Genomic DNA, 56,469 nt, shown 5'->3' with positions numbered 1-56,469 from the left:
GATCGTGACCCTGGCGTTTGGAGTTGGGACAATGGAAAAGTTGCAATGAGTACGGATCCGCTGGATGGAGAAAGTATTATTGCGGAAAGCGCGGGCCGGACGTGGGAGGGACTTCCTGTTGGGACGGTTATGGGCCATGTTCATTTACACGTAGCCAACTTGCCTGAAACGGAAACATTCTATAATACACTCGGCTTCGAAGTCGTCACAAACTATCCGCAAGCATTGTTCATGTCTAATGGGAAATACCATCACCATATTGGCTTGAATACGTGGAATGGTGAAGGCGTGTCACGTCCTACTGCTGGCAGTGTCGGACTCCAATCGTATACGCTTATATATCCGAATGAGACTGTATTGAAAGAAGCGATTACGAAAGTGCAAGCATTAGATGGGAAAGTGGAATTGAACGGCAGTGGATTTATGACGGAAGACCCTTCTGGTAATCGAATTAATCTTCGGGTTGGTTGATTTATTTCATCAGTTGAATGTGAAATGGGCTGTCCGAATTGGGCAGTCTTTTTGAATTGTGTTCAATTATAGTGTTTGGGGTAGTATGGTAAGTAGTTAATGTGGTAATTAATCCTGGAATTACAAAGTTGCAATTAAAAGTAAGAAGTTGCAATTAGAATCTTAAAGTTGAAATTAAGAGCTTGAAGTTGCAATTAAAACGCGACACCTATGCAATGGCGATATCCTACTTTTCCTACTTCAACTAAAAAATTTGAAACTTCCTTCGACGCCATCCGTATAACAACGTATACTTAACGATTATGATACATAAATAGGCAGTATTGAAAAGGAGTGAACAATGTGACGAAAAAGTTATGGTTTCAAGTAGGTGTTGGGATACTGCTTGCTATGCTAATTATTAAATACTTTATGGAGATTCAAGGAATCTTTTCGCCTTTAGTCATCATTGCAAAGGCAATATTCATACCATTATTACTTGGTGGCGTTCTATATTATATTATGGAACCGGTTCAACGTTTTCTGGAAAAGCGTAAAGTACCAAGATGGGGAAGCATTCTTTCGGTTATAGCAATTCTCGTAGCAGTCACTTGGATATTTGTAGCGATTATTGCTCCTCCAGTAACAAAACAAATTAATAACTTAGTCGATAATACACCTATTATCGCCCAAGAAATAAATGACATGACATACTCATTGCTACAACAAAAAAGTGATTTACCCCAAAAACTTGAAGATTCGATTGATAGTGCGGTTGAATCACTTCAGTCCATAGCGGTAAATTTCGGGAAATGGATTGTTCAGTTTTTACAAGCCCTCTTTCAAGCGATGTTCCTGCTTATATTAGTCCCGTTTTTCTTCATTTTCATCTTAAAAGATCACGAAAAGTTTGCACCGTTCATCTATAATTTCTTTTCGGGAAAACGTCGGGAATGGATCAAAAAGACCTTACATGATATCGATACAGTACTCCGTTCTTATATCCAAGGGCAGTTGTTAATCAGTTTTCTATTAGCAATTCTGTTGTTTGCGGGTTATATGATTATTGGATTGGAGTATGCATTATTATTAGCGATTTTTGGATTGTTCATGAACCTCATTCCTTTCATCGGTCCATGGATTTCAGCTGTTCCTGCAATCATCATCGGTTTCATACAGGATCCGAAGATTGGTATTTTTGCTGCAGTCGTAATGGTTATTGCTCAGCAAGTTGAAAGTAATCTTATTACACCAAATGTCATGGGGAAAACACTGGATATTCATCCGCTTACAGTCATTACCGTTATATTGGCAGCAGGTAATATTGGGGGTTTTCTTGGCATCATCGTTGCTGTTCCGGCTTATGCAGTTGGTAAAGCAATTGTGAAAAACATCTATGCCACGCGGCGAGAAATTAAAAATGCCGCAACGAAAACGGTTTAAAAATGAAATAGAAGACTGAAACGCTAGATGAGTCTAGCGTTTTTTTATACCACTTTATTGGAAAATGTAACCTTTTCCAGATTAATCCGTCTCATTGATTAAATAGATAGGGGAGATTCGATGAAGAGCAAAGTGGTTTTGGCTCTACTATTATCAGGCTTACTTGTACTACTGGCATCTTGCAGTTCAAGTGACTCATCAAAGGCGGATAGTCAGATAGAGAGCTCATCAACTTCACATGACATGGTAGCAACCGAGCAAGAGAATAAAGCCAAAACAGAAGAGTTAACCGATGAACAATCTGAAGTAATTCAGACGAATAGAAAAATTATTTACAGAGCGGAATTGCAACTCAATGTGAAAAACCTTGAAAAGACTCAGCTTTCAATAGAGGAAAAGGTGGGCGAATATGGAGGCTATATCGTTGAATCGAATGTGCATCGTGAAAGCGAGGAAAGTGTAAGTGCTCGGCTCACGGTTCGAATTCCTGAGAAGCATTTTCAAACATTTTTAATGGATGCTGAAGGGGAAGCGGCTGAAGTTCTGACTCGCAATGTGACTGGGGAAGATGTCACCGAACAATATATTGATCTAGAGTCCAGGGTGAAATCAAAACGAACAGTAGAGGAAAGGTTACTTGTGTTTATGGGCAAGGCGGAAAAAACAGAGGATTTATTGAAAATATCGTCTGATTTATCGAAGGTTCAAGAAGAAATTGAATTAATTGTAGGTAAGATAAAGTATCTAGAAAATCAAACGTCTTTTTCTACTATTGAAATTGCGATGTATGAAAATCGTGTTATTGTTCCAGGAGTAGACGGTAAAAAATTAGATACATGGGAAAAAACAAAAAAACAGCTTGCTACAAGTACGAATTTTATCTTTGCGGGAGGTTCGGGATTGATTGTACTGTTCTTCGGAAACTTGCCAGTACTCTTACTTCTATTACTCGTTGGGGTAGGAATTTATTTTATTGTTAAAAGAACTAGAAAACCTAATTAATAGTCGGTGACGATCATCGTGAAACAAAAAGGAGCGCATTCCGAATTGGAGAATGCGCTCCTTTTCACGTCTCAAAATAGTAATGCCGATGTAACCTGCATCCTGGGTTAAACAGAGCTGAACATGCTGGGCACCTCGATCCACACACCAAGTATTCCGAAATAGTTAATTCATAACCACAAGCTCCGCACATAACCGCTTTTTCATCGAACTTTCCAGCGGGCCAAACGTCAGGACTGCCACAACCGTTTTCATCATGACATTCATAGCATGGATAGTAGGTGTCACAACAATAGAACTTTATCGCAATTCGGTCGATTTCGGAATGATAATGTGTACAGCGCGTTTCTTCATCAAGAACTTTACCTCGAACTGTTTTGCCTTTGATATGCATGTTCGATTCCCGCCCTTCATCTTCAAAAAGTGTATTGAATCGTATGTTTTGTGGGAAAGCTAATGTAAAAAAAGGATTGATTTCATGTGGAATGAGTTCCCGACTATCCATACAAACGTCTGGGATGCTTTTTGGGCAATACCTGCTATTCTTTTAGGAATATTCCTGTTGAAAGTTTTATTCAAACTCCCTGAAAGTTGGTTTTCAACAGCGGCAACAATCATTGGGCTTATTTTGTCTATTTTTATCAGCCATCCAGGTAACTTGCCAGCCGGTATTTTTATGGGCTTTTTCTATGGCGGCGCAGCCAGTGGAACGATTTATTCGATGAAGGTCTGGTATATAAACCATCGAAAGAAATGAAACAAGCTTGTCATTTCAATGGGCAAAATCCACACTGCATAAGACCGGGTACATCCTTCGAGAGACAGCAGGTGGTCCGGACTTCAGTATTCAAAAGTGCGGACGGCTCGCATCCTTTTAAGTAGGTGGCAAATAAAGAACGAGGTGCGATTCCTTCCCAAAGAGCATCGTCTTTCAACATGTTGAGGTCCGCGCGTGCTTCTACAGATGTGCCTGGGTTCGCCAAAAGAACATGGTACTGCCAAAGGAGAAAACCGAAAATGTTTTCCCATAACGTCAAGGGAGAAATAGATGTGACGGTACGGATTTGTCGGATGACAGCAGCGCATTCATCCTGCAGAATCCGCTTGATGACGTCGCGCCGTTCCGCGTCCTCTACATATCGCCAATCCTTCGCAGATGCAAACGTACTAACTGCCAGTTTCCCGTATTCTTCTTTTGCACCAAAATGAAGCTGTTCATTGTTTCCGTCCCATACTTCATCGTAGGCCGCCAGGTTATAAAATTGCATTGCGGTAAACATACCGAAACGGCGCATGAAATACGATGCTGCTACAGTTCGGTTGGGGCTTCCGCTCACTGCTTGGACGACATTTAGTAGATCATCTGTCTTTTCACTGTCCAGTAGCATTTTCAATGTAAATAAATTTTGTTCTGGAGAATCTATATAAATGCTGTACATATTCAGTTGTCTGAGCTGGTCCGTGGTTAAGTTTGTCATAAATTGATTATAGCGTTCTTACTAGTCAATCATCAAGTTGAGCGAGCGCTCGGTCTGCTGTATACTAATTGAATAGACGGACTTTTATAGGAGTGAAAAAACCAACGTGGAAAAACGATTGAGTGCAGAACAGTTTATTGATTTGATTGACAAAGAGGCAGATATTATTATCCCGATTGCCAATGGGGAACCTCATCGTCTACTGGATATATTGGAAGAGGACCATTTGAAATTACAGAACGTTAGAATCCATCAAATGCTGGCTCTTCGGGAGCGAGATTATATAAATGGTAAAATGAAAGGTCATCTTTCACATGTCTCTTACTTTTTAAGTGGCGCAACGCGTAGGGCTTATCAAGAAGGAAACACAGAATTAGTTCCGAACGTTTTCCATGAAGTTCCACGCATGTTAAAGAAAATTACGAACATGTCGTTGATCATGACAGTTGTGTCACCAATGGATGAACACGGTTATTTTTCATTGGGCACACAGGCGGACTATATTTCCGAGTTCATCGGTCATGTTCCATTTGTTTTAGAAGTGAATAAGCATATGCCGCGCACATACGGTGAAAACCAAATCCATATTAGCCAAATAGCGGGCTACATTGAAAACGATGTGCCTTTATCAGAAGAAAAGCCTCCTTTAATCGGCGACAAAGATCTTAAAATTGCTGAATTTGTAACGAATGTTATTGAAAATGGGGATTCACTCCAAATTGGTATTGGTGCCATCCCGAATGCCGTTATGAGCATGTTGAAAGATCACCGTCACCTAGGTATCCATACTGAAATGCTGACAGACGGAATTGTTGATCTTGTAAAAGCAGGAGCGGTTGATGGGACAGAGAAGTTCACACAAAAAGGAAAGATTGTAGCAACATTTGCATTTGGATCACAGCGTTTGTACGATTTCATCCATGAAAATCCTGCTGTTGAATTTTTACCGGTAAGTATGGTGAATGATCCGCGTGAGATTGCGAAAGAAGAAAGAATTGTGTCCATCAATGCGACAACAGAGGTTGACCTTTATGGACAATGTGCTTCCGAAACAATTGGAGGACGCTATTATTCGTCAACCGGTGGACAAGCAGACTTTGCACGCGGGGCACGTTTTGCGAAGCGTGGTAAAGGTTTTATTTGCATGTATTCGACAGTGAAAAACGACACGATTTCACGCATTAAACTGCAATTGTCGCTAGGTTCTGTCGTAACGACGTCGAAAAATGACGTCGACAATATCGTCACTGAATACGGCATCGCTAGTCTGTATGGCAAGTCGTTGTCTGAACGTGCAAAAGCGCTCATAGATATTGCCCATCCGGCATTCCGGGAAGAATTAGTGTTTGATGCGAAGAAAAATGGCATACTATATTGACATCGAAACAGCGTTCCTTACGAGGAGCGCTGTTTTTATGGTCGGAACAAATTGATTGCGCCTTTATACCCCGTGTGGTATATTTCGAATTAAGATCTAAAGAAGAATGGGAGTGGGACTTTATGGAGTGGCTATTTATATTACTAATCGTCGGATTTATTGCTTGGCGCATGATGCCGGCTAAAGGTGTTCGTTCTGTTTCGACAGGGGACTTGAAAGGAATGTTGAAAAATAAATCAGTGCAGTTCATCGACGTTCGGACGCCTGGCGAATATAAAGGACGACATATTAAAGAGTTTAAAAATGTTCCGTTGAACACATTGAAATCACAGTTAGGTAGCTTTGACAAATCGAAAGAAACCGTTGTTATTTGTCAAAGTGGCATGCGAAGTGGACAAGCGGCGAAAATATTGAAGAAAGAAAAGTTTACGGACGTTTTGAACGTTACAGGCGGCATGAGTGCTTGGCGCGGATAATGAAAATCGGGAAAATCCATGGGGAATGTTGCTCTCATGGATTTTTTTGTAGAAATGAATAGATTATGCCCGTTTATCTGCATATGCCCAACACACTTTATTAGGCTGACACATACTATTTGAATGAAGAGGTGGTGGACGTTGAAGAGAGATGATAAGGCTGTCCGATACGATCCGTTTGAAATCGAACAGCGTGAGTGGAAACAAAGGCAAACGAAAGAACGGTTAAAACAGCTGTTGACGATTGCCTCGCCTTTATTCCTACTTCTTATGTGGGAACTGTTGTCGAGAACGGGAATGATCGATATCCGCTTCTTTCCGCCTCCGTCCGCAATTATGGGGACATTTTTCGGAATGATTTCAAGTGGTGAAATGGCAAGTCATATCGGCGTTTCGTTGTACAGGATTCTTGCCGGATTTTTGCTAGGTGTCATACCCGGTGTCGTCATCGGTCTGTTAATGGGGCTTTATACGCCAATTCGGCATTTTGTTTCGCCAATTGTGATGGCGCTCATGCCGATACCTACACTTGCTTTGCTTCCAATCATTATTATTATTTTTGGTATTGGTGATTTATCGAAAGTCGTAACGATTGCTGGGAGTGTTTTTTTTCCTGTTGTTATTAATACGGCGGCTGGTGTCATTAATATCGATTCAATCTATTTGGATGTGGCAAAGAATTATGGAGCCGGTAAACTAGATTTTTTCACAAAGATTGCATTTCCAGGTGCAATGCCAGTTATGTTGGAAGGCATTCAGATGGGGCAGGCGATTGCGCTTTTGACAATTGTTGCAGCGGAAATGATGGGTGCTACTTCAGGGATTGGCTATCTGATCTGGGTTTCGTACAAAGCGTTCTTACTTCAAGAGATGTACGTCGGGCTCATCCTCATTTCGTTTTTCGGTTATCTGTTCTCGCTGTTGTTACGAGGAATTCAGAAAAAGCTGTTACCGTGGAGGTGAGTAGATGAGCAGGAAAGCAAAAATCATCATTCGAAATTTAACCAAGGCATTTTATAAAAAGCAAGGCAGTGTTACAGCGCTTGACGATATTAATGTAACAATCAATGATGGGGAATTCGTTTGTATAGTTGGACCAAGTGGCTGCGGTAAATCGACGTTACTTCGAATCTTGGCAGGGCTTGAAACCCCAAGTATTGGTGAATTTACAATTGCTATAGCGACCGATGGAGAGAATCGACCGTTGCAATCGATGGTGTTCCAGGAAAGAGGTATTATACCGTGGCTCACTGTCGAAAAGAATGTGGAGTTCGGACTCAAAATGCGCCATATGCCAAAAAAACTCATAAAAGAGCGTACGGCATATTATTTGAAAAAGACTGGTCTAGAAAAGTTTTCATCCCTTTATCCGAAAGAGCTATCGGGGGGGATGAAACAGCGGGTGAGCATTGCACGGGCATTTGCTAATGATCCGGAGATCCTTTTGATGGATGAACCGTTCGGTGCACTGGATGAACAAAATAAATTCATCTTGCAGGAAGAGTTGCTGTCAATTTGGTCTGAAACTGGGAAGACGATTCTATTCATTACCCATAGTATTGACGAAGCGTTATTACTAAGTGATCGTATTTTACTGATGAGTTCACAACCGGGTAAAATTATTAGAGAAATTATTGTCGATATGCCACGCCCGCGAAAAATCGAGGACATACGAGAAAATCCCGTTATGGCAGGACAATTCGTGGAAATATGGAAGCACTTGCAAGAAGAAGTGCAGCGGTCGAGACGAGAAGATGAATAGAAAGGGAGAGGTTCGATGGCAAAGTGGATGAAAAACGGATTTTTGCTATCGTTATTTGCGATAGCGCTAATCGTTGGTGCTTGTTCTCCTAAAGAGACGGCGAAACCGGTAGTAGAAGATAAAAAGCCTGAAGAAGTAGCGGCAGTTAATCCTTCAGGTGATTTGGCACCGCTTGAAAAACGTGCAAAAGTTGTCATAGCGGAAGACGGTGCTGCATCTGGTGCAGGATTCTATATTGCAAAAGAGAGAGGGTACTTTGAAGACTATAATATTGAAGTAGAGTTTGCTCAGTTTGCAAACAGCGATGACATGCTTCCAGCGTTAGCGGCTGGGGAAGTGGATATTGCAGGTGGTGTTTCCACTGCATCGTTCTTCAACGCGATTGGGCAAGGCATTGACGTGAAAATTATTGCGGATAAAGGGCATAACGTGCCAGGCAAGTCGTATTTTACACTTGTCATAGGTAATCATATGGTCGACGTAATAAAAGAGTATAAAGATCTTAAAGGGAAGAAAGTTGGCGTATCATCACACAACTCGATTGATGAATACATTTTCGAGGAAATGATTAAATATGCCGGATTGACAAAGGATGACGTCGAATTTGTCCTTATGAGCGATTTTGGTAGTATGCTCGGTGCAATCAGTAATGGAACAATTGACGCAGCCGTTAATATTGAACCACTCATCGCAACAGGTGTAGAAAAAGGATTTCATGTACGATTTGGAGACACGACTGATTTTGCGCCGGAGTCCCAAATTGCAATGGTGTTAGGCTCACCTCAATTCATGGCCGAAGAGCAAGATATTTCATTGCGATTCATGGCCGCCTATTTGAAAGGTGTGCGTGATTACAACGATGGATTTATCAAAGGTGAAGGAAAAGACGAGATAATCGACATTATGACGAAGCATACAGCGTTGAAAGACCCGGCGCTTTGGGAGAAAGTGAACGTCACCGGCCTCGATCCAGATGGTAAGATGTTCATCGACGATATTAAAAAGCAATATGACGCGTACAAAGCAAATGGTGCTATCCGTGGTGAGATTGATTTTGATAAAGCGATAGATACCTCGATTACGGAAAAAGCGGTCGAGGCGATTGGAGAATATAAGCGGTGATCGCTGTAATTAATATGATGTGAGAGTTGACACCTCTAAATAAAAACCCTTTCAGAGCTAGTAGTTTTAGCTCTTTTTTTGTATCTTCCTATCAGGGTTGCACTTATTTATGGATCCAAGTCTAGAAGGCACATCATCGCATTTCGACTTTCTAAATGCTAAACTAAAAGTAGCTATATATGTTGAAATATTGAATATGGCGTATAAATTAAGCGTAGGCGCCTTACAAGGGCTAGCCGAAGCGTTATTCAATGTAATCATTAACTCAACCTTTATAGAACATTCTCGTACCTAAACAAAGGAGTCATGAAGTTGAAACTACTCATAAAAGTGCTAGTGTTTTTAGTCTTAGCCATTATATTAACGAAGTTACCAATCGCCGGTAAATACTTCGCTGTTGCAAATACACTAATTCATGAGGTAGGCCATCAACTGGCCAGTATACTAACTTTTGGTAAGGCGCATGAAATCCATTTATTTTCAAATACAGAGGGAGTGGCTTATTCGAGTCATCAATTTTGGATAGGTAAGTTCATCACAGGGTTAGCGGGATATGTTTTTTCTTCATTTATGGCATGTACTTTCTTCTTCCTTATTTACAAAGGACGTTATTCGATGGTGATTTACATTTTATTAGCCATCTTGGGAATCAGTATATTATTTTGGGTTAGAAACGTATACGGTTTTTTCTGGATCATTACCTTTACCGCGGCATTTGTATGGTTACTTTGGAAAGCTGAAGGCCTGATTATTGAATACGTTGTTCTATTTTTGGTTTCCATTATTTTTATAGAATCCATTACATCGGCGTTTGAGATTATGTATATAAGTTTTAAAACACCATTACAAGCAGGAGATGCAACTAGTCTGGCTGGACTAACTCATTTGATCCCTGCCCAAGCTTGGGGAATACTTTTCTTTGTCCAAGCTTTATATTTTGGATGGTTAGCCATGAGAAAATTTAAACCCACCTAATAGCCTGAACATACTAGCGTCTCAATCCGAAGTGGAAAATAGCCTCCCGAGTGAAATTTTAACTTCGGGAGGCTATTTCTTGTTAAGTTATTTTCTCCTTTTTCGTCACCGATGTTTGCAAACTATGCAATACCATTCCTGTAATGATTACTGCGATGCCAACTAAAGAAAGCGTACCGGGCAGTGCAATGCCGAGAATCATCATTTCGCCAAGGATAACAAAAATAAGCTGTGTTGACTGTGTTGCTTCCACGGCGGCAAGTTTGCCTTGATCTCCGCGTACGCGGTCGGTTGCCATGAAAAATAAGGTTGTAGCGATGACGCCAGAACTGATACCAACGATGAACGACTGACCAAGCTGGCTCATAGAAGGGGGTCCGACTGACCAGAACGCATAGATGGAAAAGCCAATCCAGATGGGAATTGTCATAAGCGTCATTCCAAGCACACGTTGAAACGTATCAAGTCGACCACCTAGAAGTTCCATCATTTTGCGGTTACCAAGCGGGTAGGCGAACGCTGCTAAAATAACGGGAATGATGCCAAGCAGTAACGTACGCGGTTCAACGCTTTGTGCGTGCGGAATTTGGATTAGTACGACACCGACAAAAATAATAAGAGTAATACCAAGTGAGACAAGCGGGATTTTATGCCGAATCTTTTTTTCGCCATCTGGTGTTTTAATAATCAACGTGAAGAAAGGTGCAAGCAGGATGCCGGCCACAATTGTCAATTGCCATGTGCCAGCAAGAAGCCAACCCGGACTGTAAGCTGCCGCGTATGTAAGTGGTGCGTAGAATAAGACAAAGGCCGTTACGCTCCAGATGAAAAATGGAGCAGGTTTACGGACAAATTCCTTCTTCACATCACCAAGCCCTTTGCGGTAAGCGACGATAGCGATTAAAAAAGGTACCATAAAGAAATAGCGGAGGGAGGCGCTCCAAAGCCAGCTTCCTCCCGATAATTCCATAGATCTGTTCAAAATGAATGTCACTGCGAAAAAAACGGAGGAAAAGGCACCAATCCAAATTTCCCTCATATGCTATCCCCCTTTTATTTAGGCGCGTTCTTCAAAAAGTTTCACGGCTTCAATGATGACATTTGTCGCTTTAACCATATTATCGACTGAAATATATTCGTATTTGCCATGATAATTTTCTCCACCTGTGAAGATATTAGGCGTTGGCATACCCATGTACGACAATTGGGAACCATCTGTACCGCCGCGTACGGGTACGATGTTCGGTTCGATATTAAGGTTTTTGAATGCATCGGACATGATATCAACTATTTCCATGACAGGTTCAATCTTTTCACCCATATTGAAGTATTGGTCTTCGATTTCGAGTGTGACTGCGTTCTCGCCGTATTCTTTCTTCAGCTTATTAGCGGTTTCGATCATCAGCTGTTTTCTGGCTTTGAAGGTTTCACGGTCGAAATAGCGGATGATATAGCCAAGTGTTGTTTCTTCAGTGGACCCGTTGAACTGCATTAGATGAACAAATCCTTCGTAGCCATCGGTTTTCTCAGGAATTTCATTTACCGGCATTGCCGCCTGGAATTGATTGGCGAGTAAAACGGAGTTGACCATTTTATCTTTCGCGGAACCAGGGTGAACGCTGACACCGTGGAACGTAACTTTAGCAGCCGCCGCGTTGAAACTTTCGTATTGCAGTTCACCAAGTGGTCCGCCATCCATCGTATACGCATATTTGGCGCCGAATTTTTCGACATCAAATTTATGTGGTCCACGCCCAATTTCTTCGTCTGGTGTGAAGGCGATACGCAGTTTCCCGTGTTTAAGATCCGGGTTGGCAAGCAAATATTCCATCGCTGTAACGATTTCAGCAATCCCCGCTTTATCATCCGCGCCGAGAAGCGTTGTACCATCCGTCGTAATGAGTGTGTGACCGATATAGTTTTTCAGTTCGGGAAAAGCGTTTATTGTCATTATTGTGTTGTCGTTCAGTTGAAGATCATTGCCGTCGTAATTATCGATGCGCTGAGGCTTGACGTTTTTTCCGGTGTAATCGGTCGTCGTGTCAACGTGTGCAAGAAATCCGATGACAGGTACGTCACGTTCTGTATTGGCAGGCAGTGTTGCAAACAAATAGCCGTTTTCGTCGAGCGTAATGTCTTCTAGACCGATATTCGCGAGTTCTTTTTGTAATTCATGCAGAAGGTCCCATTGGCCGGGTGTAGAAGGCGTAGAAGAGCTTCCTGCATCTGATTGTGTGTCAATTTTTGCATAACGTACAAGTCGTTCGATTAGTTTTTCTTTCATAGTTAATAATTCCTCCTAATAAAGTGCTGATGACTCTATCTTATCAGATTGTTCCGGTTTACGGAATACTTTACAACTCGACTTCCGACGCTGGCGGCTATGAAAACTTGCGCCGCATAATACGTCATCATAACGAATGCATCACGGTTCGGAATTTCGTAAACGAACCGATCGATTGCGAGAACAGAATCTGAGAACATAAATAGCAGTGCGCCAATGATAGTAAGCTTCATTCGCGTTCGGATAGCCATCCAACCCATAGTCAAAATGACACCAATATAGGCAATAATGGCTATGCCGAGGATGGTTTGACCAGCGGAAAACTGTGAACCAGCGATCCAGACAGCCATGCCAGTGCCATATAGAAGAAGCGGAACAGCTGCCCAAATAGGCATGGACTTCCGTGCGACATGATGGAACGCCGATATGTAAAAAATATGACCAATTAAAAAAGTAATAAGTCCTGGTAAAAACCAATAGATAACGGCATCCGCAATCATGCAGACGAATAGGCCGAAGATGATAATCCGCTTGTATGTACGAGAAAAAAGAGGTCTTGTCGTTAATGCGAATAGGATGATAAGTGCCATCGGAATCAGTTTCATTATAATTTTGAAGCCGACTGGATTAGCAGGAATAAAGAAAATATAAACGATTGCCATAGCGGTAATTGCAGTGAGTACTAGACTTCTAATCATAAGGACAACCCCCTTTTCTACTACTTTTCGGGGAATAGGAAGAGAAACCCTTTTTCGGTTGTATAGTTTTAGGAGTTTATTGAATAGTTTCGGGCGGGGTGTCGTATAGTTCGGGAAGTCTATAGCTCAGTTAGTGCAACCTGTCGTCCATTGCCAGCAATTCATCAGCAAGTTTAATTCTCCCTTCATAAAAGGCATAGAAAAAAGGCATCGCTTTAATCGCGAATGCCTTTTTCTTATATTTATTAAACGATTGAGTAATTCTTATGTGAAACAACAGTAAGATTTGACGCGGCGCCAATAAGTTCGGCGTCCTTGGATGAGATTTCAACAATGACGGAGTTCTCAAGTATTTTAAAAATAGTACCATTTACTTCGTGTTCATTACGGACAAATGAAATTTCTTCGTCGATTCTGCGCGCTGCGACAAAATCCGATACTTCTTTTTCCCTGCGTGGAAAAGCCATTCGAATTCCCCCTATCATCCATTCTCATCTTGCCATCTAGTTAAAAAGCGCTTTTGGGGAAACCCGCAGCAACAAGTAGATGAAGATGGAAAACAACTAAACGTAAACGATAACACACATGTTGTCTACTATTAGTATACCATATTTTTACGAAATTTGCATGATAGTAGACTTTATTAGCTATTTAAATAGCTTTGGTTAAGTCCCTAAATTTGTATCTTAATAAAAGCAAAGGGGTTGACATTATACCTGGCGGGGTATAATATGCAGATATAGCTTAAATAAAAGGAAGTGAAGAGCATGGAATACGATGACAAAGTAAAAAACAGGTTAAAACGAATTGAAGGACAAATCAAAGGTATTTTAAAAATGATGGATGACAATAAAGACTGTAAAGAAGTAATTACACAATTGTCAGCTTCACGCTCAGCTATAGATAGAACGATTGGCGTTATTGTCAGCTCCAATCTGATTGAATGTATTCAACAAATGGATGACAGCGATCCAAGAACACAAGAGGATATTGTAAAAGAAGCAGTAGATCTACTAGTAAAGAGTCGATGAAATAATGGACTCTTTTCTTTTTAACGCATAATATACCCTGTGGGGTACAAATGGAGAGGGAGATTTGATTGTCTGAAACGAAAAGAACCACCATTGTATTATTCAGTGGAGATTATGATAAAGCAATGGCGGCGTACATCATTGCAAATGGTGCTGCAGCTTATGATCACCAAGTAACGATTTTTCATACATTTTGGGGATTGAATGCACTTCGAAAAGAAGAACTAGTCCCAGTGAAAAAAGGTTTACTTGAAAAAGTATTTGGAAAAATCATGCCGCGCGGTGCAGATAAGATGGGTATTTCCAACATGAACTTTGCTGGAATGGGTCCTAAAATGATTAAACACGTTATTAAAAAGCACAATGCGATGACACTTCCGCAATTAATCGAACTGGCTGAAGAACAAGATATAAAACTTGTTGCTTGTACGATGACGATGGATCTTCTAGGCTTGCAGCAGAAAGAATTGATGGATGGCATCCAGTACGGTGGAGTTGCTGCTTATCTTGGAGATGCTCAAGAAGGCAATGTAAACTTATTTATTTAAAATTTAAAAGATGGAGGGTTTAAAATGCTTGAAATAACACCATTAGAAGTTCAAAAAAAGTTAAATACCAACAAAACAATTCACCTGATTGACGTGCGTGAAGTCGATGAAGTGAAAGAAGGGAAAATACCACAAGCAATTCATATCCCGCTCGGATTATTGGAATTCCGTATGCATGAATTGGATAAAAATAGTGAGTACACAATGGTGTGCCGTTCAGGTGGACGTAGTGGAAAAGCCACACAATTGCTAGAGGGACACGGCTTTAAGGTAGTGAACATGGTTGGCGGTATGATTGACTGGGAAGGTTCAGTGGAATAACCCTATTTTTTTATATTAAAATATACCCATACGGGCATGAGTAAAAGGAGCAGATGACATGATAAAAACTGATTTTATTCTTGACGCAAAAGGAATGGCATGTCCAATGCCAATCGTCAAAACGAGAAAGATTATGAAAGAAATGGAACCGGGAAAAGTGTTGGAAGTGCAGGCGACTGATAAAGGCTCTACGGCAGATTTAAAAGCATGGGCTGAGGGTTCTGGACATTATTATCTCGGCACGACTGAAGAAGCAGGAGTTCTTACGCATTATGTACGGAAATCAAGCGAAGATGAACAAGTTGAGAAAAAACACCCACACATCGTGTCGAATGAGCAACTGAAAGCCATTTTAGAGGAGAATCGTGAAGTGCTTGTGCTCGATGTTCGTGAATCGGCAGAATACGCATTTAATCATATTCCGGGGGCTAAGTCATTGCCGCTCGGTAACCTTGAAAGTGAACTCGGTAATCTTGATAAAGAAACGGAAATTTACGTCGTATGCCGTACAGGTAGCCGCAGTGATGTAGCTTCTCGGAAACTTGCTGAAGCCGGATTTATTAAAGTGAAAAACGTTATCCCAGGCATGAGTGAATGGAACGGACCTACAGAAAAAGTTGTGTAATTAATGAGTGAAATTACTAGAGGGGGTATACAAATGACAGTTCAGCCAATGACGGCAAGTACAATAGCGAAAAAAGTAGTGAATCAAGATCCATTTTTCATCCTGGACGTTCGTAATGAAGATGCCTTTGCGGATTGGAAAATTGAAGGGAAGAACATTCAGTATCTCAATATCCCTTATTTCGATTTACTCGATGGGGTTGAAGAAATCCTGGAACAGCTTCCTACAGATCAAGATATTGTCGTTGTCTGCGCAAAAGAAGGCTCATCTATTATGGTTGGGGAAATGATTGCGGAAGAAGGGCGCGCAGTCCATTACTTACGAGGCGGCATGAAGGCATGGAGTGAACATTTAGAGCCGGTGAAAATTGGTGACTTGAAAGACGTCGGAGAGCTGTATCAGTTCGTGCGAATTGGCAAAGGTTGTTTGTCGTACATGATCGTTTCGAACGGGGAAGCGGCAATTGTCGATGCAACACGGATGACTGATGTATTCATCGATTTCGCGAAAACGTTGGACGTGAAAATTACGCATATTTTGGATACACATCTCCACGCAGATCATATTTCAGGGGGACGCAAAATTGCAGAAGCAGTAAATGGAACGTACTGGTTGCCGCCAAAAGATGCTAGTGAAGTGACATTTGCCTATGAGTCATTAGAAGAGGGACGAACGATCACAATCGGTGATACGACGATTGCCATTCAACCTTTGTACTCACCAGGGCATACAATTGGATCTACATCATTCATAGTAGATGACACGTATTTACTTTCAGGCGATATCTTATTCATCGATTCAATCGGACGCCCCGACCTTGCTGGTTTAGCCGAAGATTGGGTTGGCGATTTGCGAGAGTCGTTGTACAAACGCTATAAAGAATTGTCAGGGGAATTGATTGTTCTTCCTGCGCACTTCATGATCATAGAAGAATTGAATAGCGATGGTAGTGTTTCTGGGAAACTAGGTACATTATTTGCAGAAAACCACGGTTTGAATATTGAAAGTGAAGTAGAATTCAGAGAAATGGTAACAGGTAATTTACCACCACAACCGAATGCTTACCAGCAAATCCGTGAAACAAATATGGGCAAATTAACGCCTGATGAAGAAACACAACGTGAAATGGAAATTGGACCAAATCGTTGTGCAATCAGATAATTTATTAAAAACTAAGGAGAGATTATATATGAAATCAAACAAAGTATTAGACGCTAAAGGGTTGGCTTGTCCAATGCCGGTTGTACGTGCAAGAAAAGTGATGAAGGAAATGGAAACAGGTGAAGTATTGGAAATTCTTGCGACAGATAAAGGATCCGTTGCAGATTTAGCTGCATGGTCGAAATCAGGTGGTCATGACTTAGTGAAGCATACGGAAGAGGCCGGCGTATTTACATTTTGGATTCAAAAAGGTTGATTGAAAATGGAAGGGTATCTGCTTGTAGGATACCCTTTCTCCTTTTGAAAGGAGGAAAATAGGGTGGATGTTGCGTTTATTATCACGATATTTTTAATTGGATTTGTTGGTTCGTTTGTTTCTGGAATGGTCGGGATAGGCGGATCAATTATCAAGTATCCGATGCTGTTATATATCCCGCCTCTTCTTGGTGTTGCGGTCTTTACCGCTCATGAAGTATCTGGAATAAGTGCAATTCAAGTCTTTTTCGCAACGATTTCCGGCGTATGGGCGTACCGTAAAAGTGGTTTGATAAATAAATCGTTGGTTCTGTACATGGGGTCGAGTATTTTAGTAGGTAGTTTTATCGGCGGATACGGCTCGAATTTGTTATCTGAAGGTGCTATCAACCTGGTCTACGGTATATTGGCAACAATCGCTGCAATTATGATGTTCATTCCGAAGAAAGGATTGGATGACATTCCGGTCGATCAAGTCAAATTCAATAAGTGGTTGGCGGCAGTGTTGGCATTCATTGTTGGTATTGCTGCAGGAATTGTTGGAGCCGCAGGAGCTTTTATTCTCGTACCAATTATGCTGGTTGTTTTGAAGATACCTACGCGAATGACGATTGCAACATCGCTCGCCATTACGTTCATATCCTCAATCGGCTCGACAATCGGTAAAGTTGCGACCGATCAAGTGTTGTATGGACCTGCTGCCGTTATGATTGTTGCGAGTATCATAGCAGCACCTATTGGGGCGAAAATTGGTCAAAAGATGAATACGAAAGTACTTCAATGGCTATTGGCAATTCTTATTTTGGGGACAGCTATTAAAATATGGCTGGATTTTTAAAGTCAAAGAGAATCCGGTATCGTTCATTATATGGGCGATACCGGATTGTCTTTGTTTATTACTATTTCTTTTTAAACACCGTCGAAACCCGCTTCTCACTACGCTCTTTCATCCGTTGGAAATTCTCAATATGCTTCCAAACCGCAATTGCAAATAACAGGGTTGCTATCACGACCGGCCAGTATCCGTCTGCCCACACTGCCATCGTGATCAGTGTCACGTAGAGCATCAGCACACCAAACACGAGAAAGTCTGTTACTAGCGCCACGATGACAAACAATGCAAAACCAATTAGTCCAACTTGCCAATCGATGGCAAGCAGTACACCAATTATTGTCGCGGTTCCTTTACCGCCGTTAAAGTTCATATAAAACGGGAAGTTATGCCCAATTACGGTTGCTGCACCTGCGAGGAATAAAAGTAAGGCTAAAATGTCTCCTAGAAGTCCCGCGTTTTCTGCGAAATAACGCACAAGTAAGACAGCTGCCGCACCTTTTCCGATATCAATTACTGCAACAAGTGCGCCGAATTTCTTCCCAAGAACAATGGTCGCATTCGAAGCACCGGCATTTTTTACACCAGTTTCTTTCAAATTAACGCCGGATATTTTCTGCGCGATAACTGACCCATGCAGACAACCGACTGCATATCCCCAAAAGAGCACGCCTACAACCCACAACCACATATCAAATTCCCCCTAAAATGGCGATAGATTAAGTGTAACATTTCACATAGACACAAGTTTCAGAAATATTGTTCAATAAACTATTGACAAAGTATTAAGATATCTACTATACTATGTCACAAGATGGAAAACTGAATATCACAAACTCTTATCAAGAGCGGCGGAGGGAATAGGCCCTGCGATGCCCGGCAACCAGCAAGTTACCAACTTGCAAAGGTGCTACTTCCTACAGATTCGTGCGAACGGTCTGAAAGATAAGGGGAGGAATAAGCGAAAGCGTAACCCTCTTCTTAAGCGAAGGGGGTTATTTTTTATTCCTAAAATACCCCTAACGCCTCCGTACATCACAATCGTATCCATCTAAAAAAACTCTGGAGGTAATGAAAATGACAAAACTTCAACCCGAAACACTTCTTCTACACGGTGGACAAAAACCGGATCCTGTAACAGGTTCACGCGCAGTTCCAATTCATAGAACCTCTTCTTTTGTATTCCGTGATACAGAGCATGCTCAAAAATTATTTGCACTACAGGAAGCAGGCAATATCTACACACGCATCACAAATCCGACTGTTGCAGTTTTTGAAGAGCGTATTGCGCTTCTTGAAGGTGGTACGGCGGCAGTTGCATTGTCATCTGGCATGGCGGCTATTGCATTTTCCATTTTGAACGTTGCAGGGGCCGGAGATGAAATTGTTGCAGCAAGCAACTTATACGGTGGTACGTATAATCTATTCGCCACTACGCTACCGCGTTATGGAATTAATGTGAAATTCGTAGACGCAACAGATCCTGAAAATTTCCGTGCAGCAATTACAGATAAAACAAAAGCCGTATTCGCAGAAACAATCGGTAACCCGGGTCTTCATGTTCTTGATATTGAAGCGGTTGCGAACATTGCGCATGAAAATGGTCTACCGCTTCTCATAGATAGTACATTTGCATCGCCATATGGTTCGAATCCTATTGAGTTCGGTGCGGATGTTGTCATCCATTCTGCTACAAAATGGATTGGTGGGCATGGTACGACAATCGGTGGAGTTGCTGTTGATGCGGGAACATTCGATTGGACACAAGGGAGGTTCCCTGGCTTCACAGAGCCGGATGCATCATATCATGGTCTTCGTTACGGAATTGATACAGCAGCAGCGGCATTTGCGACTAAGCTACGCGTTCAACTCTTGCGTGACTTTGGGCCATGCTTAGATCCGGATAGTGCATTCAACTTCCTCCAAGGACTTGAAACGTTGCACCTGCGTGTGACAAGGCATAATGAAAATGCCGTTAAGGTAGCGGAGTTCTTGAAGAAACATCCATCTGTTGAATGGGTAACATATACAGGCAACGAAGATCACCCATCTTATGACCTTGCGAAAAAGTACTTGAAAAACGGTTTCGGTTCCATTATTGTATTTGGTATTAAAGGTGGACGCGATGCAGGCCGAAATGTAATTGATAACGTTAAGATCTGGTCGCATGTTGCGAACGTTGGGGATGCAAAATCGCTGATTATTCATCCTGCTTCAACGACGCATCAGCAACTTGGACCTGAAGACTTGAAAAAGTCGGGCGTAACAGAAGAATTGATCAGACTATCAGTTGGGCTTGAATCTGTAGAAGATATTATTGCAGACCTTGCACAAGCGATTGAACTAGCAGTACCAGTAACGGTATGATTTTCGGGTAAAAGGAAGGGCGTGACAATCGTGAAGACGGGAATTGTAGAAATCGGTAACATGACATTGGAATCCGGTGTCGTCTTAGAAAATGTACAGCTTGCTTATGAAAGAAAAGGCAGTCTGGATAGACCGATCGTCTTAGTTTGTCATTCCTTGACAGGAAATCACGTGACAGTTGGAACGGATGAAAACCCGGGTTGGTGGAGCGGGCTTGTCGGCCGAGGGAAAAGTATCGATACGAACGGGTTATCAGTCATCTCTTTTAACGCACTTGGCGGAAGTAACGGATCAACAGGACCGTTAGCTGTTAATCCAGCCACGGGTGAGTTTTATAGGAACTTATTTCCGGAAGTAACAATCCGCGATATGGTGCACGCGGAACGGAGAGCGTTGACGGTACTTGGTGTCAATAGATTACGGGCGGTCATCGGGGGTTCGTTTGGTGGCATGCGTGTACTTGAATGGGGCATTTTGTATCCCGAAGATATGGATATTCTATTCCCAATGGCTGTGACGCCGCAAACAACTAAAATAGGGAGCAGGCAATCTCCTTTTGGAAATAGCAGAAATGATATGGAGAGTTTCTATCCCTTAATCCATGCCATGAATACACATGATATCGGCCGTGATCGGGGGGGCATTGAAATAGCTTCCAGCCGGATAGCTGCAAAAGTAGTGGCCTTTGCGTTTACGAACGATCCGATGTGTCCGACGGAAGAAACTCGAACGTTTGTCCATATGATTCCAAATTCAATCTATTGTTTGGTCAATACAAAAAATGGCCATGAAAGCTTTTTAACGGAATTTGAAAAATGGGGACTTGTCATCAACCAGTCCATGGAGGTGGCGGTATGCCGTCAATCAAAGTCGCTCTACTTGGCTTCGGCACTGTAGGTGAAGGGATTTATAGGATTTTGAATGAAAGAAAAGAAGAGATTAAACGAGAAACCGGCTGTGTAATCGATATCGTTTCTATCTTGGTTCGGGATGAGGCGAAAGAGCGTCTAGCAACACCTGGAACGAGGATAACGGACGACATTCAGGAAGTTTTGTCAAATCCGGACATTGACTTCATCTTTGAGGCGATTGTAGGGGAGGAGCCCGCTTATACGTATCTTTCGGAAGCGATAGAAAATGGTTTTCATGTTATAACAGCAAATAAGACGATGTTTGCGAAACATGGTACAGCGTTGCTAAAGCATGCGAAGTTCCGCGGAGTTCACTTTGGTTACGAAGCAACGACAGCGGGCGGTGTACCGATTATCCGTACGGTGACAAACTTGTTACTGACAGATCGAGTGCGACGAATTAGAGGTGTTTTGAATGGTACTTCTAACTTTATCTTGACGAAGATGCGGGAAGAGGGAATCCCGTTTAAAGCCGCACTTCATGAAGCACAGGCGCTTGGTTATGCGGAAGCAGATCCAACGGACGATATAAGTGGCAAAGATGCCTTTCGGAAACTGATGATTTTGAGTGCACTTGCCTTTGGTAGTCAACCAAATTGGCAGGGCGTTTCGGTTGTTGGGATTAACAAGGTTACAATTGAAGATGTAGCGGATGCATCTAAGGCTAAACTTCGTTATCGGCATATCGCTGATATTTTGATTGATGAAAAGGGAATATTGCACGGTAGTGTGGGGCCGGTACTTATTGGCCCAGAACATCCGCTATATGGTGTTGATGGCGTAAATAATGCAATTATTGTTGAAACTGATTATCTTGGTGCGCTCACACTTGTTGGTCCGGGCGCAGGAATGTACCCAACGGCGAGTGCAATGGTTGGGGACTTCCTTCAAATGATTGGGAAACGTGAAAAAGTTCTTGTTACTAGTTAAGAAAAAGCGATTCCATATATGGAATCGCTTTTTGGTCATTATTTTAATTTCATCAACTTTAATTCGGCTTTCAACGCTTTAAGCAATGCGACAACCATGAGCAGCAAGACGAAAGAAAATGGTAGTGCAGCGATGATAATTGTGTTTTGCAAAGCGGTAAGACCGTTGACAGATAGCAAAATGAGCGCAATTGTCGACTGAATAACGCCCCAAATGAGCTTCACATTATTCGGTGGCGTCAATGAACCGTTTGTTGATTGCATACCGAGGACAAAAGTTGCTGAATCCGCCGATGTGATGAAGAATGAAATAATCAATAAAATCGCACAAATGGATATTATGAACGACAAAGGCATAACATTGAACATTTCAAAAATAGTTAGTTCTGTACTTGGTACTGTCAAGTCGGCAAGTCCTTTTTTCTGGATATCAATCGCTGTCGAACCAAACGCTGAGAACCAAAATGTAACCAGGAGTGTAGGCGCAGCAAGTACGCCAATCATGAACTCCCTAATTGTCCGGCCTTTTGAAATACGAGCAATGAACATACTGACAAACGGTGCCCAAGCAATCCACCATGCCCAGTAGAAAATTGTCCAACCATCGAGCCATTCCCGATCAGTGGAATTCAAAGGCGCTGTGCCGAAACTCATTTGGATAAGGTTTGAAAAATAGCCGCCAAATGAATCGGTGAACATATTGAAGATGAGCAATGTCGGTCCAAGAACGACGATAAATCCAAGAAGTACTAGTGTCAGGACTAAGTTTGTATTCGACAAATACTTGATACCTTTGCTTAACCCAGACCATGCAGATATCACGAACAAGACCGTGATGACTGCAATGATGACAAACTGTGAAAAGATAGATATCTTAACATCAAATAAGTAGTTGAGGCCTGCATTAATTTGAACAGCACCGAAGCCGAGAGATGTAGCGACGCCGAATGCTGTCGCAAAAACGGCGAGTACATCAACGAGAGTACCCCACGGACCAACCATTTTTTTGCCGAATATCGGCTTCAATGTTGCTGAAATTAATCCCGGTTCACCTTTACGGAACTGGAAGAAGGCTAGAGATAGTGCGGTAACTCCATACATTGCCCATATGTGGATACCCCAGTGGAAGAATGATTGACGTAAGGATTCTTTAAAGGCGGCATCTGTATTGGGATCTTCCGAAGCAGGGCTGATTGCAAAGTGTGATAACGGTTCAGCGGCACCATAAAAGACGAGGCCGATTCCCATCCCGGCAGAGAACAGCATGGCAACCCATGTAACTGTTGAAAACTGCGGGCGGTCCGTATCTTTTCCAAGTCGGATTTTTCCGTATGGACTGACGATAAAATAGAAACTAAGTACTAACATAAATGACATGAGTAGCATATAGTACCAACCAAAAGACGACGCAACAAAGTTTTTGGCATTAGTTGTGACAGCAGCGAAATTCTCGGGTGCTAACGCGCCATACCCGACGGTCAAAATAATCAGACCGATTGTGATATAAAAGACATTTGAAATTTTCTTCATAATTCCCCCTCGTGTAACTGGTAATTTAGAAACAGCTTCTTACTATACTAGTAAAGTGCTTTTAAAGCAATCAATCGGTGTGTTTAGTATTGCCGTTTATAGCGATTTTCATTCCTTTACCCTACTTACTCGTAATGAAAACCCATTTTTAAAAAAATCGGCTGAAGACGTGTGTGTCCTCAGCCGGTTTTTTAATCTTCATCTTTAATGTCACGATCGGGTGGGATTGGTTCGTTCCGCCATTCATCGATTTGGTGTTTCAACATTTCGAGCTGTTCCAAATAGAGACCAAACTGATCTTTGTTAATGAGGAATTGTTCCCCATCATGGACGGAACGGATACGACCTTCCCGCACGTACTTTTCTACTTGTCCGACGGGCATGCTTAGGTGTTCGGCGGTTTCTTGAATGGAGATATACATCGTAACCCTCCTAGAAAAGTCCCCGCCAATTCAATTGTAGACAAAGTGGCAGGGGACGTTTTGGTTAAATCAACTTTTCGAAATTAAGACGTTTATTCAAAGCTATCATAATCGGAATTCCGATTGCCATGACAACAAATTCGCCGATAGCAACTGTTAACCAAGTAAGTAGGAAAGGTAGTCCTAACGCTAGGTTCAACTCGAAAGCAATGATGAACATTGTAAAGGTGAAGACAAGCGTGTTGAAGACCATTCGCTTGACCATTCCGGATATGAATTTAGCAGAAAAGATTGTGATTGAAAGAGCTAGGATTGATTGGCTTACCCCGAAAAATAGGTCATACATGCCAAGCGGGGAAAATAAGTTTGTCACAAACACGCCGAGTACAATGCCGAATATAAATTTCTTATTGAACACGACGAGATGGTTGAACATCTCAGGGATCCTAAATTGGATGGCTGCGTATGCTAATGGTGCTATTAATAGGGATACAGCTACATATAAAGCGGCGATAATTCCGCTAATGGCCATTGTTTTTATCTTCATTATTCTTTTCCTCCTAGTTTTTTTAGCGTGGGATGGTTGACGAACCACGTGTTAAAAGCCTGCAATACAGTGTATCATAGTGTTTTTGATTCGTACATGTCAATACATGTGAAAAACGAAGAGGTATGAATATGGGGAGGGTAAATATTGGTGTTCGATGCCTAGTGGGAGCAATGATTCTACTAGATATAGATGAATGTAGTCAGTCAGAAAATGGGGAAAGAGCTTTAAACCTCTAGGGGATAATAGCTCTTTTTGGAGGTATTTATTAGCGCTCTAACCTAAAGGGTTGTACGCTTTGCCATCCAGTTCCGAATGGCAGTAATAACTTCTTTCAATTCCATCCCGGTATCCGTAAGTTCGTATCCAATTATAGTAGAAGGCTCCAATTGTTTTTTTATAACAAGGCCTTCTTTGATTAATTCATTTAGCCGTTCTGTTAAAAGTCGATCTGATATCCCTGGAATACCCTCAGTGATTTCATGAAAACGCTTGGGTCCGGACATCAGTGTATAAATAATTACCCCCATCCATCTCTTGCCAATAAATTCAATCGTATCGTGAAAGTTGTTGCAGACATGTGATGAAATCCCACAATCATTCGGTCGATTCACTAGTCAAACCTCCATTCTGCTTTATCTTTCATCTATCTTAACATGTATCGTTAGGGTTGACACATCCAACTTACTAATGGTAAGTTGTATGCAATCACTTACTATTAGTAAGTCGGAAAAGGGAGGCAATACAATGACTACAACATTAGATTCAAATTTATATAGTGTAATGAACGCAAGGAAATCAGTGAGGGTGTTCGATCCGAACGCTACAATCGGAAAAGAAGAAATTGCAGAAATGCTGAAGTTGGCTACAATCGCTCCTTCATCCAGTAACCTACAATCTTGGAGCTTTATCGTTTTTCAAGACGCAGAATTGAAGAAGGAACTGAAGACAATCGCCAATAATCAAGCTGCCGTTGAGGACTCTTCTGCTGTTATTGCGGTCTTGGGGAATATAGATGCGTATAAGAAAGTGGAACAAATTTATACACAAAACGTGGCAGAAGGACATATGGATGATTCTATTAAGGATCTCACAATTGCCAGTACGAATGCAGTTTATCCAAATATGCCAAGAGAGGTAAGGGCGAACATTGCTTCTTTCGATGCAGGGCTTGTTTCTATGCAATTGATGTTGATTGCTAAAGAAAAAGGCTATGATACTTTACCAATGGGTGGCTTTGATAAAGTGAAATTTGCTGAGAGATTCGACCTTCCCGGTGATCAATTCCCAGTTGTACTGATCGCTTTAGGAAAGGCTGCTGCCCCGGCCTACGGGTCTTCCCGCCTGCCTTTAGATGAGGTTGTACGTTTTATATAAGAACGAATTTTGCCCGAGATGCTACCTACATTTCGGGCTTTTTGTATAAATACATTTAATATCACGGGTGTTGATTAACCAGTAAATCCCTGCTTACTTTTGTGGTAAATCACTAGGGACTCTTTGTACAGGTGGTTGGATTGTTAGGACTGAATGGCTACTTAATCCAACTTTATAGCATTCCCTTTTCGATTTTATAGAAGTGTCACTTTCTAAATGGCGTTACACTGTTACTTGTATTATCTTTCCCAAAATAAGTAGGGAAGGCATTATTAAAAGCGGTATAGTGCCCGAAATTTCATCTTCGGGCACTTGCAATCCCTATAGAAAGGTAGCTATTCTTTTATTATCCAAAGTCAGCCGAAAACGAACAAGAGAAAATGGATACTTTCACGTTTTTCTTACAAATGCTTCATATAATAAAATGGATAATTAACAGACTTGATTTACTATTAAGGTGTTGGGGAATTTAGTTTTTGTGGTATCTTCTACTATAGAGAGAGTAAGGGGGAATCACTTTGTCACAACGTATTTCATATCTAGTCGTGCTGTTTGGAGCGATCCTTTGGGGAACGACGGGCACCGCCCAAACATTTATGCCGCAAACGATACATCCGTTAGCGGTTGGGGCATCAAGGCTTGCAGTAGGGGGTTTTTCATTACTAGTTATTTTGCTCATTATGCGTAAAATCGATTTTCGAAATTGGCCGTGGAAATCTACCCTGTACGCAGCTATTTCAATGGCTATTTTTCAATATTTATTTTTTTCTTCTGTCAGATTAACGGGGGTTGCTATCGGCACGGTCGTCACAATCGGGAGTGCTCCAGTTTTTTCCGGAATCATTGAATGGTTATTAGTAAAACGCCGTCCCACCCGAGTGTGGATTATGGCGACAGCACTTGCAATTATAGGGTGTGCACTGCTCTTTTTAAATAAAGATGGTATCGTTGTTAATCCAGTGGGAATTGCGATGTCACTTGGAGCTGGTTTGTTGTTTGCCTTTTATACCCTCGTCAATAAAGACGTGCTAGAAAAGGTAGATCCTGTGCCTGCTGTTGCGGTTATCTTTTCGATGAGTGCGATAATGCTCATGCCATTCTTGTTTTTATTCGAAACGGAAGGGCTCATGACAGGGCGTGGAATTTCTGTTGTGTTGTATCTTGGAATAATCACAACCAGTGTGGCATATATCCTCTTTTCTGCAGGATTGAAACGGATACCTTCATCGTCAGCAGTCACGCTGTCACTTGCTGAACCACTTACTGCTGCTATATTGAGTGTAATTGTTGTAGGAGAGCGACTGAATGGAACGTCTTGGATGGGGATCGCGATGTTGCTTGGTGGGATTCTTGTGTTGACGTTGAGTGGTAGAAAAGTCAAAAGTCCATTGTAAAGATGACAGGCACCTAGATAAACATGGATGTTTGAACAATTATGTATGTTTGTACAATACGAAAACTAGAAATACAGCTTTGTTGTGATAAAACGGGTCTATATTGGTGTCTTAGATAGAAATTGACCTTCTTGTCCTTATAAGAAAACACCCTCCTGTTTAGTCGATTTAGTTACTAACTAAATCGATGCAGGGGGTGTTTATTTGTGTTTCACCAGATTATTCACTGGCTAATGGACTTTATTCAAATTTTTAAGCTTGGCACATTTTATTCATAAAATGTGCACCTAGAATTGCTACCAAACAAATTGAGCCTACCATCCAAAATGTCACAGAATTTATCCCACTGAACACTTGTTGATAAAACAGAGCTCCAAATACTCCACCAAGTAATGGACCAACAATCGGAACCCAGGCATAACGCCAATCAGATGAACCCTTTCCGGGAATTGGTAAGAAAAAGTGAGCGATTCTTGGACCTAAGTCACGTGCGGGGTTAATGGCAAAGCCGGTTGTTCCTCCTAGTGACAAACCAATGGAGAGGACAAGGAATCCGACAATAAGTGGATTAAGCCCTTCCGTAAATTCATTTGCACCAATCGCTAATATCCCAAGAACGAGTACGAATGTACCGATCATTTCACTTACGAAGTTGGAAAGTGGTTTTCTTATGGCTGGACTGGTTGAAAATACTGCCAACTTTTGGTCTGTAGCGTTTGTTTCTTTCCAGTGTGGTAAATAATTAATGTAAACAATGACTGCCCCGATAAATGCTCCAATGAGTTGAGCTAAAATATACGCCGGAACATTTGCCCAAGGAAAAGCACCGATTACGGCTAATCCTACTGTGACTGCCGGATTAATATGGGCGCCGCTTATCCCGCCTACCGCATAAATAGCTACTGCTACGGCGAGTCCAAAGCCCATCGTGATCACAATCCAGCCGGAATTTTGTGATTTAGTTTTATTAAGCACGACTCCGCCAACAACACCGCAACCTAAAATCACTAGGATCATCGTTCCAACTAATTCACCTAAAAATGCCGACATAGGAAATCCCCCCTGATTGTCGATACGGGATAGAAAAACATCCACAGCTAATTTTCGAACTTCCGAAGTTTTTGTCGTGGATGTCATCTATGTTAAACGAGTTATCTTTTTATCAATCCGTGTGGATCGATAACGAACTTTTTCGCTGCACCCTTATCAAAAACTTGGTATCCATTCGGTGCTTCTTCTAATGAGATAAGCGTAGCATTCACTGCCTTGGCAATTTGAGCTTTACCGCTCAGTATTGATTTCATTAAAAATTCATGGTATTTCATGACAGGCGTTTGCCCTGTAACAAAATGATGTGCTTTTGCCCACCCTAGTCCCATTCGAATTTTCAGCGTCCCGAATTTGGCATCTTCATCAGTTGCTCCTGGGTCTCCCGTTACGTATAAACCTGGAATACCTAACTTTCCTCCAGCGCGTGTCACTTCCATAATCGAGTTAAGAACAGCCGCAGGTGCTTCACCACGATTTGGTCCGTTTCCGTGTGCTTCGAACCCGACACAGTCAACAGCACAGTCAACTTCAGGAGTTCCAAGAATTTGTGCAATTTGTTCGCCTATATCATCATGCTGACTAAGATTGATCGTTTCACACCCGAAGCTTCTCGCTTGTGCCAATCGTTCTTCAATCATATCTCCTACAATGACACATGAAGCACCTAGTAGTTGTGCTGAATGAGCGGCTGCTAATCCTACAGGGCCGGCACCAGCAATATACACCGTCGAACCGATTGTGACTCCAGCGCTGTATGCTCCATGAAATCCTGTAGGGAAAATATCTGATAGCATAGCCAAATCAAGAATTTTTTCCATTGCTTGTGCTTTATCTGGAAACTTTAATAGCTGGAAATCAGCATAAGGAACCATTACATACTCCGATTGTCCGCCGACCCAGCCACCCATATCAACATAACCGTAAGCTGATCCAGGGCGGTCTGGATTTACATTTTCACAAATATGAGTGTCTTGTGATTTGCAATTTCTACAGCGACCACAAGCGATATTAAAAGGTACGGAGACAAGATCTCCGACTTTCATGAATTCCACATCCCGACCTGCCTCAATGACTTCGCCGGTAATCTCGTGTCCTAATGCTAGACCGCTTGGTGCAGTTGTCCTACCGCGCACCATGTGCTGATCACTCCCGCAAATATTCGTAGCAACCACTTTTAGAATGACCCCGTGATCACACTTGCGTCCGACATTCAATGGGTTTACCCCGGGTCCATCCCGTAACACCAAGTCCGGAAAGCCAATATTTTCAATTGAAACTATTCCTGGCTTATTGTATACAACAGCACGGTTTGACATTAACATTACCCCCAATAGTAGTTTGTCCATACACCCTATCAATATGTAAGTCTCTGTCCAAACATGCAAAAATCATTTGAATTGACTGGGTGACAGTCACTTAGTCAATTCAAAAACAAACATAAAACATCGATTAAATGTGTTTGTTTAAAATTCTGATATAACTCACCTTAAGACTTTCTTCATAATTACAGTTGGTAATTGTTAAGATTTGGCGGGTACAATAGGTATCATAGAGTTAAGAAAAGCGAGGTGCGGAAGATGGCGAAGTTCACGGTGTTGGTAGCGGATGACGATCAGGATATCCGTGACGGGATTGAAATTTATTTGAAAAATGAAGGATACAACGTACTAAAGGCTGCGGATGGCAAAGAGGCGCTCGAGTTATTGGAGGCGAACGACGTCCATCTTCTCATTCTCGATATTATGATGCCGAACATGGATGGTATTACAGCGACATTCAAAATTAGGGAAGCGCGCAATATCCCGATTATCATGTTAAGTGCAAAAGCGGAGGACTCTGATAAAATTCACGGTTTGTCTGTTGGCGCCGATGATTATGTAACCAAACCGTTCCATCCAATGGAGTTGATGGCGCGGGTGAAGTCGCAATTACGTCGTTATATTCAATTTGGTACGTATGACGGTCAGAAAAAAATTGAAGTTGACGGTCTTGTTCTTGATGAAGAAGCGAAGGAAATAACGGTCGAGGGCGATGTTGTGAAGTTGACGCCCATTGAGTACAAAATCACAGAATTGCTAATGAAAAATGCGGGGCGCGTGTTTTCCATCAATGAAATCTATGAACGCGTCTGGAACGAGGCGGCGTACAATGCTGAAAATATTGTTGCTGTCCATATACGTAAAATTCGCGAAAAAATCGAAGCAGATCCGAAAAATCCGAGATATGTAAAGGTGGTGTGGGGCATTGGTTACAAAATCGAAAAATGATTACACTGCTTTTTGGTCAATTCTTGCAATTGTTATTGCTGCACTGAGTATTGGTTATTGTTTCTCCCACATCATCGATTTAGTTGGTAATGGTGTGGAACGTTCGAACCGGGCAATTGCCCAATTTAACCGGCTAGTCAAAGGAGGCGTTTAACGATGAAGAATAATAAATCACCCCTACTATTATGGGCTGTGCTTGTATCTGTATTTTTACTGGCACTCATTTCGATTGTACAGACCGGTCCAAAGTTTGTCGGGAAAAGTTATGTAGATACAGATGATTTTAAAGCCAATATGGACGCATTTTATGAAAGTATCGGACCGACCATATTGAATCCAATTGATATGGAAGAAGCAGAAAAAACGATTACAGTAGAAAAGGAGGAAATTGAAGCACATCGAAGCAGGTTCGGAACCCTGTCTGAGCAAATCACAAATATTCAAGACCAATACACGGATCGGATTGCTGACGCAGAAGCGGCGAAAAATGAAAAGGTGAAAACCGCTTTAATAGAGGCCAGAGATATAAAAATTGATGATATCCGCAAAAACTTTGAAAGTGATGTGCATGTAGAAGCAAAAATTAGGGCTGAAAAAGCATCTATTTTGAAGCGCTATTTGGTTGAAAATCATAGGGTTAGTTTTGAAAGTTTCCCAGTCGTATATGAATTCAAAGATACTAAAACAGGAGAAACATTCTCTTCGGGGAACATCGATGCTCCTGCCGCATATAAGAGGACATTTGATGGAGCTAAGGGTTATTTTACAGCACAGTCATTACCTGTGGAGAGAAATTGGAGCTCAGTGGGTTATGGGGACAGCACTACTAATTTAGAATGGAACGATATGTTGTTAATTAGTAACCCCGCACGAACATTCGAAGGCAAGGTCATCGTCCCGATAAGTGCATTGAAAGAGGAGCTACTTAGTCACCAGGTAAAGCGATACAACCAAAACAAATATTTCTCGTTTGTTCTTTGGTTAGTTGGAGCACTTGCGTCGGTTGCATTATTCACAAAACTTCGATTTAATCGTGAGTGGGTTACGGGAAACAGATTATCTGATAAATATAACCAATTTAAAGTTGATATGAAAGTGGTCTTATTGTTTATTTCTATTTTGGCGATGTACGCCGTACTAAATGTCGTTTCTGGCAGATTTCATTATTTCTTTTTTAACAACAGTCTCAATACGTGGATTATGAACATAATCCAGTTTGCCTTTTTACTTCTGTTCCTATTGGCAGTTGTATTCCAACTCGTTAATTTCGTTGATCGGCTGAAAAGGGACGGGATACTTGAAAAGGACATTGCAGATAGTTATACAGTGGGCTTCTGCAAGACTTTTCATGATATGTTCTTGAAAAAATCAATCGGTATTCAAACACTTATATTACTAACCGGCTTTTTCCTTGCTGGAATTGGTTTCATAGTCGTACTTCTTATGCCTGCATCTCTAATTGTCTACATTCCAGCCGTTCTGTTTCTAGGCTTACCAGCACTCTTCACATTGGTGAAACGGTCAGCGTACTTAAACCGAATAATGGTGGCGACAGAAGCGATGGCGGCAGGACGTCTTCATGAAGAAATTAAGGTTGAAGGGAAATCACCACTTGCCGAACACGCTAAGAATTTGAATAATTTGCGTGAAGGTGTCCGTAATTCAATGACTGAACAAGCGAAAAGTGAACGTCTAAAAACGGAGCTTATTACGAATGTCAGTCATGATCTTCGGACACCATTGACGTCAATTATTACGTATACGGATCTCCTGAAAAAGGAAGACATTACAGCCGAAGAACGTACTAAGTATGTAGATATTTTAGATAAAAAATCACAGCGTTTGAAGACATTAATCGAGGATTTATTCGAAGTATCGAAAATGGCAAGTGGTAACTTGGAGCTTAACAAGCAGCGTGTTGATATGACGCAGTTACTTCAGCAAGCCCTTGCGGAGCATGAAGAAGAAATTTCGAAATCAGGACTAGACTTTAGGGTGAATTTCCCTGATGCTGCGGTCGTTGCTTATCTAGACGGGAAAAGATGGTGGCGCGTTTTGGATAACTTAATTGTCAATGCCATCAAGTACACATTGCCAGGCACCCGCGTCTATATTACGCTGCGAAAAGTAGGCGATACGGCCGAATTCGTCGTGAAAAATGTGACGAAGTACGAGCTCGGTGAAAATACCGACGAATTATATGAACGCTTTAAACGGGCGGATACGTCACGCCATACAGATGGCTCAGGGCTTGGCCTTGCAATTGCGCAATCCATCGTTGATTTGCATAATGGGAATATGAAAATCGAAGTAGATGGGGATTTATTCAAAGTAACGGTCGTCGTGGCGGTCTAACAAATATATATATAATAATAAGCTGTACGCAACGTCCTTATACAGAGGGGTAATGCGTACAGCTTTATTTTTCACAATGACTACCTATATATATACTGAGCGAAGGCATCCCCTAGCACAGTTGCGATTTGAATGGAGTTCTTTATTTGAATAGTTATTTTGCAGTCTTATTCAATAGAAATACATGATATAGACACCGATGAGTAATACGCCAATATCTGAACTCATGTGAATTATCCAAGAGGGCAATATTGTTCCACTTTTTTCATTGGCGAGTTGAAAGATAACTCCGCCGACCCAGAGCCCTGTCACAGCGAGTATAAGAAGAGTTGGGTTGAACCATGGAAGAAAAATCGAGATATGATAAATGGCAAACAGGAATGATGGTAAAATAAACCGAATCCGAGACTCGCCAACAAGATTTGGCAACAGACCGCGGAAGTAAAATTCCTCTAACATCGAATTACCGAACAATATATAGAGGGCGATGAACGGGAATGTTGTAGTCGTTATACCTGCGCCAGCAAGGTCAGCTAGAAGCGCATCAATGTCTATGAAGGGCTGTAAGAAGATGAACGCGATGATGATAATCCCCATGATTGCAACCCCAGAACCAATCGCGGTCATCATGCTTTTTCGATCAGTTTGGCGCAATCGTAAGAATGGGAATTCCGCCTTGCGGAATAAAATGAGTGGGAGGATTAGGAAAAGAATCATTTTCGCCACTGTTTTCCATATGTATGCAACTTCTACGGATTGTTCAATCCACAGTAGAAAAATGATGCTCAATAACGATAAAATAATTCCCTGTATCATAGTAGAACCTCCAATCACTGATTCAGTATTTGACGACTAATTAATGTATTAGGTTTCATTGAAATGAATAAAATGGAAATATAGAAAGGGAGCGCTTTTCAAGCGCTCCCTAAGAAAAGATATAATGCTAGCAAGTGCTTGGTACTTGATGCCTAACATCCTTAATTAACCAATAAAGCAAGCACCAATAATAATTAACAGGATGAAAAGCACAATAATTAACGCAAACGAGCTTCCGCCCTCAGATCCCCCGTATTGACCCATTGTCAACACTCCTTTCATGAATGGTCTAATTTAGCTTATGCAAACAGATTACTAGGCGATAAGTACAAACGCCTTTACGTCTGTTGAAAAAATGTTTGCTTTCGGTCATTTAGTGGAATAGTTTAGCAAGACGCGGGAATTGGAGTGGCCATCCTGTCGTGGATAATGGGATTCTACTTGCTTGTTTGATGAAATGTGTTGTATCATTAATTTAAAATGTGGGAATCGAATCACTATTCGGGAAAGTGGTGGGCATCCATTAGGTGCACCGATACCGAAGTGGAAAGGCCGTTCTCCGAATTGCTATTCGAAGAAGGAGGATCAATAGATACTATGACAAAATCAGATGGTAAGTACCCAAACAAAGAAGATCTTGAACCGAAAGTGAAAGGGGCAGCTAATTCCGATGAGCTTCCACTCGCGGATCCATCCGATTCGAATACATCGGATGTCTTTAGAAAAAACACCTTGGTCAAGACTGGTGAGAACGAACAGTCAGCATATGGAACATACAAAACAGACACGGGTTATAATAAGCCGAAGTCGGGCGAACAATACCCATCTGGAGAAAAACAAAAAGAAGACAGCAAGTTTGATCAAGAAACACACGATAAATGGAATGAAGAGAAACCGAATGAGGATCCATTTAAACCATGACTTAGTAGCGGTCGTTCCTTTTGGAGCGATCGTTTTGGTTTGCCGATAAGATGCGATAGGGTAGCAGAGAAGCAAAGAAAGGAATGATTATCATCGAAACAATGAATCAGTTAAAATTCACACGTATTTATACACTTGGACGTCTTGTAAAGTCAAAAACAGAGGCTTGGGACGCACAACCAACAGGATTCAATAACACGATTCGTTGGAATGCGGGCCATATTTTTGTAACGATGGAAACACTCGTTCAAAAAGCAGTGGAAGGTTATGAACCTGTCCATCCTGAATGGATTCCTCTCTTTGTGTCGGGGTCAGGACCTAACGATTGGCAAGGAAATGCCCCATCAATGGACGAGCTCCTCACGGCTTTAGAGGCACAACCAGAGCGTGTCGAAAAAGCGCTTGAAGGCAATCAGCACAATACGTTACAGGAACCGATGTCAATTGGGCCCTTGCATACGATGGCGACAGTTGAGGCGGTCGTTCAATTTGCAGTGTGGCATGAAGGCGTTCATGCAGGCATGATTAATGCATTGAACCGCTTGGCATAAGAATAATTCATTAAAAAAATAAGCAGTCATCATACATCAGGTATAGTCTGACGTGTGATGACTGCTTTTTAATTCACTAAATCATGCTTAAACGCATAAATAACTGCTTGTGTCCGGTCTTGCACTTCTAGTTTAGCTAATAGATTGCTAACATGCGTCTTCACTGTTTTCAGGGCAATAAACAAATCATCAGCGATTTCCTGATTCGTTTTACCTTTGGCGAGGTGCAATAAAACTTCGTGTTCACGTTCCGTCAACTCATCGTGGGGTTGCCGTTCATTGCCCGCTCGCATTTTGCGCATCATTTTTGTTGTGACTTCAGGTTCCAACACCGTTTGTCCTTTCAATGTTTCACGGATGGCCTCCGCAATTCGCTTCGCATTCGATGTTTTCAATATGTAGCTGATTGCGCCTGCTTCAAGTGCCGGATATACTTTGTCGTCATCTAGAAAACTAGTCACGATAACGATTTTTGCTTCCGACCACTCCTTTATGATTGCGGCAGTTGCTTCGGCACCGTTCATTTCAGGCATGACCATATCCATCAAAATAATATCGGGGCGTAACTCGAGTGCTTTTTCAACGGCTTCGCGCCCATTTACCGCTTCACCGATAACTTCCATATCGGGCTGAATCTGAAGGTAAGCCGATACACCGATCCGCACCATTTCGTGGTCATCCACTAATAGGATCTTGATCATTCGATTCATCTCCTTTTCGAGCAGGTAATTTTACTTCTACAATTGTTCCTTGTGAGGGAACGGAAACAATTTTGCATGTTCCGCCGATTTCAATTGCACGTTCTTTGACGTTTTGCAGCCCATATGAGCCGCCTTTTCCGTCACTATCCTTGAACCCGACACCATTATCTTGCACACGGAAAATCGCGAGTCCGTCTCTTTCCACAAATAGCACATCGACTTCCGTGGCTTGTGCATGGCGCAGTGTATTGGATAACGTCTCCTGCGCGATGCGGAATAAATGATCCTCTGCACCTTTAGATAATGTCACTTCTTCCAAGCGGAATCGGATATCGAATAGAACTTTTTCTCTTAATTCAATTAACAATTCTTCAAGCCCTTCAGCGAGCGATTTATTGTTCAAGGCCGCCGGTCTTAAATGGAGGAGCAACGCGCGCATTTCCAGTTGTGCCTGTTGGACGATTCGCTCGACTTGGAGTACCGATTTTTGTGCTATAACGGCTTCGTTGTTTTCTGTAATTGCGGATAATAGCATCGATGCGGCGAACAGTTGCTGGGATACTGAATCATGCAACTCGCGTGCAAGCCGCTGTCGTTCCTGTATAATTCTTTCTTGGATCAGTTTGTCTTGCTCCTCCGCACGCTCATCTATTATACGTTGCAGACTTTTTCGTTGTGTATGAATGACTGTTGACACCGTCCCGATTGCCCGGTCCATGCGGGGAGAGAACTTCCAGATTGAATCGGTTTCTAGCTCGGTGTCGATCAACGCCGTTATCCTCTGCTCAATCGCTTTCTCCCTTGAACTTCCTAAAAACCCCGTCCATATGGCGATACCCCAGGCAAGCAGGAGAATAGTGTTCAAAATCCACCAACCAAGAGGAACTTCCGCAAACTTCAATTCGTAAAATGCAAACCAACTTTCCTCTAAAGGCAACCCAATAATAAAATAGAAGTACACCGCGGCAATCACGGTAAATAGAAACGATAAAACAAGTCCCCGTCCGATAACTGCCTTCATTTTCGTGTCACCTCGACATCTCCGCCCCAAGTGGAAAGTGTAATGATAAGTTCAGGGGACTCAGCTGATTTCCCTTCATAACTATCTTTCATATGGAGCGACTCGTTAATGAGTCGTTTTCGGTAGATATTGAACAGCTTAGCATCACCAATTAATGTCGTGTAATGAATGCGTACGGGGATTTCGTAAGGCAAGTCAATCTTAATTTTCCCTATACCTTGCCTAACGGAAATTAAAGAAGTCCCTTTTGGTAGCACCGTATCCGTGACATCGATGTGGATATCACCAAAAAGTCCTTGGATATGGATATCCTCCCACTCATAAGACGAAAAGGGGGATGACTGGACGGAAAAAAATTTGTTTTTCCAAATTCCATTTGGCGTCTCTCGCTGAAGATCCTTGAGAGGACGCATAATTTCCTCCGACGGTACACCTTTCCATAATCTTACAAGGACGTAGACGATGACGGTGAAGATGAGTACTCGTAAACTCCACAATGTGAAAAGTGCCATCGCGATGAAAAACAGGCCCGGTAAAAATAGCAGTTTCGATCGCTTCCGCAATCCGTAATAAATAAGTCCGGCACCGAGAAGGACGAACACGATATTGCCATTATGAAAGAAAGCCGCCTCAACAAAAATGAGCAGCAGAAAAGTGAGTCCCCAAAATGTGATTTTGCTCGTATCGATTCGTTTCATCTTGTTATTCCCCCTTCTTGAGGTCAGATTATCTGTCAGTAAGGAAAGTAAGGAAGCAGGTACGCGACCTAAGTAAGCCGCGTTCTGTGACGACGTTTGCATACCTGCATCCTACAGTCTATTTTACACAATTTCTACTTCTTTTGCGGATTCTTTCTCTAATGTCTAGGCTTCAGGTGCCAGATGCTCGGGACATAAGTCAGATAGGCTATGTGGCAAAGTGCGCCACGTCGCCAATCTGTCTTATGCCTGTCGCGGGCCTACAGGATGTAGGTCACACAGCCGTTGCCACACGAAGTGGCGAATTTAGGCTGTATTCACTTTACGGCACCTTCCGCTTTTCCTAATGACTCGAGGCGACGGTCCATAGATGACGTTTCGTACTCACGTTCAATCTTTCCACCAAGGTTTTCGATATACTTTTTCATATCGCCAACTGACGCCATTTTGCTGTCTGCATTTTCAGGAGAGATGACTTGGTCCATGCGATGATGGGCCCGCGTCACATTCTCTTTGCCCATTAATTGTAGCTGACGTACTTTCATGTCTTTGACTTTATGTTTCATTTCTTCGAATTTACGTTCAAGTGAAATCAGTTCATAGGCCGTTTCCATAACACTTTCCGATAGTTCTGCTGCACGCGTATCGTACGCGGCGATTTCCTCCTCAGCAAATGCAACTAAGTCTTCTTCACCTGCAGTTTGTGCAAGTGCGAGCTGATTGCGGCGTTTGTCTGCCATCTTTTCTGCTTCTGCCAATTCTTTCTGCAGTTCTGTTTTTAGTTTGCTTTGACGTTCAAGTAATTTGCCGATTGAATCGGTCTGTTTTTCTGCCTCGCGGATGTATTGATTCAACATGGCGATTGGATTTTTGCTTTCTTTTTTATCGAGCACCGTGTGAAGATCTGCTTGTACCGAGTATTTGAATCTATTCCAAAGTGAGTTCATAGTTAGTTCCTCCTCATTATTTTGTAATTTCATTCCACTGACGTTCGAAGTTTACGAATGGATCATCGGTGGCGTTATTGATGATGTTACTATTTTCTGTACCATGCCATTTACGCCAAGTGTACAGAACACCCACTAGAGCAATGATTCCGATGAATGCTGGTACATTTGCAATTGCTGTTAACAAGCCAACGACAAGTACGCCTCCCCAGAATATTTTTGAGATTATGGAAGTGCTCTTTCTGAAATAATGGAACCCCGCGTATGCAACTAATGCAGAAAATGCAAGTGCGAGAAGTGATCCAAGGTTTACAAGGGCAACGATTGCCGCTGTAATACCGAGTGCTGCAAGACCTAGTTTTTTCATTTGTTGTTCCTCCTTTCGTTTGTAGCTTAATCTTATAACGATTTCCGGCTCGTCCAAACGGGCGCTAAGCGGATTTTCATCTAAGACTTGAGGCTGATTCAGTCTAAGTCATACTAGATTTTGTAAGTATTTTCATGTATTCTATTATTATAAGAAAAATTAATTAATTCAGATAACTAGGTGTGGGAATGAAAGAGATTGTTATTGTTGAAGGAGTGGGAACTGCGGTAGGCAGGGAAAAGGGAGCTTTTCGGTCTACAGACTTGATGAACTTGTGGATATGGACATCTACACAGCAAGTGCTGATAAAGTTAATAATCTATTACTTTCAAAAGCGCATGTTACACAAGGGGGATTGACCATTGGCGAGATACAAATTTGAAACGGATGAGCACGTCATGTTTCGAGATTCGCTCCGAAAGTTTCTTCAAAAAGAAGCTGTCCCACACTACGATACATGGGAAAAAGACCGGCTTATTCCAATCGCGTTTTGGAAAAAACTCGGGAAGATGGGATTCCTCTGTCCGCAAGTGGATGATAAATACGGTGGACTTGGTCTGGATTTCAGCTTCAGCGTTATAATCGGGGAAGAACTTGAGCGTGTAGGCACAGGCCTTACGGGTGTGGGCTTGCACAATGACATCGTTGTTCCATATATTGAATCGTTTGGCACTGTGGAGCAGAAAACACGTTGGTTACCCGGATGTGTAAGCGCTGACAATATTACCGCTATTGCAATGACGGAGCCAGGCACAGGATCGGACCTGGCTAATATCTGGACAACTGCAATTAAAGATGGTGACCACTACGTCGTGAATGGTCAAAAGACGTTTATCACAAATGGTATTAATGGAAACCTTATGCTCGTTGCTGTAAAAACCGATCCATATGCCGAACCGAAACATCGCGGCGTCAGTCTACTTATTATAGAAGAAGGAACGCCAGGATTCACGAAAGGTCGCAAACTCGATAAAGTAGGGCTACATTCGCAAGACACGGCGGAGTTGTTTTTTGACGATTGCCGCGTTCCTGTAGCAAACCTGATCGGCGAAGAAGGAAAAGGATTCAGCTACATGATGGAAAAACTACAGCAGGAACGGCTTGTTGTTGCGATTGCTGCACAGACGGCATCTGAAGACATGCTGGAATTGACATTGGCGTATGTGAAATCGCGGAAAGCATTTGATAAGCCGATTGGTTCTTTCCAAAACACGCAGTTTAAACTTGCTGAAATTGCAACTAAAGTGGAAATTGGCAAAGCTTTTCTGGAATCACTTATCGAAGATCATCTAGTAGGAAAGGACGTCGTCACGAAAGTATCGATGGCAAAATATTGGCTGACGGATACGGCGCGCGAAATTTCGGCAGAGTGTATGCAGCTTCACGGTGGATATGGTTATATGGAGGAATATAAAATTGCGAGGCGTTACCGGGACATTCCTGTGGCATCGATTTACGCAGGGACAAATGAGATCATGAAAGTCATCATCGCGAAGAATATGGGTTTGTAGGATTTATGGATGCTTGAAGGAATAATTTAGCTTCGTATGGCATATTATCTTTCGGGACCATATGTGACGAATGTCTATGATTTAAGTTCGCACTTATTACGTAAAAAACTTATTCTACATGAAAGGGGATTGATTAATATGATGCAAACACCACTTTTATTATCTTCCTTTATTAAACGAGCAGAGCAATACTTCCCTAACAAATTAATTATTTCACGCACAGGAGAAGACTCGATTCACCGTATTCCATATCGCGAGTTCGCAAAAAGAACGCGCAAACTGGCAGATGCCCTAACAAAACTTGGGATGAAGCACGGAACGAAAGTTGGAACGTTTGCTTGGAATCACCATCGACATTTAGAAGCATACTTTGGTGTGCCAGGAACAGGTGCCATCCTTCATATGGTAAATATACGATTATCGCCGGAACATATTGCGTACGTCATTAACCATGCGGGGGATGAAATCCTGCTTGTTGATGATAATTTGTTTCCGCATCTCGAAAAACTTGCGCCTTATCTGAAAACGGTGAAACATTATATCATCATGGGAGACAGCACTGAAATACCGGAGACATCACTCGAAAATGTCTATTCGTATGAAGCGCTTCTCGCAGCAGCGTCTGAAGACTTTGTATTCCCAGAAGATCTCGATGAAAATACGCCAGCAGGCATGTGCTACACATCCGCTACGACGGGCAATCCGAAAGGAGTCATGTATACCCATCGCGGACTTGTACTGCATAGTTATGCGCTAGGACTAGCTGATGCCATGGGCTTATCTGAGAGAGATGTTATCCTGCCAGTCGTGCCAATGTTCCACGTAAATGCATGGGGAATGCCATTCGCTGCAGTCTTTTTTGGCACAACACAAGTCCTTCCAGGGCCGGGCTTAAATCCGAAGCTGCTACTGGACTTGATTGAGCAGGAGAAGGTGACTATAACAGCGGGGGTTCCAACAATTTGGCTCGCGGTGCTGAAGGAACAAGAGCAGAACCCAAGAGATTTGTCATCCCTTCGAGCCGTTGTAAGCGGTGGTTCAGCTTCACCAAAAGGATTGATCCGTGCATTTGAAGAAAAACTTGGCGTGCCGTTCATCGTTGGCTACGGTATGACCGAAACATCGCCGCTGGTCAGTCTATCCGTTTATTCATCAGGGATGAACGATTTGACAATGGATGAAAAAATCGACGTCCGTGCACTTCAAGGGTTGCCGATGCCAGGTCTTGAAGTTCGCATTGTCAATGAAAATGGAGATGCGCCTTGGGGTGGTAAAACAATGGGCGAATTAGCCATTCGAGGTCCTTGGATTGCAAGTGAATATTACAATGATGAGCGGACAGCAGAAGCCTTCCGTGATGGATGGCTATTTACAGGGGATATCGCAGTCATGACAGAGTTTGGCTATCTTAAATTGATGGATCGAACAAAAGATTTGATCAAGAGTGGAGGCGAATGGATTTCGTCTGTTGACTTGGAAAATGCGCTAATGACGCATGAAGATGTTTTTGAAGCGGCAGTGATAGCGATACCGCATGAGAAATGGATTGAACGTCCACTTGCATGTGTTGTCTTGAAAGAGGGGAAGGTTGCTGACGAAGAGATGAAACAGCGGTTGCTAACCTATTTGGCAGGCCAGTTCGCTAAATTGTGGGTACCGGACGATGTTGTCTTCTTGGATGAAATCCCGAAAACATCCGTCGGTAAATTCCTAAAATCCTCATTACGTAATCAATTGACCGAACATTATCAGCAAGTGTAAGAAACGCAAAAAGGGACCGTAACTGGTCCCTTTTTCATGTAATCAATTAAAGAGTTTAACGGCATGATATCCTATACTTGAATAATCAACTGGATAGTTAGTACTTTAGTGAATTGTATCGCAGTAATTTGATATAAACACAATATACTATAATGTGCACTAAATATAGCTTGGCGGGTAGTGTATAACTTGATTACTTATTGTGGGTAGATTGTTAACTGGGGAGAAAATTGTGGATATCTTTGTCTGTAATTTGATTAATAACCTAAAAAGATGTTTTTCGATAGAAAATTCTGAAACTATAAACATTTTTTGAAGTTATCAACTGACGACTGTTGATAACTTCGTTTTTCATAAAGTTATCAACAAAAGGTAAAGAATCCATTAGGGTAATTAATGCGAGTAATATCGGCGTAGAATCATAGGCATGGATTCTTTTGCATAAAATAATTGATAAGAAAGGCAACTTCTTTTATAAAGGAACGTCCATTCATTTCACGAAGTCAGTTTGCACTTGCATTCGGTATTTAGTAAAGTAATAGTTGGTGGAGGCGTAACGTGGAAAATTGGATTACTGAATTTATGGATCAGTTTGGCTATTTTGGTGTGTTTTTATTAATACTGATTGAGAATGTGTTTCCACCGATACCATCTGAAGTTATTTTGACATTCGGCGGATTCATGACGACGTATTCAGATATGACACGAGTGGGCGTCATTATTGCGGCGACGGCTGGATCGGTTATTGGGGCGATGATTTTGTATAGTATCGGGTTATTTCTCGATGTGGAACGCCTTGAGAAAATTGTCGATCGGTGGGGAAGCGTTTTACGTCTTACACGAAAAGACATTCGCAAGGCCGATGCATGGTTTAACAAATATGGTCCGTGGACAGTGCTGCTCTGCCGCCTAGTTCCACTAATCCGTAGCCTAATCTCGATTCCAGCAGGCATGTCGAATATGAATTTCCCGCTATTCATTTTACTTACAACAATAGGTAGTCTGATCTGGAACGCGACACTTGTTATGATCGGCGCAGCAGTTGGCGACAATTGGCAATCGATCGTCCATTATATGGACATCTATTCGAACATTGCGTACGCACTGCTAGCAATTAGCGGTATAGCGATTTGCATTTGGTATGGTCGTTTCCGTAGAAAGAGAGTGTAATTAACTTATGGAATTATTTGATTTGATTAAAGCGTTAATACTTGGATTTGTTGAAGGAATGACGGAGTTCGCACCTGTATCTTCGACGGGTCACTTGATCATTGTCGACGATATGTGGCTGAAAACGGAAGAGTTTTTAGGTAAATATCCCGCGATTACATTTAAAATCGTTATCCAGTTAGGATCGATTTTAGCAGTTGTCGTCGTATTTTGGAAACGTCTTTTTAGCCTAGTCGGTCTTTATAAGATTGATGGTAAAAAGATGAATTCACGCTTCAATTTAGGGCATGTCATTATCGGTATGCTTCCAGCTGTCATTCTTGGATTTGCGTTTAAAGATCTAATTGATGATTATTTATTCGGAGTGGAAACGGTTATTTTTGCCTTGGTAGCAGGGGCAATTCTTATGATTGTCGCTGACAAATTTGGTCCCAAAAAACCGAAAGTACAAACGTTGGACCAAATCACATACAAGCAGGCGTTCACAGTTGGTCTTGTCCAATGTCTGTCACTGTGGCCAGGGTTTTCGCGTTCAGGCGCCACGATTTCGGGCGGTGTGCTGTTCGGAATGAATCACCGGACTGCGGCAGATTTCACGTTCATTATGGCTGTTCCAATTATGATGGGCGCAAGCCTTGTATCGGTTTTGAAGAACTGGGAGTACTTGTCGATGGATAATCTGTCGTTTTACATCGTCGGATTCATCAGTGCATTCATTTTCGCATTGATTTCCATCCGCTTCTTCTTGAAGCTAATCTCACGCGTTAAACTTGTACCGTTTGCGATTTACCGACTTGTCTTAGCAGCTGTGTTAGCGGTTATTGTATTTTTATAAGAAATTGGAACGACTCCTGCACATTGGTGTACGGGAGTCGTTTTTTGTTTATATTAACTATTATAAGAAAATCTTACCCGGATTCAGTAAGTTTTTTGGATCTAACATCTGTTTCATCTGCTTCATTACCTCAAGGGCCTCTCCATGTTCGGTTTGCTGAAACTTACGTTTTCCTAACCCGACACCATGTTCACCTGTACAACTGCCTCCAACTTCGATTGCACGCATGGCCAGTGCTTCATTCGTATATTCAGCCCTTTTCCTTTCTTCAGGTTTGTTCGGGTCAAACGCTATAATTGTGTGGAAATTACCATCACCGACATGTCCGAAAATCCCACTTTTTAATCCGCTTTCTTCAACTAAATCACGTGCAAAGGTAACCATTTCGGGTAACTTCGAAATTGGGACGCAGACATCCCCGCCAGTAACAATCACTCCTTCTGCATGACTATATGCATAGCCCAGTTCATGGCGCGCTTTCCAAAGTAGCGTGCGTTCTTTTGAAGTATCCGCCGTTTCCCAATGATTACATCCGAGTTCACGCATTAGTTCCTCTGCAGTGATTGCCTCTTCTTCCGTTCCGGATTTGGTTCCTGCAAATTCAAAAAAGAGTGAATGAGCTACGGGTATATCGTAGTCCCCGTAGGCATTGATTGCCGCAATGCTTTTATCGTCGACAAGTTCCATGCGCAACACAGGGATGCCGCTCTGTAAAATTAGAGTTGCAGCTTCTGCGCAAGTGCTGATGTCATCGAATGTGCATCGTGCCGCAATAACATGTTCTGGAATACCGTGAAGTCGCAATGTAATTTCAGTGATGATGCCAAGCGTTCCTTCAGAGCCTGCAAACAGTCCAGACAAATGATAACCGGATGATGACTTTTTGGCTTTTGTTCCTGTTCGAATCACTTTGCCAGTCGCCAAAACTACTTCAAGGTTCAACACCTGATCACGCATAGAACCGTATTTCACGGCGGTCGTTCCGCTTGCATTTGTTGCAACCATTCCACCAATTGTTGCATCTGCACCGGGATCGATAGGGAATTGAAGCCCTTGCCGATTTGTAAGGTCATTCAGTTGTAAGCGGGTGATTCCAGGTTGAACTGTAATGGTTAAATCTTCAGGTGAAAATTCAATTACTTTATTCATCCGTTCAAAATCGATGGAAATACCTTTTTTAATAGGAATTATTTGTCCTTCAAGTCCTGAACCTGCGCCATATGGAGTTACGCTAATGCCAAATTGATCACCAACGCTCATAATGGTAACAATGTCTGCGGTGTTTTCTGGAAAGCAGACAACATCCGGTTTAATGGCTGGGTGCGATGATTCATCTTTACTGTGCCGAAATAATTCAGCCTCACTTTGGCTTACTTTATCGGCTCCAAGTCGTGTTTTTAATTCATTAATATACAACTATTTCAACTCCCTAATTATCTGTATGCGTTGAAACTTTGTTTTACATCCTAACACATAACCGATTGACGATGGCCTGGGGTTTTTGATTGATAAGATTAATAAATTTGTTTACGTGTTTTTGAATCAATTGGGGATGATGTATTCTCACATTGTCCTAAACTGTAACTATTTTAAAAGATGGATATTTTTGAGTGCTTTCATCAGAAAATAAAGGAAAACAGCAGCATCATAGGATTCTTCTTCTACACGAAATACTTCCTCTGTTTCATAGTCGAGTGTACCAAGAATTATCCCTACTTATGCCGAGCATAAGTAGGGATAATTCACTGTTTCCCATTCGAAAATAATGCGCTACCAATGGCTTGATAATCACGGATCATGGATTCATCTTCAAAGAGAAGACGGTCGATTTCTTCGTCGATTAATTTTTTAGGGCCGGAAAAGTTTCTTCCATATTTCAATTCGTATAGCTGCTTCACTCCAGATTCCTCACCAAGGCCGAATCCTCGATTTCATCAATGGAGCAAATGCCTGCTAGCGCCATCGATATATCGAACTCATGGAGAAGGTGGGTGAGTACTTTCTCAACACCATCTTGACCACCTGTGGCTAAACCGTAAATATATGGACGTCCTACTAATACACAATCCGCACCGAGTGCAAGTGCTTTCACTACGTCTGTTCCGTTCCGAATGCCGCTATCTATAAGGATTGGAATACGTCCTTGAATGACTTCACTTATCTCGGGGAGGGCATCTAATGAAGCGATGCATTGATCAAGCTGCCTACCACCATGATTCGAAACAATAATGCCGTCAACCCCATAATCAAGCGCAAGTTGTGCGTCGTCAGGATGCAGAATCCCTTTCAATAAGATAGGGAGTGTCGTGTATGAGCGTATTTTCTTTAAGTCCAACCAGTTGAGGTTTGGCTGATCTATGATGTCATATTGTTTTTGAAGTGCGGCTTCTTTATCCTCAAAGGGGGATTTTTCTAAAAGGTTACAAAAAGCAGGGTCAGTTATGTAGTTTCCGCATCCATAACCGCCACTTAACGGTGAATAATTGTTCAGAAGATCCATTTTTCGGATACCAAGCATTGGAGTATCGACTGTGATAACGATTGCTGAATAGCCACTTGCTTCCGCACGCTTGACAAAACTTTCAGTCACGCTTTCTTCTATGGAACAATAAAGTTGAAACCAGCGTAAATGATTCCCCATTACTTCTGCGATTTCTTCCATGGAATTAGAGGATACGCTACTCACAATGTATGGAATGCCCATAGACGCTGCAGCCCTTGCCGACGCAAGTTCACCCTCCGGATGCGCAATTCTTTGCACACCGATTGGGGCAAGAAATACTGGCGTCTTCAACGTCTTTCCGAACAAGGAAACGGAGAAGTCCCGCTTTGATACATTGCGTAAGACACGTGGGCGGATTGTCCATTTGTCGAAGGCTTTCCGGTTCGCGTCCATTGTAACTTCTTCTCCAGACCCTCGTGCAATATAATCGAAAGCCTCCTTCGAAAGTTTCTTGCCTGCTTCAATTTCCAAGTACGATTGTGCCATCAACAATTTAGCTCCCTTTTGATTGTTTATTGATGAAAAAAGTATACCGACGTAATTATGGTGTCATTGAACACTTTTTCTTAGACGAGCCTTGCGGGCTGACACTAATGTCTGGATTATAAACAAAGAAACTGTAATCCCGATGAGAATCGTCGATACTGCAGCCATTGTCGGATCGACTTGGATGCGAAGGTTTTCCCACAACGCAATCGGGAGTGTTTTCGTTTTCGAACCTGCCAAGAAAATCGATACAACGACCTCGTCAAAAGAGATAATAAAGGCGAACAGAGCCCCTGATAAAACTGCCGGTCGGATTAAGGGAAGTGTCACTTTGAAAAAAGCACCAAAGGGTGTTGACCCTAATCCCAAAGCAGCCAATTCAAGATTCTTGTCAACGCCTTTTAAACTAGCAGTCACAGTAACAAATACAATTGGAATCGCAATAATTGTATGTGCCAGGACCAAACCTAGCATACTATTTGAGAGTCCTAGAGGAGCGAAAGAATGATAAAGAGCAACCCCGATAATAATCAAAGGAATAATCATAGGGGCTACCATCAATGACATAAATACTTGTTTTCCCCAAAAATTTAGCCTTGTCACAGCAAGTGAAGCCATAATTCCTAGAGTAGCGGCAAGAATAGCGGTAAAGAGAGCAATTGTGAGGCTACGGAATGTAGCTTCTACCCATTCACTATTGGAAAAAAAGTTTGCATACCACTTTGTTGAGTAGCCCGGAGGCGGAAATTCAAAGTAACTCACGGATGAAAAAGAAATTGGTACAATGACAAGTATTGGTGCGATTAATGCAACTAGAATGATACCTACAAGTACTTTTAGCCACATATCATTCCAACCCCTTCAACATTGGATTACTGCGAGTTATCAGCAACGCAATCAATAACAAAAGTAATGTGGCTACAAATAAAACTAAGGAAAGTGCCGACGCCAAATGCCAATTCAAAGTTGTGTTAATATTACTTTCTATTAACATTGAAATCATTGGCGTACCCGCCCCTCCAAGTAAAGCTGGGGTAATATAGTACCCGAGACCCATAACAAATACTAAGAGGGAACCAGCTAATACGCCTGGAAGTGATAGGGGTAAAAAGATTTGAATGAACGCTTTCCAGGGACGTGCACCCATCCCTTGCGCAGCCTGAAGCAATCGTTGATCAATTCCTTCCATAACCGAATACAAGCTCAAAATCATGTAAGGTAGAAGGATATGGGTCATCCCAATAACGACCCCGGTTGTATTGTAAAGAAGATCAAGCGGCTCATTAATAATGCCGAGTTCTAGCAGTAGCTTGTTGATGGCTCCGTTCTTTTGAAGCAAGATTGTCCATGCGTACGTACGAACGAGTAAACTTATCCAAAAAGGAATTAAAACAGCTGCAAAGATTACTTTTTTCCACAAACCAGACTCCGTTCTGACCAGCATGTAGGCAACTGGATAAGCGAAAATTAAAGCGCAAAATGTAACAATTAAAGCTATTTTCACTGTCAGCCATAGCACTTTCAAATAGACTGGGGTCGTAAAGATATGGCTTAGGTATTGCAACGTAAAACCATCGTCATTAAAAACACTTAGCTTAAAAAAATCAAACATTGAAAAAAACATTAAAACCATGATATACCCCAACGGGATAAACAAAAGAAGCCATTTCAGTCCTGTTATTCGTGATACCCGAAGGGCGAGGGATACCCGTTTGGCGGGTATCCTCAATTCACTTTTTGCTCCAATCATTTGATTCATCTCCCCTTCTTATTCGAGAAGCCATTGTTGAAAACGTTCATCGACCTTATCAAAGTTTTCAACCCACCATTCACTGTTTGTAATAATTTGTTTACCTTGATTTTCGGGAGATTGTCCCAAGCGATTTATCGCTTCTTCAGACATCAGAGGTAATGCATTACTGTTTGCGGGTGCATTATCATAGGCAGAAGACAAGGCAGCCTGCTGCTCTGGAGCAAGTGTAAAGGCGATAAATTTCATAGCTAACTCTTTGTTTGGTGCGCCTTTAGGAACAGCCCAAGAATTCGTGAAAATAATCCCCTGGTTAAACTCTAAATCGACTGGTGCTCCTTCAGTATTTGCTGCTGTGATACGACCGCTCCAAGCGGATGATAAGGAAACTTCGTTCGTAGAGAGCAAATCTGGTGGCTGGGCACCTGCTGTCCACCAAACTTTTACATGATCTTTAATTTCATCAAGTTTTGCAAAAGCACGATCAACATCTAAAGGATATAAGTTTTCGGGTTCCACTCCATCTGCAAGTAAAGCAGATTCAAGAGTCCAAAAAGGAGATTTATAAAGAGCACGGGAACCAGGAAACTTTTCAGTATCCCAGAAGTCTGCCCAGGTTTTCGGATAATTGTCAGCGCTGAAAGTATCCGTGTTATAGGCAATCACTGTTGAAAATAAGTTTTCTGGAACTGCATAATCGTTAACAAGTTCTTCCGATAGGCCTTCCTTGCTGATGACATCAAAGTCTAATTTTTCGAGTAACCCTTCTTTACCTGCTCGAATCGCAAAATCATTCCCGACACTGACAACATCCCATTCAACATTTTCGCTTTCCACCATTGCTTTTAGTTTACCGGTGTCAGGTGGGGTGACAACGATAACTTTGACGCCATATTCTTTTTCGAATGGTTCAAAGGACATCTTCTTATGGACTTCCGTGTAAGGTCCGCCCCAATCTACAACGACAAGCTCTTTAACTTTACTAGTAGATCCTTTAGTATCATTTTTGCCGCAACCCATAATACTAAGAAGCAACAGCAATAAAACTATGCTTAATCCTATTTTTTTACTATTCATTTTTATCCCCCTCATAGACTGTTTTTTCATATAGTCATGTTTGTGTTTCGTCAAAAATTAAACAGGCATCCTTGTGATTCCAACCTAAGAGAATATCCCGATTATCGAATCTCGAGTCTGACATGTGTGCGGGGACTTTAACTGTTATATTCTCCCCTGTAACCGCTTTCGTTTGAATGATGACTGAATCCCCGACGTAAATCGTATCAAGTACTTTAGCGTGAATGGTATTATGGAATTCAGATGATTCCTGAGCAATTTGAATATTTTCTGGTCGAATCGCAATGAGCATTGACTTTCCAATTATTCCTGGTTGGGCAACGTCTGTTTTGATCTTAACCGTCAAATTATCCTTAATTTTCACCTTGGTGATTTCATCGGTTATATTAATAATCTCCCCTTTTATCAAATTGATTTCGCCGATAAATTCGGCCACAAATCGATTTTTAGGATGTTTATATATGTTTTTAGGGCTATCCACTTGTTCTATTCGTCCATTGTTCATCACACAAATTCGATCAGACATAACTAATGCCTCTTCTTGATCATGCGTTACACTAATCGTCGTGATGCCTACCTTTTCTTGAATCTGCATGATTTCTAATTGCATTTGTTTGCGCAAGTTCTTATCTAATGCACCAAGAGGTTCATCTAAAAGAAGGAGGGGAGGATTGAAAACAATCGCTCTTGCTAATGCTACCCGCTGCTGTTGTCCACCGCTTAGCTGTTCAGGATATCTAGACCCGTATTCTTCCAAATGAACGAGTTTTAGAATACTTTGGACCCGTTCTATTATTTCTTCTTTTGGAAATTTACGAAGACGTAGCGGATAAGCAATATTATCCGAAACGGTCATATGAGGAAAGAGGGCATAGTTTTGAAATAGCATCCCGATTTCCCTTTCATATGGCTTTTTCTTGGTAATATCCAAATTATTCAATAGTATTGAACCATCACTTAACTCCTCAAATCCGGCTATTAATTTAAGAAGAGAGGTTTTTCCGGAACCACTCGGCCCCAAAATAGTGAGAAATTCCCCTTTATTTACAGTCAAATTAACATCATCAACTGCTTTAAACTTTTTGTAATACTTTGTAGCGTTAGAGATTGACAAACTGTCACCCAAAGCCATAAATCAAACCTCCCCTTTAATAAATTCTGTGCTACATTAATTCGGATAGATAGATGTATTGAACGAATTTTCAGTTAAAGCAGTGCGTAAAACCTTGATCTACATTTGAGTTTTCCGCATGCCGGAATCCCTTTCCATTTCCGGAATACTACCATTACAGTAATCTAAAAATTATTCGTTGTCAATATAGTTTTATAATTCAAATTACTCGTGAATGTATACTATATTAGGAATTAATGTTCCGTTATTGAATAGTTGTATAATTCTAAAATTTAATTGACAACAAAACATTGGTGTATTATGTTGGGATTTGATTCCTTTAAAAAAGTAGTGTTAATTTCATCTAGTTAACTATCGCGACCGTTTTTCGATAATCATTACTGGCACAGAATGAAAGACTTCATCATTTGGATTTAGGGATTTGTGGTTACATTTATTTGTGCACCTAAAGAAAGGGCGGAAAAGAATGATTAATTTAGTCAATAACAATGTTAAGGAAATAGAAATGTCAGGTATACGTAAAATTGCGAATGTAATGGATAAATTTCCGAATGCCGTAAACTTAACGTTCGGACAACCTAATTTTCCAACCCCTGATTATATTAAAGTCGCTGGTATAAAAGCAATTAAGGAAAATAAAACTGCTTATACAGAGACAGCGGGATTATATGAATTGCGAAAAGCAGCATGTGATTATGTGCAGGATCTTTATAATTTATCGTATAATCCAGAAGATGAAGTGATCATTACAACTGGAGCTAGTGAAGCACTTGATATTGCTTTTCGCACAATTCTTGCTGAAGGATCCGAGGTGATTATGCCTGGACCTGTCTATCCTGGATATGAACCACTTATTAGATTATGTAATGCTATTCCTATTTTTGCTGATACAACGGGTAGTAATTTCAAATTAACTGCCGCATTAATTGAAGAGAAAATAACGGACAAAACACGTTGTATAGTGCTGCCATACCCAAGTAATCCCATTGGTGCTGTATTATCTGAAGAAGAAATCCGAGAGATTGGTAAATTACTTGAGGATAAAAATATATTTATTTTAGCGGATGAAATTTATAGTGAGTTGGTCTACGGTGAAAAGCATTTTTCTATCGGATCCATTCCAGGCTTGAAAGACAAGACAATTATTGTGAATGGACTTTCAAAATCTCACTCTATGACCGGATGGCGCATCGGATTTATTTTTGCTCCTCCCTATTTGACAGAACAAATGTATAAAATACATTCTTATAATTCTGTTTGTGCGAGTACAATTAGTCAATATGCCGCAATTGAAGCGTTAACGCAGGGCACCCATCGTGAGGAAATAGTAGCCATGAAAAATGAATATAAAAATAGAAAAGACTATGTATACCAACGATTAATAGATTTAGATTTAGAAGTCGTTGAACCAGAAGGTGCATTCTACATTTTTCCTTCTATAAAGAAAACAGGATTAACATCAACAGACTTTGCAGAGAAATTACTTAACCAAGAACAGGTAGCGGTTATACCAGGCAGTGCATTTTCTGAATTTGGAGAAGGATTTATTAGAATTTCCTATGCTCAATCCATGAAGGAATTGGAAGATGGATTAGATGGAATTGAACGATTTCTGACTTCGATCAGGTAAGATTGCGAGTGGGAATTAGACATGTATTCGCTTAGAAACTCAAAAACGGCTTGTGCATAAAGTATGCACAAGCCGTTTTTGTAATTTCATTCTACTCTCCGAACATTCCCACGACTTTCATCAATAGAAGGGACAGGAACCAATTCAGGGATTCGTAAACCTATTTATTGCACGTACTTAGCTATAAGATTAGTGCGATTCTTGTTAGTGATTATGTGAATTAGCCGTGATAACCAAGTGTTCCAGAAATACGTTTTCCAGTTTCAATGGCTTTCTCCGCAAGAAATTCAATTCGATCTTCTGTCAAATTGAAACTTACAAAACCGATACTGATGGCTCCTACAACTTCTTCAAAATGATTTAGTATTGCCACTGCAACGGAAAATGTGCCTTCAGTTCTTTCCCCGTGACTTGTCGAATATCCTTGGTTTTTTATTTCTTTTAAAGCAGCTTTCATTTCGCGGATTTCCTCTTTGGGCAAGAGGGTAGATAGAATCTCTTTCGATTGACTGGTAGGCATGTAAGCAAGCATTGCTTTATTCGCAGCGCCAATATGCATTGGTATTCGCAATCCGAGTTGGTCATGAATGCGAATGGGATTGTTCTCACTATCGATTCTTTCGATGATAAGGGCCTCCATTCCCAAAGGCTTACTAAGATACACACTTTCATCAACTTCACGCATTAGCCGTTCCAATTCAGGTCTGATTTTACTTACATAATCGATTTGGTCATAAATTTTTAATCCGTATTCCAACCAAACTGTACCGAGACTATACGATTTAGTACGCTCGTCTTGTTGAACCATTCCTTGCTTAATCATTGCTTTTAATAGTCTGTGCAATGTACTGAGGGGAAGTTCACATTGTTTTGAAAGGTCCGTAATTGATAGCCCATTATCTGTTGTAACAAGTACTTTAGCTACGGTCATTGCACGGTCAATTGATTGCATACATTACACCACCCATAAAGTTTCTTGAAAGTTGCTATTTACCACTCTAGTGAAACCAATTAAATTATTCTAAATACATTGACATCATAACATAACAAGAGTTATATTTTACATATAAACTTTCCAATCAACGGAAACGTTTTCCAATCACCGGAAAAGGGGGCAGGGAAATGACTTATTCTTCTTCAATGTACAAGTCATTAGAACGTGTAATAGTTAAACATCCAAATGAAGCATTTATAAACCAAGAGCATCTATCAAAAGAATGGAAGACCTTTAATTATCTTGAGGAACCTAATTTTAATGAAGCGCTTGGGGAATACGCTGAATTCATATCTATACTTGAAAAATATGTTCCTCAAATTGATTATTTGCCAGCTTCCACTGAAGTGGGGATGGATTCGTTATATGCGCATGATCCAGTAAAATTAACAAGCGCAGGAGCAATTATTTTAAAGTCTGGAAAAAAGCTAAGACAGCCGGAAGCAGGGGTTTATAAAGACTATCTTAAAGAAAAAGGGATCCCGATTATTGGTGAATTGACTGGCGATGCGGTATCGGACGGTGGGGATATTATTTGGCTAGACGATAAGACGCTCGTTGTAGGCAGGGGTTATCGTACGAATGACGAGGCGATTAGGCAAATAAAGGAAATGACGGCACGCTTAGTTGAAGAATTTATCGTCGTTCAACTTCCGCATGATCAAGGTGAGGAGGAATGTCTACATCTCATGTCATTCATCAGTATGGTGGATCATGATCTTGCGGTTGTGCACTCTCGTCTAATGCCGGTATTTTTCCGTCAACTTCTTATTGAACGTGGAATCCAACTAATTGAAGTGTCGGAAGAAGAATATCACACGCTTGGTTGTAATGTATTAGCACTTGCCCCGCGTGTTTGCATGATGGTTACTGGGAACACTACCACAAAACAAAAGTTAATCGATGCAGGTGCAACAGTGTATGAGTATAAAGGAGAAGAAATAAGCGTAAAGGGCACTGGAGGACCAACGTGTCTGACAAGTCCTGTAATAAGAAACTAAAAAAATGGGGGAATGACAAATGTTTAAAAATGTAATCGTAAAAACACCAGGAAAAAGTTATTTAAATGGGTTGACGACATCGGATCTTGGAAAACCGGATTATGAAAAGTTACTCATACAACATAAGAATTATATAGAGGCCTTAAAAAAGTGCGGTGTTACAGTTACTCACCTGCCAGCAAGTGAAGAGTTTCCAGATTCCACATTTGTGGAAGATACTGCGGTACTAACGCCTGAATTTGCGGTCGTCACAAATCCCGGAGCAGATTCTCGTAATGGAGAAATAAAAGAAATTGAATCCGTCCTTAAAGGGTTTTATAAGAACTTTCATTATATTAACTCACCTGGCACACTTGACGGAGGAGATGTTCTCCAAGCGGAAGATCACTTCTATATTGGGATTTCAGATCGGACGAATGAAGAAGGTGCACGACAATTAAAAGAAATAGTTGAATCAGAAGGATTTAAAGGGACAATCGTTCCACTCAAAGAATTCTTCCACTTGAAAACAGGAATAACTTACCTCGGCAATAACATAATAGCGGCTGCGGGGGAATTCCTGGATCATCCTGATTTTGAGGAATATGAAAAACTTATTGTTTCTTCCAAGGATGAATACTCCGCAAACTGTATACGGGTCAATGATTTTGTCATCATTCCAAAAGGATACGCGGAAACGAAACGTAAGATGAGCGAAGCAGGTTATAAAACTATAGAACTGGAAATGTCTGAATTCCAGAAACATGACGGTGGATTGAGTTGTCTTTCATTACGATTCTAAAGAGATGATTAGTAGGAAAGATTGGGAGGTAATATCATGACAAAAATGAGTGATCAACCGGCAGACAATCTATTGAAACGTTCCATGAAAAGCCGTCACTTGTTTATGCTCTCTCTCGGAGGAGTAATCGGAACTGGTCTGTTTCTAAATGCAGGTTATACAATCAATCAAGCCGGGGCAGGGGGAGCATTGCTCGGCTACTTATTCGGTGGTTTGATTTTATATATGGTTATGGTTTGTCTTGGCGAGCTGGCTGTCCATATGCCTGTGACAGGGTCTTTCCAGACATATGCAACGCGTTACATTAGTCCTACGGCTGGCTTTTCACTTGGCTGGATGTATTTCGTAGGTTCCGCCGCCACTGCTGGAGTGGAATTCACTGCTGCTGGAATACTCATGCAACATTGGTTCCCAAATGTCCCGATTTGGATCTGGTGTTTGGCATTTGTGGCTCTCTTATTCTCTTTGAATGCGTTGTCGACGAGAGGTTTTGCAGAAGCTGAATTCTGGTTTGCGGGTATTAAAGTCGTTGCAGTTATTCTGTTCCTTGTCATTGGGTTTGCAGCGATTTTTGGCTTCATTCCCATGGAAGATCGTACAACACCATTTTTAACAAATTTAGCTCCTACAGGGTTATTCCCAGCGGGCATTGCTATCGTTTTTGTAACGATGATGAACGTTATCTTCTCGTATCAAGGTTCGGAGCTGGTTGGAATTGCGGCAGGGGAAACTGAAAATCCTGAAAAGAACATTCCGAAAGCGATCCGGACGATAATTTTTAGAATAGTCGTTTTCTATATCGCTTCTATTATTGTCTTATCTGCTA

General features: G+C 41.6%; 63 protein-coding genes and 2 riboswitches (2 of these 65 cut by a window edge). Of the genes, 35 read left to right on the top strand and 28 right to left on the bottom strand.

Translation table 11 applies throughout. The features are described 5' to 3' along the window. From H2672_RS01760 to H2672_RS01750, 3 genes are all read left to right on the top strand, one after another. Positions 1-471: the 3' portion of a VOC family protein gene (locus H2672_RS01760; protein ID WP_186668269.1), read on the top strand. Its footprint begins 375 nt before the window's first position; the window shows 471 of its 846 coding nt (coding positions 376-846); its start codon lies beyond the left edge, outside the window; its stop codon occupies positions 469-471. Positions 472-813: 342 nt separating this feature from the next. After that, on the top strand, positions 814-1,893 hold the full coding sequence (locus H2672_RS01755) for an AI-2E family transporter (protein ID WP_186668267.1): 1,080 nt from the start codon (positions 814-816) through the stop codon (positions 1,891-1,893). Positions 1,894-2,013: 120 nt separating this feature from the next. Continuing rightward, a complete protein-coding gene (locus H2672_RS01750) occupies positions 2,014-2,895 on the top strand; it encodes a DUF4349 domain-containing protein (RefSeq protein WP_186668266.1) in 882 nt (293 codons plus the stop codon). 64 nt (positions 2,896-2,959) lie between these two features. On the opposite strand, the gene H2672_RS01745 is transcribed toward H2672_RS01750, so the two are convergent. Further along, positions 2,960-3,289 (bottom strand): CHY zinc finger protein, encoded by a 330-nt coding sequence (locus H2672_RS01745; RefSeq protein WP_186668265.1) that lies wholly within the window; start codon positions 3,287-3,289, stop codon positions 2,960-2,962. 84 nt (positions 3,290-3,373) lie between these two features. Between H2672_RS01745 and H2672_RS01740 the strand changes: the two genes are divergently transcribed. Continuing rightward, entirely contained in the window at positions 3,374-3,652 is a 279-nt protein-coding gene (locus H2672_RS01740) for a hypothetical protein (protein ID WP_186668264.1), read from the top strand. A 10-nt stretch (positions 3,653-3,662) separates the two neighbouring features. On the opposite strand, the gene H2672_RS01735 is transcribed toward H2672_RS01740, so the two are convergent. Continuing rightward, positions 3,663-4,373, bottom strand: coding sequence for a hypothetical protein (locus H2672_RS01735; protein WP_186668263.1), 711 nt, complete (start codon positions 4,371-4,373; stop codon positions 3,663-3,665). 106 nt (positions 4,374-4,479) lie between these two features. On the opposite strand from H2672_RS01735, the gene H2672_RS01730 reads away from it, so the two are divergent. From H2672_RS01730 to H2672_RS01705, 6 genes are all read left to right on the top strand, one after another. Continuing rightward, entirely contained in the window at positions 4,480-5,751 is a 1,272-nt protein-coding gene (locus H2672_RS01730) for an acetyl-CoA hydrolase/transferase family protein (RefSeq protein WP_186668262.1), read from the top strand. Positions 5,752-5,873: 122 nt separating this feature from the next. Then, entirely contained in the window at positions 5,874-6,227 is a 354-nt protein-coding gene (locus tag H2672_RS01725; RefSeq protein ID WP_186668261.1) for a rhodanese-like domain-containing protein, read from the top strand. Between the two features lie 141 nt (positions 6,228-6,368). Beyond that, positions 6,369-7,190: an ABC transporter permease gene (locus H2672_RS01720; RefSeq protein WP_255485239.1), complete on the top strand. Its 822-nt coding sequence runs from the start codon at positions 6,369-6,371 to the stop codon at positions 7,188-7,190. A gap of 4 nt (positions 7,191-7,194) precedes the next feature. Next, positions 7,195-7,989, top strand: a complete 795-nt coding sequence (locus H2672_RS01715) for an ABC transporter ATP-binding protein (protein ID WP_186668258.1) — start codon at positions 7,195-7,197, stop codon at positions 7,987-7,989. 15 nt (positions 7,990-8,004) lie between these two features. After that, complete coding sequence (locus tag H2672_RS01710) at positions 8,005-9,111, top strand: ABC transporter substrate-binding protein (RefSeq protein WP_186668256.1); 1,107 nt, start codon at positions 8,005-8,007, stop codon at positions 9,109-9,111. A gap of 312 nt (positions 9,112-9,423) precedes the next feature. Further along, positions 9,424-10,086 carry a M50 family metallopeptidase gene (locus tag H2672_RS01705; RefSeq protein WP_255485238.1) on the top strand — a complete coding sequence of 221 codons (663 nt, stop codon included), beginning with the start codon at positions 9,424-9,426 and terminating at the stop codon, positions 10,084-10,086. Positions 10,087-10,168: 82 nt separating this feature from the next. On the opposite strand, the gene H2672_RS01700 is transcribed toward H2672_RS01705, so the two are convergent. The 4 genes from H2672_RS01700 to H2672_RS01685 form a co-directional block, all read right to left on the bottom strand. Next, positions 10,169-11,125, bottom strand: coding sequence for a DMT family transporter (locus H2672_RS01700; RefSeq protein ID WP_186668252.1), 957 nt, complete (start codon positions 11,123-11,125; stop codon positions 10,169-10,171). An 18-nt stretch (positions 11,126-11,143) separates the two neighbouring features. After that, positions 11,144-12,370 carry a peptidase T gene (gene pepT, locus H2672_RS01695; RefSeq protein WP_186668250.1) on the bottom strand — a complete coding sequence of 409 codons (1,227 nt, stop codon included), beginning with the start codon at positions 12,368-12,370 and terminating at the stop codon, positions 11,144-11,146. 35 nt (positions 12,371-12,405) lie between these two features. Continuing rightward, the gene (locus H2672_RS01690; protein WP_186668248.1) at positions 12,406-13,068 is read right to left on the bottom strand and encodes a lysoplasmalogenase; all 663 of its coding nucleotides are present in this window, start codon (positions 13,066-13,068) and stop codon (positions 12,406-12,408) included. 245 nt (positions 13,069-13,313) lie between these two features. Then, on the bottom strand, positions 13,314-13,535 hold the full coding sequence (locus H2672_RS01685; RefSeq protein ID WP_186668246.1) for a DUF2187 family protein: 222 nt from the start codon (positions 13,533-13,535) through the stop codon (positions 13,314-13,316). Between the two features lie 300 nt (positions 13,536-13,835). Here H2672_RS01685 and H2672_RS01680 point away from each other — a divergent pair, with 300 nt between their 5' ends. The 7 genes from H2672_RS01680 to H2672_RS01650 all read left to right on the top strand — a co-directional run bounded on the left by H2672_RS01680 (position 13,836) and on the right by H2672_RS01650 (position 17,847). Further along, a complete protein-coding gene (locus H2672_RS01680) occupies positions 13,836-14,099 on the top strand; it encodes a metal-sensitive transcriptional regulator (protein WP_186668244.1) in 264 nt (87 codons plus the stop codon). A gap of 68 nt (positions 14,100-14,167) precedes the next feature. Continuing rightward, positions 14,168-14,647, top strand: a complete 480-nt coding sequence (locus tag H2672_RS01675) for a DsrE/DsrF/DrsH-like family protein (protein WP_186668242.1) — start codon at positions 14,168-14,170, stop codon at positions 14,645-14,647. Between the two features lie 24 nt (positions 14,648-14,671). After that, complete coding sequence (locus H2672_RS01670) at positions 14,672-14,968, top strand: rhodanese-like domain-containing protein (RefSeq protein ID WP_186668240.1); 297 nt, start codon at positions 14,672-14,674, stop codon at positions 14,966-14,968. A gap of 58 nt (positions 14,969-15,026) precedes the next feature. Continuing rightward, positions 15,027-15,593, top strand: coding sequence for a sulfurtransferase TusA family protein (locus H2672_RS01665; protein WP_186668237.1), 567 nt, complete (start codon positions 15,027-15,029; stop codon positions 15,591-15,593). A gap of 33 nt (positions 15,594-15,626) precedes the next feature. Beyond that, a complete protein-coding gene (locus H2672_RS01660; protein ID WP_186668235.1) occupies positions 15,627-16,754 on the top strand; it encodes an MBL fold metallo-hydrolase in 1,128 nt (375 codons plus the stop codon). A 28-nt stretch (positions 16,755-16,782) separates the two neighbouring features. Beyond that, the gene (locus H2672_RS01655) at positions 16,783-17,010 is read left to right on the top strand and encodes a sulfurtransferase TusA family protein (protein ID WP_186668233.1); all 228 of its coding nucleotides are present in this window, start codon (positions 16,783-16,785) and stop codon (positions 17,008-17,010) included. Between the two features lie 63 nt (positions 17,011-17,073). After that, positions 17,074-17,847 (top strand): sulfite exporter TauE/SafE family protein, encoded by a 774-nt coding sequence (locus H2672_RS01650; RefSeq protein ID WP_186668232.1) that lies wholly within the window; start codon positions 17,074-17,076, stop codon positions 17,845-17,847. Between the two features lie 61 nt (positions 17,848-17,908). Here H2672_RS01650 and H2672_RS01645 read toward each other — a convergent pair whose 3' ends face one another. Continuing rightward, entirely contained in the window at positions 17,909-18,532 is a 624-nt protein-coding gene (locus H2672_RS01645) for a glycerol-3-phosphate acyltransferase (protein ID WP_186668230.1), read from the bottom strand. A 145-nt stretch (positions 18,533-18,677) separates the two neighbouring features. After that, positions 18,678-18,793: riboswitch (SAM riboswitch) on the top strand. Positions 18,794-18,918: 125 nt separating this feature from the next. Between H2672_RS01645 and H2672_RS01640 the strand changes: the two genes are divergently transcribed. The 3 genes from H2672_RS01640 to H2672_RS01630 are packed head-to-tail and all read left to right on the top strand — an operon-like array spanning position 18,919 to position 22,049. After that, complete coding sequence (locus H2672_RS01640; protein WP_186668228.1) at positions 18,919-20,208, top strand: O-acetylhomoserine aminocarboxypropyltransferase/cysteine synthase family protein; 1,290 nt, start codon at positions 18,919-18,921, stop codon at positions 20,206-20,208. Between the two features lie 30 nt (positions 20,209-20,238). After that, complete coding sequence (locus H2672_RS01635; RefSeq protein WP_186668227.1) at positions 20,239-21,105, top strand: homoserine O-acetyltransferase family protein; 867 nt, start codon at positions 20,239-20,241, stop codon at positions 21,103-21,105. Further along, a complete protein-coding gene (locus H2672_RS01630; protein WP_186668226.1) occupies positions 21,063-22,049 on the top strand; it encodes a homoserine dehydrogenase in 987 nt (328 codons plus the stop codon). Before H2672_RS01635 ends, H2672_RS01630 begins: the two co-directional genes overlap by 43 nt. Before the next feature lie 38 nt (positions 22,050-22,087). Here H2672_RS01630 and H2672_RS01625 read toward each other — a convergent pair whose 3' ends face one another. From H2672_RS01625 to H2672_RS01610, 4 genes are all read right to left on the bottom strand, one after another. Then, positions 22,088-23,578 carry a BCCT family transporter gene (locus H2672_RS01625; RefSeq protein WP_186668225.1) on the bottom strand — a complete coding sequence of 497 codons (1,491 nt, stop codon included), beginning with the start codon at positions 23,576-23,578 and terminating at the stop codon, positions 22,088-22,090. Positions 23,579-23,769: 191 nt separating this feature from the next. After that, on the bottom strand, positions 23,770-24,000 hold the full coding sequence (locus H2672_RS01620; protein ID WP_186668224.1) for an excisionase family DNA-binding protein: 231 nt from the start codon (positions 23,998-24,000) through the stop codon (positions 23,770-23,772). Between the two features lie 64 nt (positions 24,001-24,064). After that, complete coding sequence (locus tag H2672_RS01615; protein ID WP_186668223.1) at positions 24,065-24,547, bottom strand: QueT transporter family protein; 483 nt, start codon at positions 24,545-24,547, stop codon at positions 24,065-24,067. 7 nt (positions 24,548-24,554) lie between these two features. Next, positions 24,555-24,601, bottom strand: a riboswitch (PreQ1 riboswitch). A 227-nt stretch (positions 24,602-24,828) separates the two neighbouring features. Further along, a complete protein-coding gene (locus H2672_RS01610) occupies positions 24,829-25,161 on the bottom strand; it encodes a winged helix-turn-helix transcriptional regulator (protein WP_370569576.1) in 333 nt (110 codons plus the stop codon). A 133-nt stretch (positions 25,162-25,294) separates the two neighbouring features. Between H2672_RS01610 and H2672_RS01605 the strand changes: the two genes are divergently transcribed. Together H2672_RS01605 and H2672_RS01600 are read left to right on the top strand one after the other, a co-directional pair. Further along, a complete protein-coding gene (locus H2672_RS01605; protein ID WP_186668222.1) occupies positions 25,295-25,924 on the top strand; it encodes a nitroreductase family protein in 630 nt (209 codons plus the stop codon). A gap of 518 nt (positions 25,925-26,442) precedes the next feature. After that, on the top strand, positions 26,443-27,318 hold the full coding sequence (locus tag H2672_RS01600) for a DMT family transporter (RefSeq protein ID WP_186668220.1): 876 nt from the start codon (positions 26,443-26,445) through the stop codon (positions 27,316-27,318). A 252-nt stretch (positions 27,319-27,570) separates the two neighbouring features. Here H2672_RS01600 and H2672_RS01595 read toward each other — a convergent pair whose 3' ends face one another. Next, positions 27,571-28,368 carry an MIP/aquaporin family protein gene (locus H2672_RS01595; protein ID WP_186668218.1) on the bottom strand — a complete coding sequence of 266 codons (798 nt, stop codon included), beginning with the start codon at positions 28,366-28,368 and terminating at the stop codon, positions 27,571-27,573. A 101-nt stretch (positions 28,369-28,469) separates the two neighbouring features. Then, a complete protein-coding gene (gene fdhA / locus H2672_RS01590) occupies positions 28,470-29,690 on the bottom strand; it encodes a formaldehyde dehydrogenase, glutathione-independent (RefSeq protein ID WP_186668216.1) in 1,221 nt (406 codons plus the stop codon). A 255-nt stretch (positions 29,691-29,945) separates the two neighbouring features. On the opposite strand from fdhA, the gene H2672_RS01585 reads away from it, so the two are divergent. From H2672_RS01585 to H2672_RS01575, 3 genes are read left to right on the top strand one after another with little or no spacing between them, the layout of a single operon-like run. Then, positions 29,946-30,635, top strand: coding sequence for a response regulator transcription factor (locus H2672_RS01585; RefSeq protein WP_186668215.1), 690 nt, complete (start codon positions 29,946-29,948; stop codon positions 30,633-30,635). Further along, a complete protein-coding gene (locus H2672_RS01580) occupies positions 30,613-30,789 on the top strand; it encodes a hypothetical protein (RefSeq protein ID WP_186668214.1) in 177 nt (58 codons plus the stop codon). The genes H2672_RS01585 and H2672_RS01580 overlap by 23 nt, the downstream gene beginning before the upstream one ends. A gap of 2 nt (positions 30,790-30,791) precedes the next feature. Next, positions 30,792-32,990, top strand: coding sequence for a sensor histidine kinase (locus H2672_RS01575; protein WP_186668213.1), 2,199 nt, complete (start codon positions 30,792-30,794; stop codon positions 32,988-32,990). A gap of 171 nt (positions 32,991-33,161) precedes the next feature. Here H2672_RS01575 and H2672_RS01570 read toward each other — a convergent pair whose 3' ends face one another. Then, the gene (locus tag H2672_RS01570) at positions 33,162-33,806 is read right to left on the bottom strand and encodes a CPBP family intramembrane glutamic endopeptidase (RefSeq protein WP_186668212.1); all 645 of its coding nucleotides are present in this window, start codon (positions 33,804-33,806) and stop codon (positions 33,162-33,164) included. Between the two features lie 165 nt (positions 33,807-33,971). Next, entirely contained in the window at positions 33,972-34,070 is a 99-nt protein-coding gene (locus H2672_RS01565) for a YjcZ family sporulation protein (protein WP_186668211.1), read from the bottom strand. Between the two features lie 333 nt (positions 34,071-34,403). Here H2672_RS01565 and H2672_RS01560 point away from each other — a divergent pair, with 333 nt between their 5' ends. Continuing rightward, positions 34,404-34,727, top strand: a complete 324-nt coding sequence (locus H2672_RS01560; protein WP_186668209.1) for a hypothetical protein — start codon at positions 34,404-34,406, stop codon at positions 34,725-34,727. A gap of 83 nt (positions 34,728-34,810) precedes the next feature. Further along, positions 34,811-35,278, top strand: a complete 468-nt coding sequence (locus tag H2672_RS01555; protein WP_222439268.1) for a DinB family protein — start codon at positions 34,811-34,813, stop codon at positions 35,276-35,278. A 68-nt stretch (positions 35,279-35,346) separates the two neighbouring features. On the opposite strand, the gene H2672_RS01550 is transcribed toward H2672_RS01555, so the two are convergent. The 5 genes from H2672_RS01550 to H2672_RS01530 form a co-directional block, all read right to left on the bottom strand. Continuing rightward, a complete protein-coding gene (locus H2672_RS01550; protein ID WP_186668208.1) occupies positions 35,347-35,979 on the bottom strand; it encodes a response regulator in 633 nt (210 codons plus the stop codon). Then, positions 35,954-37,000, bottom strand: coding sequence for a sensor histidine kinase (locus H2672_RS01545; RefSeq protein WP_186668206.1), 1,047 nt, complete (start codon positions 36,998-37,000; stop codon positions 35,954-35,956). Before H2672_RS01545 ends, H2672_RS01550 begins: the two co-directional genes overlap by 26 nt. Further along, positions 36,997-37,698, bottom strand: coding sequence for a cell wall-active antibiotics response protein LiaF (liaF, locus tag H2672_RS01540; RefSeq protein ID WP_186668204.1), 702 nt, complete (start codon positions 37,696-37,698; stop codon positions 36,997-36,999). Before liaF ends, H2672_RS01545 begins: the two co-directional genes overlap by 4 nt. Before the next feature lie 317 nt (positions 37,699-38,015). Further along, positions 38,016-38,645 carry a PspA/IM30 family protein gene (locus H2672_RS01535; RefSeq protein ID WP_186668202.1) on the bottom strand — a complete coding sequence of 210 codons (630 nt, stop codon included), beginning with the start codon at positions 38,643-38,645 and terminating at the stop codon, positions 38,016-38,018. 16 nt (positions 38,646-38,661) lie between these two features. Continuing rightward, positions 38,662-39,012, bottom strand: coding sequence for a lmo0954 family membrane protein (locus tag H2672_RS01530; protein ID WP_186668200.1), 351 nt, complete (start codon positions 39,010-39,012; stop codon positions 38,662-38,664). A gap of 362 nt (positions 39,013-39,374) precedes the next feature. On the opposite strand from H2672_RS01530, the gene H2672_RS01525 reads away from it, so the two are divergent. The 4 genes from H2672_RS01525 (at position 39,375) to H2672_RS01510 (ending at position 44,289) form a co-directional block, all read left to right on the top strand. After that, complete coding sequence (locus tag H2672_RS01525) at positions 39,375-40,523, top strand: acyl-CoA dehydrogenase family protein (RefSeq protein ID WP_186668198.1); 1,149 nt, start codon at positions 39,375-39,377, stop codon at positions 40,521-40,523. 138 nt (positions 40,524-40,661) lie between these two features. Further along, positions 40,662-42,284, top strand: a complete 1,623-nt coding sequence (locus tag H2672_RS01520; RefSeq protein WP_186668196.1) for a long-chain fatty acid--CoA ligase — start codon at positions 40,662-40,664, stop codon at positions 42,282-42,284. A gap of 558 nt (positions 42,285-42,842) precedes the next feature. Further along, positions 42,843-43,454, top strand: a complete 612-nt coding sequence (locus H2672_RS01515; protein ID WP_186668195.1) for a DedA family protein — start codon at positions 42,843-42,845, stop codon at positions 43,452-43,454. A 7-nt stretch (positions 43,455-43,461) separates the two neighbouring features. Next, positions 43,462-44,289: an undecaprenyl-diphosphate phosphatase gene (locus H2672_RS01510; RefSeq protein ID WP_186668194.1), complete on the top strand. Its 828-nt coding sequence runs from the start codon at positions 43,462-43,464 to the stop codon at positions 44,287-44,289. Between the two features lie 60 nt (positions 44,290-44,349). Here H2672_RS01510 and H2672_RS01505 read toward each other — a convergent pair whose 3' ends face one another. The 7 genes from H2672_RS01505 to H2672_RS01475 form a co-directional block, all read right to left on the bottom strand. Then, positions 44,350-45,705, bottom strand: coding sequence for an FAD-binding oxidoreductase (locus tag H2672_RS01505; protein ID WP_186668193.1), 1,356 nt, complete (start codon positions 45,703-45,705; stop codon positions 44,350-44,352). Between the two features lie 326 nt (positions 45,706-46,031). Next, positions 46,032-46,187 (bottom strand): hypothetical protein, encoded by a 156-nt coding sequence (locus H2672_RS01500; RefSeq protein ID WP_186668192.1) that lies wholly within the window; start codon positions 46,185-46,187, stop codon positions 46,032-46,034. After that, positions 46,184-47,278: an alpha-hydroxy-acid oxidizing protein gene (locus H2672_RS01495; RefSeq protein ID WP_186668191.1), complete on the bottom strand. Its 1,095-nt coding sequence runs from the start codon at positions 47,276-47,278 to the stop codon at positions 46,184-46,186. Before H2672_RS01495 ends, H2672_RS01500 begins: the two co-directional genes overlap by 4 nt. A gap of 63 nt (positions 47,279-47,341) precedes the next feature. Continuing rightward, entirely contained in the window at positions 47,342-48,124 is a 783-nt protein-coding gene (locus H2672_RS01490) for an ABC transporter permease (RefSeq protein WP_186668190.1), read from the bottom strand. A 1-nt stretch (position 48,125) separates the two neighbouring features. Further along, complete coding sequence (locus H2672_RS01485; RefSeq protein WP_222439267.1) at positions 48,126-49,028, bottom strand: ABC transporter permease; 903 nt, start codon at positions 49,026-49,028, stop codon at positions 48,126-48,128. Between the two features lie 18 nt (positions 49,029-49,046). Then, entirely contained in the window at positions 49,047-50,105 is a 1,059-nt protein-coding gene (locus H2672_RS01480) for an ABC transporter substrate-binding protein (protein WP_186668186.1), read from the bottom strand. A 34-nt stretch (positions 50,106-50,139) separates the two neighbouring features. Further along, positions 50,140-51,237: an ABC transporter ATP-binding protein gene (locus H2672_RS01475; protein ID WP_186668184.1), complete on the bottom strand. Its 1,098-nt coding sequence runs from the start codon at positions 51,235-51,237 to the stop codon at positions 50,140-50,142. A gap of 466 nt (positions 51,238-51,703) precedes the next feature. On the opposite strand from H2672_RS01475, the gene H2672_RS01470 reads away from it, so the two are divergent. Further along, a complete protein-coding gene (locus H2672_RS01470) occupies positions 51,704-52,867 on the top strand; it encodes an aminotransferase A (RefSeq protein WP_186668182.1) in 1,164 nt (387 codons plus the stop codon). A 220-nt stretch (positions 52,868-53,087) separates the two neighbouring features. On the opposite strand, the gene H2672_RS01465 is transcribed toward H2672_RS01470, so the two are convergent. Further along, entirely contained in the window at positions 53,088-53,819 is a 732-nt protein-coding gene (locus H2672_RS01465) for an IclR family transcriptional regulator (RefSeq protein WP_186668180.1), read from the bottom strand. A 170-nt stretch (positions 53,820-53,989) separates the two neighbouring features. Here H2672_RS01465 and H2672_RS01460 point away from each other — a divergent pair, with 170 nt between their 5' ends. The 3 genes in view from H2672_RS01460 to H2672_RS01450 are tightly spaced (at most 36 nt apart) and all read left to right on the top strand, a layout consistent with a single transcriptional unit that may run on beyond the window. Then, complete coding sequence (locus H2672_RS01460; protein WP_186668178.1) at positions 53,990-54,862, top strand: dimethylarginine dimethylaminohydrolase family protein; 873 nt, start codon at positions 53,990-53,992, stop codon at positions 54,860-54,862. A gap of 19 nt (positions 54,863-54,881) precedes the next feature. Then, on the top strand, positions 54,882-55,643 hold the full coding sequence (locus tag H2672_RS01455) for a dimethylarginine dimethylaminohydrolase family protein (RefSeq protein ID WP_186668176.1): 762 nt from the start codon (positions 54,882-54,884) through the stop codon (positions 55,641-55,643). Positions 55,644-55,679: 36 nt separating this feature from the next. Beyond that, on the top strand, positions 55,680-56,469 hold the 5' portion of the coding sequence (locus H2672_RS01450) for an amino acid permease (protein WP_370569574.1). 629 nt of this gene lie beyond the right edge of the window; 790 of the gene's 1,419 nt are visible here — the first part of the coding sequence; the start codon lies at positions 55,680-55,682; its stop codon lies off the right edge, out of view.

Origin of the sequence: Sporosarcina sp. BP05 (genome assembly GCF_014282005.1) — a bacterium.
Lineage (GTDB): Bacteria > Bacillota > Bacilli > Bacillales_A > Planococcaceae > Sporosarcina.
This window is presented reverse-complemented; position numbering and strand designations above follow the sequence as displayed.

What these genes read in the sequence shown, in the direction of transcription:
- H2672_RS01750 (WP_186668266.1), top strand. Translation starts at nt 2,014, where the DNA reads ATGAAGAGCAAAGTGGTTTTGGCTCTACTATTATCAGGCTTACTTGTA.
- H2672_RS01745 (WP_186668265.1), bottom strand. Translation starts at nt 3,289, where the DNA reads ATGCATATCAAAGGCAAAACAGTTCGAGGTAAAGTTCTTGATGAAGAA.
- H2672_RS01740 (WP_186668264.1), top strand. Translation starts at nt 3,374, where the DNA reads ATGTGGAATGAGTTCCCGACTATCCATACAAACGTCTGGGATGCTTTT.
- H2672_RS01735 (WP_186668263.1), bottom strand. Translation starts at nt 4,373, where the DNA reads ATGACAAACTTAACCACGGACCAGCTCAGACAACTGAATATGTACAGC.
- H2672_RS01725 (WP_186668261.1), top strand. Translation starts at nt 5,874, where the DNA reads ATGGAGTGGCTATTTATATTACTAATCGTCGGATTTATTGCTTGGCGC.
- H2672_RS01715 (WP_186668258.1), top strand. Translation starts at nt 7,195, where the DNA reads ATGAGCAGGAAAGCAAAAATCATCATTCGAAATTTAACCAAGGCATTT.
- H2672_RS01710 (WP_186668256.1), top strand. Translation starts at nt 8,005, where the DNA reads ATGGCAAAGTGGATGAAAAACGGATTTTTGCTATCGTTATTTGCGATA.
- H2672_RS01700 (WP_186668252.1), bottom strand. Translation starts at nt 11,125, where the DNA reads ATGAGGGAAATTTGGATTGGTGCCTTTTCCTCCGTTTTTTTCGCAGTG.
- pepT (WP_186668250.1), bottom strand. Translation starts at nt 12,370, where the DNA reads ATGAAAGAAAAACTAATCGAACGACTTGTACGTTATGCAAAAATTGAC.
- H2672_RS01690 (WP_186668248.1), bottom strand. Translation starts at nt 13,068, where the DNA reads ATGATTAGAAGTCTAGTACTCACTGCAATTACCGCTATGGCAATCGTT.
- H2672_RS01685 (WP_186668246.1), bottom strand. Translation starts at nt 13,535, where the DNA reads ATGGCTTTTCCACGCAGGGAAAAAGAAGTATCGGATTTTGTCGCAGCG.
- H2672_RS01680 (WP_186668244.1), top strand. Translation starts at nt 13,836, where the DNA reads ATGGAATACGATGACAAAGTAAAAAACAGGTTAAAACGAATTGAAGGA.
- H2672_RS01670 (WP_186668240.1), top strand. Translation starts at nt 14,672, where the DNA reads ATGCTTGAAATAACACCATTAGAAGTTCAAAAAAAGTTAAATACCAAC.
- H2672_RS01665 (WP_186668237.1), top strand. Translation starts at nt 15,027, where the DNA reads ATGATAAAAACTGATTTTATTCTTGACGCAAAAGGAATGGCATGTCCA.
- H2672_RS01660 (WP_186668235.1), top strand. Translation starts at nt 15,627, where the DNA reads ATGACAGTTCAGCCAATGACGGCAAGTACAATAGCGAAAAAAGTAGTG.
- H2672_RS01655 (WP_186668233.1), top strand. Translation starts at nt 16,783, where the DNA reads ATGAAATCAAACAAAGTATTAGACGCTAAAGGGTTGGCTTGTCCAATG.
- H2672_RS01645 (WP_186668230.1), bottom strand. Translation starts at nt 18,532, where the DNA reads ATGTGGTTGTGGGTTGTAGGCGTGCTCTTTTGGGGATATGCAGTCGGT.
- H2672_RS01640 (WP_186668228.1), top strand. Translation starts at nt 18,919, where the DNA reads ATGACAAAACTTCAACCCGAAACACTTCTTCTACACGGTGGACAAAAA.
- H2672_RS01630 (WP_186668226.1), top strand. Translation starts at nt 21,063, where the DNA reads ATGCCGTCAATCAAAGTCGCTCTACTTGGCTTCGGCACTGTAGGTGAA.
- H2672_RS01625 (WP_186668225.1), bottom strand. Translation starts at nt 23,578, where the DNA reads ATGAAGAAAATTTCAAATGTCTTTTATATCACAATCGGTCTGATTATT.
- H2672_RS01620 (WP_186668224.1), bottom strand. Translation starts at nt 24,000, where the DNA reads ATGTATATCTCCATTCAAGAAACCGCCGAACACCTAAGCATGCCCGTC.
- H2672_RS01615 (WP_186668223.1), bottom strand. Translation starts at nt 24,547, where the DNA reads ATGAAGATAAAAACAATGGCCATTAGCGGAATTATCGCCGCTTTATAT.
- H2672_RS01605 (WP_186668222.1), top strand. Translation starts at nt 25,295, where the DNA reads ATGACTACAACATTAGATTCAAATTTATATAGTGTAATGAACGCAAGG.
- H2672_RS01595 (WP_186668218.1), bottom strand. Translation starts at nt 28,368, where the DNA reads ATGTCGGCATTTTTAGGTGAATTAGTTGGAACGATGATCCTAGTGATT.
- fdhA (WP_186668216.1), bottom strand. Translation starts at nt 29,690, where the DNA reads ATGTTAATGTCAAACCGTGCTGTTGTATACAATAAGCCAGGAATAGTT.
- H2672_RS01585 (WP_186668215.1), top strand. Translation starts at nt 29,946, where the DNA reads ATGGCGAAGTTCACGGTGTTGGTAGCGGATGACGATCAGGATATCCGT.
- H2672_RS01575 (WP_186668213.1), top strand. Translation starts at nt 30,792, where the DNA reads ATGAAGAATAATAAATCACCCCTACTATTATGGGCTGTGCTTGTATCT.
- H2672_RS01570 (WP_186668212.1), bottom strand. Translation starts at nt 33,806, where the DNA reads ATGATACAGGGAATTATTTTATCGTTATTGAGCATCATTTTTCTACTG.
- H2672_RS01565 (WP_186668211.1), bottom strand. Translation starts at nt 34,070, where the DNA reads ATGGGTCAATACGGGGGATCTGAGGGCGGAAGCTCGTTTGCGTTAATT.
- H2672_RS01560 (WP_186668209.1), top strand. Translation starts at nt 34,404, where the DNA reads ATGACAAAATCAGATGGTAAGTACCCAAACAAAGAAGATCTTGAACCG.
- H2672_RS01555 (WP_222439268.1), top strand. Translation starts at nt 34,811, where the DNA reads ATGATTATCATCGAAACAATGAATCAGTTAAAATTCACACGTATTTAT.
- H2672_RS01550 (WP_186668208.1), bottom strand. Translation starts at nt 35,979, where the DNA reads ATGATCAAGATCCTATTAGTGGATGACCACGAAATGGTGCGGATCGGT.
- H2672_RS01545 (WP_186668206.1), bottom strand. Translation starts at nt 37,000, where the DNA reads ATGAAGGCAGTTATCGGACGGGGACTTGTTTTATCGTTTCTATTTACC.
- liaF (WP_186668204.1), bottom strand. Translation starts at nt 37,698, where the DNA reads ATGAAACGAATCGATACGAGCAAAATCACATTTTGGGGACTCACTTTT.
- H2672_RS01535 (WP_186668202.1), bottom strand. Translation starts at nt 38,645, where the DNA reads ATGAACTCACTTTGGAATAGATTCAAATACTCGGTACAAGCAGATCTT.
- H2672_RS01530 (WP_186668200.1), bottom strand. Translation starts at nt 39,012, where the DNA reads ATGAAAAAACTAGGTCTTGCAGCACTCGGTATTACAGCGGCAATCGTT.
- H2672_RS01520 (WP_186668196.1), top strand. Translation starts at nt 40,662, where the DNA reads ATGATGCAAACACCACTTTTATTATCTTCCTTTATTAAACGAGCAGAG.
- H2672_RS01510 (WP_186668194.1), top strand. Translation starts at nt 43,462, where the DNA reads ATGGAATTATTTGATTTGATTAAAGCGTTAATACTTGGATTTGTTGAA.
- H2672_RS01495 (WP_186668191.1), bottom strand. Translation starts at nt 47,278, where the DNA reads ATGGCACAATCGTACTTGGAAATTGAAGCAGGCAAGAAACTTTCGAAG.
- H2672_RS01490 (WP_186668190.1), bottom strand. Translation starts at nt 48,124, where the DNA reads ATGTGGCTAAAAGTACTTGTAGGTATCATTCTAGTTGCATTAATCGCA.
- H2672_RS01485 (WP_222439267.1), bottom strand. Translation starts at nt 49,028, where the DNA reads ATGATTGGAGCAAAAAGTGAATTGAGGATACCCGCCAAACGGGTATCC.
- H2672_RS01480 (WP_186668186.1), bottom strand. Translation starts at nt 50,105, where the DNA reads ATGAATAGTAAAAAAATAGGATTAAGCATAGTTTTATTGCTGTTGCTT.
- H2672_RS01475 (WP_186668184.1), bottom strand. Translation starts at nt 51,237, where the DNA reads ATGGCTTTGGGTGACAGTTTGTCAATCTCTAACGCTACAAAGTATTAC.
- H2672_RS01470 (WP_186668182.1), top strand. Translation starts at nt 51,704, where the DNA reads ATGATTAATTTAGTCAATAACAATGTTAAGGAAATAGAAATGTCAGGT.
- H2672_RS01465 (WP_186668180.1), bottom strand. Translation starts at nt 53,819, where the DNA reads ATGCAATCAATTGACCGTGCAATGACCGTAGCTAAAGTACTTGTTACA.
- H2672_RS01460 (WP_186668178.1), top strand. Translation starts at nt 53,990, where the DNA reads ATGACTTATTCTTCTTCAATGTACAAGTCATTAGAACGTGTAATAGTT.
- H2672_RS01455 (WP_186668176.1), top strand. Translation starts at nt 54,882, where the DNA reads ATGTTTAAAAATGTAATCGTAAAAACACCAGGAAAAAGTTATTTAAAT.